The 57,671-nt window shown below is 61.3% G+C and carries 53 protein-coding genes (1 of these 53 running past the window's edge); 34 read left to right on the forward strand and 19 right to left on the reverse strand.

What is annotated here, in order from left to right:
* Positions 1–820: 820 nt before the first annotated feature.
* The 16 genes from F753_RS40505 to F753_RS40580 all read right to left on the reverse strand — a co-directional run bounded on the left by F753_RS40505 (position 821) and on the right by F753_RS40580 (position 19,984).
* The gene (locus F753_RS40505; RefSeq protein ID WP_156924048.1) at positions 821–1,147 is read right to left on the reverse strand and encodes a hypothetical protein; all 327 of its coding nucleotides are present in this window, start codon (positions 1,145–1,147) and stop codon (positions 821–823) included.
* Between the two features lie 31 nt (positions 1,148–1,178).
* Complete coding sequence (locus F753_RS40510) at positions 1,179–2,189, reverse strand: L-lactate dehydrogenase (RefSeq protein WP_023445976.1); 1,011 nt, start codon at positions 2,187–2,189, stop codon at positions 1,179–1,181.
* 2 nt (positions 2,190–2,191) lie between these two features.
* A complete protein-coding gene (locus F753_RS40515) occupies positions 2,192–2,983 on the reverse strand; it encodes an HpcH/HpaI aldolase family protein (RefSeq protein ID WP_023445977.1) in 792 nt (263 codons plus the stop codon).
* Between the two features lie 142 nt (positions 2,984–3,125).
* Positions 3,126–4,520 carry an aldehyde dehydrogenase family protein gene (locus F753_RS40520; RefSeq protein ID WP_167332073.1) on the reverse strand — a complete coding sequence of 465 codons (1,395 nt, stop codon included), beginning with the start codon at positions 4,518–4,520 and terminating at the stop codon, positions 3,126–3,128.
* A 174-nt stretch (positions 4,521–4,694) separates the two neighbouring features.
* Positions 4,695–5,513, reverse strand: a complete 819-nt coding sequence (locus F753_RS40525) for an SDR family NAD(P)-dependent oxidoreductase (RefSeq protein ID WP_023445979.1) — start codon at positions 5,511–5,513, stop codon at positions 4,695–4,697.
* Between the two features lie 415 nt (positions 5,514–5,928).
* Positions 5,929–8,370: an efflux RND transporter permease subunit gene (locus tag F753_RS40535; RefSeq protein ID WP_023445981.1), complete on the reverse strand. Its 2,442-nt coding sequence runs from the start codon at positions 8,368–8,370 to the stop codon at positions 5,929–5,931.
* 7 nt (positions 8,371–8,377) lie between these two features.
* Positions 8,378–9,334, reverse strand: coding sequence for a WD40/YVTN/BNR-like repeat-containing protein (locus tag F753_RS40540; RefSeq protein WP_023445982.1), 957 nt, complete (start codon positions 9,332–9,334; stop codon positions 8,378–8,380).
* Positions 9,335–9,403: 69 nt separating this feature from the next.
* Positions 9,404–10,762: a DUF1329 domain-containing protein gene (locus F753_RS40545; protein WP_031298021.1), complete on the reverse strand. Its 1,359-nt coding sequence runs from the start codon at positions 10,760–10,762 to the stop codon at positions 9,404–9,406.
* Between the two features lie 13 nt (positions 10,763–10,775).
* Complete coding sequence (locus tag F753_RS40550) at positions 10,776–12,635, reverse strand: DUF1302 domain-containing protein (RefSeq protein WP_031298023.1); 1,860 nt, start codon at positions 12,633–12,635, stop codon at positions 10,776–10,778.
* 263 nt (positions 12,636–12,898) lie between these two features.
* Positions 12,899–13,672 (reverse strand): glucose 1-dehydrogenase, encoded by a 774-nt coding sequence (locus tag F753_RS40555; protein WP_023445985.1) that lies wholly within the window; start codon positions 13,670–13,672, stop codon positions 12,899–12,901.
* A 177-nt stretch (positions 13,673–13,849) separates the two neighbouring features.
* On the reverse strand, positions 13,850–14,665 hold the full coding sequence (locus tag F753_RS40560; protein WP_031298025.1) for a glucose 1-dehydrogenase: 816 nt from the start codon (positions 14,663–14,665) through the stop codon (positions 13,850–13,852).
* Between the two features lie 13 nt (positions 14,666–14,678).
* Positions 14,679–15,803, reverse strand: a complete 1,125-nt coding sequence (locus F753_RS40565; protein ID WP_023445987.1) for a saccharopine dehydrogenase family protein — start codon at positions 15,801–15,803, stop codon at positions 14,679–14,681.
* Between the two features lie 66 nt (positions 15,804–15,869).
* Positions 15,870–17,480 (reverse strand): AMP-binding protein, encoded by a 1,611-nt coding sequence (locus tag F753_RS40570; protein WP_023445988.1) that lies wholly within the window; start codon positions 17,478–17,480, stop codon positions 15,870–15,872.
* A 2-nt stretch (positions 17,481–17,482) separates the two neighbouring features.
* Positions 17,483–18,148, reverse strand: coding sequence for a thiolase C-terminal domain-containing protein (locus F753_RS50055; protein ID WP_245218668.1), 666 nt, complete (start codon positions 18,146–18,148; stop codon positions 17,483–17,485).
* Positions 18,090–18,737 carry a thiolase family protein gene (locus F753_RS50060; protein ID WP_023445990.1) on the reverse strand — a complete coding sequence of 216 codons (648 nt, stop codon included), beginning with the start codon at positions 18,735–18,737 and terminating at the stop codon, positions 18,090–18,092. Before F753_RS50060 ends, F753_RS50055 begins: the two co-directional genes overlap by 59 nt.
* A gap of 14 nt (positions 18,738–18,751) precedes the next feature.
* On the reverse strand, positions 18,752–19,984 hold the full coding sequence (locus tag F753_RS40580) for an acyl-CoA dehydrogenase family protein (RefSeq protein ID WP_023445991.1): 1,233 nt from the start codon (positions 19,982–19,984) through the stop codon (positions 18,752–18,754).
* 116 nt (positions 19,985–20,100) lie between these two features.
* On the opposite strand from F753_RS40580, the gene F753_RS40585 reads away from it, so the two are divergent.
* The 33 genes from F753_RS40585 (at position 20,101) to F753_RS40740 (ending at position 53,411) form a co-directional block, all read left to right on the forward strand.
* Positions 20,101–22,785 (forward strand): winged helix-turn-helix domain-containing protein, encoded by a 2,685-nt coding sequence (locus F753_RS40585; RefSeq protein WP_023445992.1) that lies wholly within the window; start codon positions 20,101–20,103, stop codon positions 22,783–22,785.
* A gap of 125 nt (positions 22,786–22,910) precedes the next feature.
* A complete protein-coding gene (locus tag F753_RS40590; protein ID WP_023445993.1) occupies positions 22,911–23,882 on the forward strand; it encodes an AAA family ATPase in 972 nt (323 codons plus the stop codon).
* 6 nt (positions 23,883–23,888) lie between these two features.
* A complete protein-coding gene (locus F753_RS40595; RefSeq protein ID WP_023445994.1) occupies positions 23,889–24,353 on the forward strand; it encodes a DUF58 domain-containing protein in 465 nt (154 codons plus the stop codon).
* On the forward strand, positions 24,307–26,100 hold the full coding sequence (locus F753_RS40600) for a GmrSD restriction endonuclease domain-containing protein (RefSeq protein ID WP_023445995.1): 1,794 nt from the start codon (positions 24,307–24,309) through the stop codon (positions 26,098–26,100). The genes F753_RS40595 and F753_RS40600 overlap by 47 nt, the downstream gene beginning before the upstream one ends.
* 81 nt (positions 26,101–26,181) lie before the next feature.
* Entirely contained in the window at positions 26,182–27,300 is a 1,119-nt protein-coding gene (locus F753_RS40605; protein WP_031298028.1) for a Fic family protein, read from the forward strand.
* 260 nt (positions 27,301–27,560) lie between these two features.
* Complete coding sequence (locus F753_RS40610; protein WP_023445997.1) at positions 27,561–27,782, forward strand: helix-turn-helix domain-containing protein; 222 nt, start codon at positions 27,561–27,563, stop codon at positions 27,780–27,782.
* 136 nt (positions 27,783–27,918) lie between these two features.
* Entirely contained in the window at positions 27,919–28,689 is a 771-nt protein-coding gene (locus F753_RS40615) for a nuclease-related domain-containing protein (RefSeq protein ID WP_023445998.1), read from the forward strand.
* Positions 28,690–28,823: 134 nt separating this feature from the next.
* On the forward strand, positions 28,824–29,951 hold the full coding sequence (locus F753_RS40620) for a PD-(D/E)XK nuclease domain-containing protein (protein WP_023445999.1): 1,128 nt from the start codon (positions 28,824–28,826) through the stop codon (positions 29,949–29,951).
* On the forward strand, positions 29,948–31,057 hold the full coding sequence (locus F753_RS40625; protein WP_023446000.1) for a hypothetical protein: 1,110 nt from the start codon (positions 29,948–29,950) through the stop codon (positions 31,055–31,057). The genes F753_RS40620 and F753_RS40625 overlap by 4 nt, the downstream gene beginning before the upstream one ends.
* Positions 31,044–31,733, forward strand: a complete 690-nt coding sequence (locus tag F753_RS49605; protein WP_156924049.1) for a hypothetical protein — start codon at positions 31,044–31,046, stop codon at positions 31,731–31,733. Before F753_RS40625 ends, F753_RS49605 begins: the two co-directional genes overlap by 14 nt.
* Before the next feature lie 564 nt (positions 31,734–32,297).
* Positions 32,298–34,130, forward strand: a complete 1,833-nt coding sequence (locus F753_RS40630) for an SLC13 family permease (protein ID WP_342418078.1) — start codon at positions 32,298–32,300, stop codon at positions 34,128–34,130.
* A 93-nt stretch (positions 34,131–34,223) separates the two neighbouring features.
* Positions 34,224–35,501 carry a bifunctional O-acetylhomoserine aminocarboxypropyltransferase/cysteine synthase gene (locus F753_RS40635; RefSeq protein WP_023446002.1) on the forward strand — a complete coding sequence of 426 codons (1,278 nt, stop codon included), beginning with the start codon at positions 34,224–34,226 and terminating at the stop codon, positions 35,499–35,501.
* A 62-nt stretch (positions 35,502–35,563) separates the two neighbouring features.
* A complete protein-coding gene (gene trxC, locus F753_RS40640; RefSeq protein ID WP_023446003.1) occupies positions 35,564–36,001 on the forward strand; it encodes a thioredoxin TrxC in 438 nt (145 codons plus the stop codon).
* 196 nt (positions 36,002–36,197) lie between these two features.
* Positions 36,198–36,920: a beta-ketoacyl synthase chain length factor gene (locus F753_RS40645; protein ID WP_023446004.1), complete on the forward strand. Its 723-nt coding sequence runs from the start codon at positions 36,198–36,200 to the stop codon at positions 36,918–36,920.
* Positions 36,896–37,705, forward strand: a complete 810-nt coding sequence (locus F753_RS40650) for a lysophospholipid acyltransferase family protein (RefSeq protein WP_023446005.1) — start codon at positions 36,896–36,898, stop codon at positions 37,703–37,705. Before F753_RS40645 ends, F753_RS40650 begins: the two co-directional genes overlap by 25 nt.
* Positions 37,683–37,949 carry a phosphopantetheine-binding protein gene (locus F753_RS40655; protein ID WP_003301002.1) on the forward strand — a complete coding sequence of 89 codons (267 nt, stop codon included), beginning with the start codon at positions 37,683–37,685 and terminating at the stop codon, positions 37,947–37,949. Before F753_RS40650 ends, F753_RS40655 begins: the two co-directional genes overlap by 23 nt.
* A 12-nt stretch (positions 37,950–37,961) precedes the next feature.
* Positions 37,962–38,219, forward strand: a complete 258-nt coding sequence (locus tag F753_RS40660) for an acyl carrier protein (protein WP_023446006.1) — start codon at positions 37,962–37,964, stop codon at positions 38,217–38,219.
* A 66-nt stretch (positions 38,220–38,285) separates the two neighbouring features.
* Positions 38,286–38,861: a COG4648 family protein gene (locus tag F753_RS40665; protein WP_023446007.1), complete on the forward strand. Its 576-nt coding sequence runs from the start codon at positions 38,286–38,288 to the stop codon at positions 38,859–38,861.
* Entirely contained in the window at positions 38,858–40,534 is a 1,677-nt protein-coding gene (locus F753_RS40670; RefSeq protein ID WP_023446008.1) for an ApeI family dehydratase, read from the forward strand. Before F753_RS40665 ends, F753_RS40670 begins: the two co-directional genes overlap by 4 nt.
* Positions 40,531–41,343 carry a glycosyltransferase family 2 protein gene (locus F753_RS40675; protein ID WP_023446009.1) on the forward strand — a complete coding sequence of 271 codons (813 nt, stop codon included), beginning with the start codon at positions 40,531–40,533 and terminating at the stop codon, positions 41,341–41,343. The genes F753_RS40670 and F753_RS40675 overlap by 4 nt, the downstream gene beginning before the upstream one ends.
* Positions 41,340–42,284 (forward strand): lysophospholipid acyltransferase family protein, encoded by a 945-nt coding sequence (locus F753_RS40680; RefSeq protein ID WP_023446010.1) that lies wholly within the window; start codon positions 41,340–41,342, stop codon positions 42,282–42,284. Before F753_RS40675 ends, F753_RS40680 begins: the two co-directional genes overlap by 4 nt.
* The gene (locus F753_RS40685; RefSeq protein WP_023446011.1) at positions 42,277–43,809 is read left to right on the forward strand and encodes an HAL/PAL/TAL family ammonia-lyase; all 1,533 of its coding nucleotides are present in this window, start codon (positions 42,277–42,279) and stop codon (positions 43,807–43,809) included. Before F753_RS40680 ends, F753_RS40685 begins: the two co-directional genes overlap by 8 nt.
* Positions 43,802–44,227: an acyl-CoA thioesterase gene (locus F753_RS40690; RefSeq protein WP_023446012.1), complete on the forward strand. Its 426-nt coding sequence runs from the start codon at positions 43,802–43,804 to the stop codon at positions 44,225–44,227. Before F753_RS40685 ends, F753_RS40690 begins: the two co-directional genes overlap by 8 nt.
* The gene (locus F753_RS40695; protein WP_023446013.1) at positions 44,224–44,835 is read left to right on the forward strand and encodes an outer membrane lipoprotein carrier protein LolA; all 612 of its coding nucleotides are present in this window, start codon (positions 44,224–44,226) and stop codon (positions 44,833–44,835) included. Before F753_RS40690 ends, F753_RS40695 begins: the two co-directional genes overlap by 4 nt.
* Positions 44,825–47,173, forward strand: a complete 2,349-nt coding sequence (locus F753_RS40700) for an MMPL family transporter (protein ID WP_023446014.1) — start codon at positions 44,825–44,827, stop codon at positions 47,171–47,173. The genes F753_RS40695 and F753_RS40700 overlap by 11 nt, the downstream gene beginning before the upstream one ends.
* Complete coding sequence (locus F753_RS40705) at positions 47,160–48,410, forward strand: NAD(P)/FAD-dependent oxidoreductase (RefSeq protein ID WP_023446015.1); 1,251 nt, start codon at positions 47,160–47,162, stop codon at positions 48,408–48,410. Before F753_RS40700 ends, F753_RS40705 begins: the two co-directional genes overlap by 14 nt.
* A 10-nt stretch (positions 48,411–48,420) precedes the next feature.
* Positions 48,421–48,930 carry a DUF3261 domain-containing protein gene (locus F753_RS40710; RefSeq protein ID WP_031298031.1) on the forward strand — a complete coding sequence of 170 codons (510 nt, stop codon included), beginning with the start codon at positions 48,421–48,423 and terminating at the stop codon, positions 48,928–48,930.
* Positions 48,927–50,123, forward strand: coding sequence for a beta-ketoacyl-[acyl-carrier-protein] synthase family protein (locus F753_RS40715; RefSeq protein ID WP_023446017.1), 1,197 nt, complete (start codon positions 48,927–48,929; stop codon positions 50,121–50,123). Before F753_RS40710 ends, F753_RS40715 begins: the two co-directional genes overlap by 4 nt.
* Entirely contained in the window at positions 50,120–50,572 is a 453-nt protein-coding gene (locus F753_RS40720; protein WP_023446018.1) for a hotdog family protein, read from the forward strand. Before F753_RS40715 ends, F753_RS40720 begins: the two co-directional genes overlap by 4 nt.
* On the forward strand, positions 50,569–51,297 hold the full coding sequence (gene fabG, locus F753_RS40725; RefSeq protein ID WP_023446019.1) for a 3-oxoacyl-ACP reductase FabG: 729 nt from the start codon (positions 50,569–50,571) through the stop codon (positions 51,295–51,297). Before F753_RS40720 ends, fabG begins: the two co-directional genes overlap by 4 nt.
* Positions 51,297–52,529 (forward strand): beta-ketoacyl-ACP synthase, encoded by a 1,233-nt coding sequence (locus F753_RS40730; RefSeq protein ID WP_023446020.1) that lies wholly within the window; start codon positions 51,297–51,299, stop codon positions 52,527–52,529. Before fabG ends, F753_RS40730 begins: the two co-directional genes overlap by 1 nt.
* Before the next feature lie 30 nt (positions 52,530–52,559).
* Positions 52,560–53,000 carry an excinuclease ATPase subunit gene (locus F753_RS40735; protein ID WP_023446021.1) on the forward strand — a complete coding sequence of 147 codons (441 nt, stop codon included), beginning with the start codon at positions 52,560–52,562 and terminating at the stop codon, positions 52,998–53,000.
* Between the two features lie 120 nt (positions 53,001–53,120).
* Positions 53,121–53,411: a hypothetical protein gene (locus F753_RS40740; RefSeq protein WP_023446022.1), complete on the forward strand. Its 291-nt coding sequence runs from the start codon at positions 53,121–53,123 to the stop codon at positions 53,409–53,411.
* Positions 53,412–53,432: 21 nt separating this feature from the next.
* Here the strand turns inward: F753_RS40740 and F753_RS40745 are convergent, their stop codons facing one another.
* Positions 53,433–54,332, reverse strand: a complete 900-nt coding sequence (locus F753_RS40745) for a LysR family transcriptional regulator (protein WP_023446023.1) — start codon at positions 54,330–54,332, stop codon at positions 53,433–53,435.
* Positions 54,333–54,560: 228 nt separating this feature from the next.
* Between F753_RS40745 and F753_RS40750 the strand changes: the two genes are divergently transcribed.
* Positions 54,561–55,787 carry an MFS transporter gene (locus F753_RS40750; RefSeq protein WP_051375888.1) on the forward strand — a complete coding sequence of 409 codons (1,227 nt, stop codon included), beginning with the start codon at positions 54,561–54,563 and terminating at the stop codon, positions 55,785–55,787.
* A gap of 57 nt (positions 55,788–55,844) precedes the next feature.
* Here F753_RS40750 and hemE read toward each other — a convergent pair whose 3' ends face one another.
* Positions 55,845–56,909: a uroporphyrinogen decarboxylase gene (gene hemE / locus F753_RS40755; RefSeq protein WP_023446025.1), complete on the reverse strand. Its 1,065-nt coding sequence runs from the start codon at positions 56,907–56,909 to the stop codon at positions 55,845–55,847.
* Between the two features lie 139 nt (positions 56,910–57,048).
* Positions 57,049–57,671 carry the final stretch of an FAD-dependent oxidoreductase gene (locus F753_RS40760; protein WP_023446026.1) on the reverse strand. It continues 796 nt past the right edge of the window, so the window shows 623 of its 1,419 coding nt (coding positions 797–1,419); the start codon falls outside the window, past its right edge — the gene reads right to left on this strand; it ends in the stop codon at positions 57,049–57,051.

Raw genomic sequence — 57,671 nt, forward strand, 5'->3', positions numbered from 1 at the left:
CCGATTTTCGTTCGGGGGAAGTGGCTGGAACCCGCGCCATTGCTGCGTTTGAGCACTTCCCCCTAATGCGTAATTCCCCATAACCACTACGCACTTCCCCCGAACGGGGGAATTCACTTCCCCATAACCGATTTTCGTTCGGGGGAAGTGGCTGGAACCCGCGCCATTGCTGCGTTTGAGCACTTCCCCCTAATGCGTAATTCCCCATAACCACTACGCACTTCCCCCGAACGGGGGAATTCACTTCCCCATAACCGATTTTCGTTCGGGGGAAGTGGCTGGAACCCGCGCCATTGCTGCGTTTGAGCACTTCCCCCTAATGCGTAATTCCCCATAACCACTACGCACTTCCCCCGAACGGGGGAATTCACTTCCCCATAACCGATTTTCGTTCGGGGGAAGTGGCTGGAACCCGCGCCATTGCTGCGTTTGAGCACTTCCCCCTAATGCGTAATTCCCCATAACCACTACGCACTTCCCCCGAACGGGGGAATTCACTTCCCCATAACCGATTTTCGTTCGGGGGAAGTGGCTGGAACCCGAGCCATTGCTGCGTTTGAGCACTTCGCCCTAATCCACAGTGGCGTCACTGTGTTTTGTTGAGAGTGTCCGCAAGATTCGCTAGGCGAAGGGTCTCTGCGGCTGAAATCGACCCTTCACATTGCCCTATTACCTTGGTTGCCCGGTTCATCGTATTGGTCATAGTGCGGCGTAACGAGCGGTTTTCCTGAGCCGCTTTTCGTAGGTCCGCAAGCAGCCTCTCGTAGTGCATCGCCACCTCACGAACCTCGTGGGGCAGACAGTTAAATGTCGCAGCCTTTTAGGTGAAGCCCTCGCCTTTTGGCATCTCGGCGGTGAGGTTTTGACCGATCCTGACTGGCGATCCAGGTCTTAGCTTCTTGGCTACGGAACGTGATTTTTCTGTGTCCTTCACATTGACCTTTTTTATCCAGGTCGCTACCCAGCAGGTAGGCGTCTTGACTCTTACCGAGATCATCAGATGCGTGCGTAGCTTTCGTCCTTCTATACGCTCAATCAGCCAGTTCGCATGCTCAAGGTAGGCCGCTGCTACAGCCATAGCAGCCTCGTATAGAGCCTGGTACTGCTCGTCCAAAGGGTGGTCGATTCTTAGTTTTTTGGGGCTCATGACGTATTCCGAAAAATTTCGGAGAAGCATGTCAAACCGTTCGGTGGCAGGGCGCGCCAAACTTACAAGAATCTTGTAAGACGTCGAGCCCGCCACGCACACCGCCGTCCATAAAGACTTCAGTTTTGTCGCCAACGGCGGCGACAACCTCCGGTAGCTTGCGGATCGTGGACGACACGCTATCCAACTGGCGTGCGCCGTGGTTGGAAACCACGATGCCATCGGCACCCACATCGACCGCCGACTGCGCGTCACGGCCTTCAAGAATGCCTTTGATCAGGATGCGACCCTTCCAGATCGTGCGCACCCATTCGATGTCCTTCCATGTCACCGTGTTGTCGTAGTTGTTATCGACCCACTCCTTGTAGGCGTTCAGGTCAGCCCCTTCGGAGACAAGATCGGCGTAGTTGCCAAAGGCATGCGGCTTGCCCCGCATGCCCACGTCATAGACCCAGCCAGGGCGGGTCATGACCTGCCAGCCACGCATCAGGGCACCTCTTAGGTTCTTCTCAAACAAGCCATTGCGCGTATCGCGGTGCCGCATCCCGGCCACCGGCAGGTCAACGGTAAACACCAGCGTCTGGCATCCAGCCGCCATGGCGCGCTCCAGCAAGCCCTGTACGGCCTTGCGATCCTTGACCATGTACAACTGAAACCAGAAGGGTTTTTCCGCCGCCCGAGCCACTTCATCCACCGGGCAGATGCCGACGGTGGACAAGGTGAACGGCACGTCGACTCGATTGGCAGCGCGCACGCCTTGCACTTCACCACGGCGCTTGAACATACCGGCCAAACCAACGGGTGCCAGAATCACCGGCATGGCGGCGCGCTCTCCTGCCAGGGTGGTCGCGGTGTCGATACGTGAAACATCGCGCAGGACGTTGTGCTTGAGCGTGATACGCGCAAAGTCACTGACATTGCGCGCCAGCGTCAGCTCGTCATTGGCACCGCCGTCGATATAGTCGAACAAAAAACGGGGCAGCGCCTTGTCGGCCAGACGGCGGTAGTCGCGGGAAGTGGCGGGAACGACGTTATAGGTCATGATCAGTATCCTGTTGACCCGGTAGTGGCTGCCGATCCGGTATAGGTGGCCATGGCGGCCTGATTGGCAGCCAGAATAAAGCCGATGTCAGAGCCAAAGGTCACCATATTGAACCCGCGCGCGGCCATTTTTTGGGCGTAAGCGGGTGTGGCGTTGTGCATGGCGGCGACCAGGCCGTGGCGTTTGGCGGCGGCGATGATCTGGTCATACAGCGCCAGCATCTCCGGGCGCTCACTGTCGAACTCCGGCGGTAAGCCATGATCGAAGCCCAGATCCGACGGGCCGACATACACGCCATCCAGCCCTGCTACGGCCATAATGGCATCGATGTTTTGCAGCGCCTGACGGGTTTCGATCTGCGCCAGCGCCAGGCAGGTGTCGTTGGCCGAGGCCACATAGGCCGGCCCTTCGCGCAGCAACCCACGCATCGGGCCAAAGCTGCGCTGCCCCAGCGGCGGATACTTCACCGCGCGGACAAACTGCTGGGCTTCTTCGGCGGTGTTGATCATTGGGCAAATAATGCCTTGGGCGCCGGCGTCGAGCGCCCGGTAGATCACACCCGGATCATTCCACGGCACACGCACCAACGGCACCGGGGAGTTCTTGGTTCCGGCCAGCGCGGCGAGCAGGTTGACCAGATCGGGCAGGTCGATAAAGCCGTGGTGCATGTCCAGCGTGATCGAATCCCAAGGCTGAGAGGCCATTACTTCGGCACTGAGCACATGCGGCAGCCCCAGCCAACCGTTTGTCGTGGCTTTGCCTTCGGCCCAGCGGGCTTTGAGTTTATTGGTCATGTTTTCTCTTCCACTTTTGAAGGGCGTTGACGCGCTCGGGGTGGGTTGGCAGTGCGGTCATAGACACAGCGCAAGGTATTTGCAGCCATGCCTCGATCCGCACTGCCCCCCCAGATCAAGTCACGAGATCAAACCAGGTGCTCTAGGCACCCAGCATGCCGCCCGTGACGGCCTTGAGAAACTCGCGCGCCATCGCGTCGTGCGGCGACATGATCGGAGCCGTATTGGAGTCAGCCGCAAGCTCGACACAGCCGCGCGGGTTGGAGAACTCCTTAAAGCCCTCGATGCCGTGATGGCGGCCCATACCGCTCTGCCCAACGCCACCAAAGCCGAGATTCTCCTGGGCACCCTGCAAGGAAGCAGAGTTGACGCAGAAACCACCCGACGAAGTGCTGAGGCGTAGGCGCTCGACCAGGTCCGCCTGATCCGAAAACACGTAGATGCCCAAAGGTCGCTCGCCAGTCTGAATACGCGCAATGGCTTCATCAAAGTGGGTGTAGGTGATGATCGGCAAAATCGGGCCAAAGACTTCGTTCTGATCGATCAGCGAACCGGCGGCCGGGTTGATCACCAGGGTGAGCGGCATCCGGCACGCGCCATTGCTCTCGGCGGCGGCCGAGCCCAGCTCGATAACCTTGCTGGCATCGATGCTCTTGGCATCATCGACATAGCGCTGCAGACGATCAAACTGGCGCTTGTTGATCACCGCGCAATTCAAGGTGCTGGTGGTGTAGTCACCCAGCCGGGTCTCGACGAATTCTTTAACCAGCCCAACGAATTTATCCAGCGCGCTGGCCGGCACCAGGCAGTGGTCGACCGTGATGCACAGCTGGCCGTTCTTGGTCAGTTTGGCCCCCATCATCTGCGCCACGTTTTTCGCCGTAACGGCTTCTTCGGTAAAGACAGTTGGGTTCTTGCCACCCAGCTCAAGCGTCACCGGCACCAGGTTTTCCGCCGCCTTGCGCATGACTTCACGGCCAATGGCGGTGTTGCCGGTATAGAGCAGGTGATCCCATTTCAAGGTGCTGAAATGGCGTGCCAGATCAACGCCGCCGTTTTCCACGGAGACACGGTCGCGATCAAACGTGGCCCCAATCATTTCGGCCAGCAATTGCCCAATCGCCGGCGTTTGCTCAGAAGGCTTGATGATCACGCGGTTGCCTGCAGCGAGCATTTCGCACAAAGGCCCAATCGACAGATCAACCGGGAAGTTCCAGGCCGGCATATTGCCGATGACGCCCTTGGGCTGGTACTCGATATAGGCCTTGGAACTGCCGTAGAGATGCGGCTCCAGCTCACGATAATCGCGCGCCATCCAGGCGGATAAGGAGTTGGCGGCGAACTGGGCCCGGCCCGCAACGTTGACCACATCGAACAGGTAAGTGGTGAGCTCGGGGTGATGACCGTAATCACTGTTCATCGCCTCGGCAATGCGTTTAGCGTTGGCCATCAGCATGCCGGGTATGCGCTGCAGCAGCTCTGCGCGTTCTTCAAGCGATGGGCAAGGGGCCTTGAGATAGGCCGCTTTCTGCAGCACGAAGGTTTCTTCGAGGTGGGCGATGGCTTGCTGATCGTTGGGGGTGACCATTTTAGCGTTCCTTTTAAACTACCAGAGTGGGTGTGAGCAGTAACCTGCTCAGGTGAGCAACTCATACAGCTGGCAAATACAGGCCAATCGCAGACCTGGGTAAGGCAATAGGCCAGATGAGGTTTATAGCGACGGGCCGGCGTATATCTTTTTCACCTTGGCATCCAGGGTGCGTCGCATCAGGCCGGGAAATACGCGGTTGACCCACTCAAGCACACGACTAATACGCCCGGGGATGGTCATGTACTGGCCCTTGGCAATACCTGCAAACACTTCATCGGTGACCTGTTTAAGGCTTAGGACCGGGATCGTCTGCGAAATGATGCGGTTTTCATCGGTGCGCGAAGTGCTGAGCTGCTGGGTCATCGGCGTATCAAATTCGCCAGGGCAGACCAGTTGCACTGCAATATTGCGTGGTGTGAGTTCCAGCCGCAGAGTCTCGGTCAAGCCGACAAGGGCAAACTTTGATCCGCAATAGGCCGCATAGCCAAAGGAGCCAAACTTGCCCGCCAGCGAGGCAATATTGACAATGCGCCCGCCGCCTTGGCGATTGAAGTAGGGCAAGGTTGCACGAATGAAATTGATCACGCCGAAGTAGTTGATCTCCATCACCTGACGAAAATCACTCAAGGCTAACGTATCGAAATAGCCTTCTTTAATGATGCCGGCGGAGTTGATCAGGATATGCGGGGCACCCAGTTGATGGGCAATCTCCTGCAGAGTTTGCTCACAGGCCGAGATGTCTGACACATCGCACGAGAAGGTCTCAAGCTTTTGCCCCGCCCTGAGGTACCCGGCAAGATCGGTCTTGACCTGAGCCAGCTTCTTGCCGTCGCGGGCGACCAGTGCGACTGCAGCATGCTGTGCCAGAAACCGCTGAGCAAGCGCCTTGCCCAAACCGCTGGAGCCGCCGGTGATGATGACCACTTTACCCTTGTACATGCGCTGACCTCACTGCCTGTGGGCCAACGACAGCCCCGCTGACGGAGCCACTGCAGCAAGCTGTACAACAAGGCGCATGGCATGCACCGGCAAGACGCACGAGGGCGCGTCGGCATTGACTGGTATTCATCATCCACCTCCAATCTATTTTTTATGCAGTGGATACTAGAACTCGCAGTCGCAGTCGTATTGTCTTTTTGCGCCAACATGCTTACAGCATTCGGCAGGCACTGGAGGGAGCGCCCTAATGAATCAGTGCATGTCGCCACGAAGAATTCATGCCCGCAGCTAGCCGGGCTGACAGTGATTACCCGACATGGCGGGGACTGGATGCTGTTTGTGTGGACAGAGCGGCACGTTCAGCCACTCGCACAGACACAGCCTAAAAAAGGCGACCCGAAGGCCGCCAAAAAGCTCACGGAGTAGTGAGTGGAGGGCACGCTGCAGAGGTCGAGACACAGCGTTTTTGCGAGGATGGCAACAACCAGGCCGCCAGCGCTGGCAAGAGGAGAATGGCTGCGAACGCGTTAACCAGGAACATAAAGGCCAGCAATACGCCCATATCGGCCTGGAACTTGAGCGTAGAGAACACCCAGGTAGCCACAGACACCGTCATGGTCACCGCCGTGAACAACGAGGCGGTGCCACGCTGCTTGAGGGCCTCGACGAAGGCCGCGCGCAAATCCAGATTGTGCGCGTGCATCTCATGCTTGATCCGCTCAAACAGATAGATGCCGTAATCCACCCCAACCCCAACTCCCAGTGCGACCACCGGCAAGGTGTTCACCTTGAGGCCGATGTCGAGCAGCGCCATCAGCGCATTGCACAGCACCGTCACCAAGGCCAGCGGCAGGATGATGCACAGGGTAATGCGCCAGGAGCGAAAGCTCAGCAGGCAGAGCAAGGTCACCGAGCCGAACAGGGCCAGGTTGACCCATTTGTCCGCAGTCGCCACCGCCTCGTTGGTCGCTGCCATAACCCCTACGTTGCCGCTGGCAAGCTGGAATTTCAGCCTGTCAGTGTCATGCTCGGACTTGAATGCCTTGATCCGTTCAATGATGTGCCCGATGGTCGATGCCCGATGGTCCTCGGTGTACAGCGAGATGGGCATGGCGGTGCAGGTAGAGTTCATCAGCTCATTGCCGAGACGAGTTGCGAAGCCCACACCTTGGGCGATCTGCGCCTGCTCCTCGGGCACGGTGCGCCACTTGATAAAGGTTTCCGCATTCGCCTGCGTGATCTGGGCGACATAGCCGGCCAGGCCGCGCACCGTTGCGACGCCATCGGTCTGCTTCATACTGAACTCGAAGTCTTCGACCCGACCCAGTACGTCTCGATCGACACAGGGCGACTCGCTGCCGCCGGCCTCCACCACCACTTGCAGCAGATCCACACCAATGGCGAAATTGCTGGTGACCATGGCCACGTCCTGGTTGTAGCGTGAGTCGGCGCGCAGCTCGGGCACGCCCTGCCCCATATCGCCCACCTTGAGCTTGCCGGCCTGCCACAGCCCGCCGCCCAACAGCGCTAGCGCGGCAACAATGGCCACAACACTGCCCTTGCGCGTGGCCAACCCGCCGAGCCGCTCCCACAACCAGTCGCCTGCCGTTTCCTTGCCCTGCAGGCGCTCGGTGTCCTTAACCGAGAAGCGCATATAAGACAGCAGAATCGGCAACAGCAGCTTGTTGGTGAGGATCATCAGGCTGACCCCCAAGGTGGCGGTGATGGCCAGTTCACGAACCATCTCGATCTGCACGAAGGCGATCACCATAAAACCCAGGGCATTGGCCAACAGGGCCATGGCCCCAGGAATAAACAACTTCTGAAAGCAGTTGCGCGAGGCGGTCACGCTGTCGTGACCGTGTAAGGTTTCCAGCTTCCAGGCGTTGGTCATCTGCACCGCATGGGACACGCCGATCGAGAAGATCAGAAACGGCACCAGGATCGACATCGGGTCGAGCGCCAGCCCTAGCAGCGGCAACAGGCCGAGCAACCAGACCACAGGCACCAGCGCGCAAATCAGCGCCCAAGCCGTGAGCATGCGCGAGCCGGAATACCAATAGAGCAACAACGCGGTGATGACGAAGGCCACGGCGAAGAACAACAGTACGCCGGCGGCCCCCTCGGCGATGTCGCTGACCGACTTGGCGAAGCCGATGATATGGACGCTGATGCCGTCCTTCTCGTACTTGGTGCGAATCGCCTCAAGCGCCCTGCCCACCTCCTGCAGGTCGAGCCGTGCGCCGCTGTCCGGATCCACCTCTAACAGGTCGGCCACCACCATCGCCGAGCCGAGATCGTTGCCGACGATCCGTCCGACCCAGTCAGACTTCAGCACGTTCTCGCGCACTATCTTGAGTTGCTCGGGCGTGCCAGTGAAATCCGCGGCGACTATATTGCCCCCACGAAAACCGTCCTCCACCACCTCGCTGTAGCGCACGTTGGAGGTAAACAACGAAGTGACCGAGCTGCGCTCCACACCCTTGACGTAGAACACCTCCTCGGTTACTTGTCGCAAGGTATCCATGAACGCCGGCTCGAAGATTTCACCCCTGTCATTCTTCAGCGCCAATAGCACCTTGTTAGCACCGCCGAAGTCGCCCTGATACTTGAGGAAGGACTGCATGTACTCGTGCTGCAGCGGGATCATCTTGTAGAAGCCTGCCTCCACCTGTAGACGGCTGGAGGTGAAAGCGAACAGCAGCGTCAGCAGGATGAAGAACACCAGCAGCGCGCGCCGGAAGTGAAAAATCCAGTAGGACACGCGGCCAATTAGGTCGCTGGAAAAATTCTGCCGGTCGAGTATCTGCTGATCGTCGACAGGCTCAAGCCCACAAGGCTCTTGATCTCTGCTCATATAAACCTCAGTTTGCTGCCGTTTGCTTGAGCGATAGCGCCTGCACGCCAGCATCGCCAACGGCGAGAACGCCATCCTCCACAGCCACGACTTGGGCCAAGCCACCACGGGCCGTCCTGCTCAACGCAAAACTACGCCCGTCGTCAGCGCTGAACGCCACCAGGCCCGCGTTACCAACCAGAACGATACGGCCGTCCGCCAAGATGGCACCGCCCTGCAGCGCCGCCTTGGTATCCAGCGCGATCTGCTGCCAGCTTTGTCCCTGATCGGCGCTGCGATAGAGGTTTCCACGCATGCCGAAAGCCAGCAGGGCCCCGGCTGGCGTCACAAGGGCACCGAAAAACGAGCCCTCGTAGGGCGACGGCAACGCTTGCCAACTCTGGCCAAGGTCACTTGAGCGCAGCAAGGTACCGGACTCGCCGAATAGAAACAGAGAGTCAGCAGCCTTGATCACCCGGGCGATGTGCCGGTCGAAGTGCTCATCAAGTAGCTGACGCCTGCTCCAGTGCAGTCCCCCATCATGGGACTCCAGATAGAGGCCGAAGGCACCATAGGCGACGAAGTGCTGGTCACCCAGGTGGATCACCCCAAGCAGCGAGTCGCGGCCGATATCGTCGAGCGGCACGGCTGTCCACTGTTGGCCGCCATCAGTGGTGCGCAACAGGGTCGCCCCATGTCCGATGGCGATGCCAAGCTGCTCATCGGCGAAGGCCAGTGCCGTGAGAGTGCGATCTGCCGGGCTGCGTACGGACTGCCAGTGGCGGCCATTATCCGTCGAGTGAAGGATCCAGCCGCGCTCTCCGGCACTGAACAAGTGCCCACCGACGCGCTGGATATCGAGCAGGACGATGCGCTCCGGTTTGACCTGTATCGCAGTTGCACCGAGCACCTCGGCGCGCACCCCAGACGCAGCGATGAGCGCTGCACACAACAACCCGTAAACGGGCTTAACGAAAGTAGCCATTGGCCACTCCTTTGTTGTTATTAGAATCGGCGACCCCTGAGCGGGGTCACCTAAGTCGCCGCTGCTGACTCAGTGGCCGGCGCGGCGCAGGGCGTCCGGCTGGAACTCGGCCTGACGCCCCTTGCTACCGAACGTCCAGGGCTGCTTGATCTCGTTATCCAGACCAGAGACCAGGTAGTTGCCGTTGCTCAGGTCATGCCAGATGTTGGCGCGATACCATGGCACGCCGGCATCGTAGAACTGAATCAGCGGGTGCACGCCGACCCGCCACAGCTGGCCACGGGTGTCATAGGCGTCTTCCACCAGCAGGGTCCAGCTGTCCTCGTCGAGGTACATCACGCGCTTGCCGTAGATGTGCTTCTGCCCATTCTTCAAGGTGCCCTCGACCACCCAGGTACGGTGCAGCTCATAGCGCATCAGATCGGCGTTGATGGTGCCCTTCTGCAGGATGTCCTGGTATTTCAGCGACTTGTCCGACAGCTTGTAGGCGTTGTAAGGAACGTAGATTTCCTGCTTGCCGAGCAGCTTCCACTCGTAGCGATCTGGCGCGCCGTTGTAGCCGTCATACTGGTCGGTCACCCGCATGCTCTCGGTGCCGTCGCTGACGTTGTCATAAGCCAGATCAGGGGCCCGGCGAACGCGACGGGAGCCGGAGTTGTAGATCCATGCCGAACGTGCTTCCCTGACCTGATCCACCGGCTCACGCACTAGGTACACCGTGCCCTGCAACGTGGCCGGGCCGAGGAAGTAGCCGAGGTAGGAGAACAGGTGATTGTCCACGCTACGATCCATGTTCTGGTCGAATACACGGAACTCGCGGAAACCCACCTTGTAAGAGTCGCCGCTGCTACGCACCGGGAACCAGTGGAAGGTACGCTCGAAGCCGCCCCCCAGGTAACGCACCAGGTGGTTCCAAATCGCCTCCTGACCATCCTTCGGTATCGGGAAGGGAATGGTGGAGCCATTCAGGTTGCTCAAACCAAACCCTTGCAGCTCGACCTGGGAGGACTGCGCCTTGGCCTTGTCCGTGACCTGCACCGGCAGTGCGGCGCTGCGCCGGGTCTGGTAGATCGGCATCTTGAAGTTTTCGTACTTCTTCAGCAGTGCCAGGGTGCCGGGCGTCAGCTTGTCTTGATATTGCTCGGCGTTGGCCGCGCTGATCACCATCTGCACTTGATCTTGCGGGAACGGATCGACGTAGCCCTGTTCCGGGCTCCAGCCAGCCGGCGCAGCCGCCTGGCCGCCCTCCCAGGCTGGAATGCTGCCATCGGCATTACCCGCTTTCTCGGCACCTACCGGCGTCAGGTCGTTGCCCAGGCGGGCGACCTCCTCCGGCGTCAACTTGGCCCAGGCGCTACCCGCGACTGTCAGCCACACAACAGCGAGCACCAATGACAATGGGCCGCGGCAAGTCTTTATTGTTTTCATGCCTTTTTCCTTATCAGAATTTGTAGCTGTAATTCATCGAGTAATGGTCGCGATCACGCAGGGGGTCGTAGTCGGCGTCGTTGCTGTACGTGACGTAGTTGAAGTCCAGGCTGTGGGCCTTCTGGTAGTCGAAACGTACGCCGGCACCCACGGTCATCCGACCCTCGTTGAACTGGCCGTCCAGCGAGTAGCCCTCAACGTCATGACCGAAGAACAGGCTGGGGGTCGTGGTTACGCCCACAGCAAACGGATCGGCATACTCCAGTTGGGCACGCAGGCGATAACCCCAGGCAAAGTCGGTGACATAACCATCGTTCTTGCAGCCGGTCGGGTTCGGGTTGATCCCGTTGCAGGCATCAATGCCGCCAAACATCTCCGCATGAGTACCTGAGCCGAATACGGGAGCACGGCCATAACGCACCCCGTCAGCACTGTCGGGCACATCACCCCACTGCAGGACCACTTCACCGATCACCATCAACTGCGACGCCCCCAGCACATTGGGGAAGATATTGATGCCGTTGACCTGTAGCTGGGTCTTCTCGAAACGGTCATAACCGGCCACATAGCCGCCCTGCCCGGCTGCCAATACATCGCCTGTCACCGGCCCCTGATTGAGCAACAGGCCGGTGATGATGTCGTTGCCATTGCGCTGTACCGGAGTATTCGGCGAGTAAGACAACTCAGCCCCCATTGACCAACCGGCCAGCGTCGTGGCCGCACTTAAGCCGTAGAGGCGGATGTCCTCGGGGTACTCATAGAAGCCACTGGTAGCCGTCACACCAGCCAATAGCTCGTCCAGTACCACTGGGTTGGCCAGGCCGGTGACGCCGGCTGCGCCTATGCCGTTACGCGCCGAGAGGATAGGCGTGCGCGAATGCAGGTTCATCGCATACAACCCGACTTCGGTGTCGATGGACTCGACCAGGTAGCGCAACGCCAGCCCCCACTGGCCCGAGTCCCGGGCATCACGCCCCTTGCTTAGGCGGGGGTATAAACCGATCGCATGTTCGCCGACCGTGTCGGTCAGAGAGGTGGCCATATCACAGCCGCCAGGATGGGTAGAAATCAGGTTTTCGGTAGTGGACCAGTAGTTGCCGCAACCTTCGACAACCGTAGGCTCCCACTTGAACTGGTAAAACGCTTCAAGCGACAGGCCATCGCTAAGGCTGAAGTTTGCGTGCAGCATCCACAGTGGCAACAAGGCTTCCTTGATCTCGGTGCCTGGACGGCGGAATGAGGGCACGTCCAGCGGGTTGATCTGGTTCACCCCCTGAATAAAGATGCTCTCGCCCCAGTTCACCACCTGCCGACCCAGCCGCAGTTGCAAGGCTTGGTCGTTCAGGTAGTAGGTGTCATACACGTAGGCATCGAGCAGGTAGACGCCCTTGTTCTTCTGCAGATCTTCGAAGCCCTTGTCGGACAACGGCTTACCGCTTTTGAAGCCGTTGGCCTGGTTACCGAAGTCGACGTTCTCGTCTTCCAGCGCCTGGTCGTACCAGCCCTTGACGCGCACCAGGCCGCCGAAGTCGCCCTTACGCAGCGACAACTCGCTGAGCACCTTGCCGATGGTGGAGAAGCGGTCGCCGCGATCATAGTTGAGGTTGCCGCTGTCGATGGCCGTACCTGCCTGACCATCGTTTTTGCCGACAACCAGGCCGTCTGCCGCGCTGTAGAGTGCGTTGTCGCGCCCTTCGGCACGCCAGCTGCTGCCGACGGATAAGGTTGTATCCAGACTGCCCTGCCAACCACTCTCCGTTTCGAAGGTGAAGGCCTGGGCAGCGTTTGCAGCCATGCCCAAAATGCCCAGCAAAATAGCCTGGCGCAGCGGGTGGCGGACAACGTCCAACCCGGTGAAATGCGTTCTTGTCATTATTATTCTCCAGCCGATAGTTCAGGTTATCGAGTACCCAGACCAGCCCCACTGCGCTACGAAAAATTTGCGCGGCGGCAACGTGAGCGCTGTAGCAGGACTCTATTCAACGCCCTGCCAAGGTTCTCCCCCCCTGTTGGGGGATGGCCGACAAAGGTCGGCGCGGCGGGTTTGCGCAGAGGTAGGAAGGCGAGTGTGTACGGCAGGCAGGGCAAGGAATCCCGGCAACTTATGGGAATCCCTCCCCAGCTTTTGGCAGCCGTTTATTGCGCCAAATAGCCGCCGTCTAGCACCAGGTCGCTGCCAGTCATGTAGCTGGAGTCTTCGCTGGCGAGGAACAGCATGGCGCGGGCGATCTCCTCTGGCTGGGCCAGACGGCCCATTGGGATGCGCTGCCCGAGGTAATCCTGGAAAGCCTGGGCCTGCTCGCTCGGCAGCCCCGTCAAGCCGTCCCTGATCATCGGTGTGGCGACGTAGCCGGGACACAGGTTGTTGATGCGGATGGCATAACCCTGGCGGGCGCAGTGCGCGGCGGCGGAACGGCTGAAAATGCGTACGCCGCCCTTGCTGGCATTGTAGGCTGGCACCAGCGGCTCACCGATGATGCCTTCGATGGAGGCGACGTTGATGATCGAACCGCCGCGCGCCTTCATCATCGCGATGCCCTGCTGGGTGCCGAGAAACACCCCATCCAGGTTCACCGCGAGGGTCTTGCGCCACATCTCCAGAGTCAGCTTTTCGACATCGGCCAACAGCGCCATGCCGGCGTTGTTGACCAACACGTCGAGCACGCCCCAGCGCTCGCGCAGGGTTTCCATGGCGCGCGCCCAAGCCTGCGGGCAGGTCACGTCGAGCTGCTGAAACAGCGCGTTGAGGCCTTGCTCGCGCAGGCGATGCGCCTGACGCTCGCCGGCCTCGGCGTCTATATCGGTGAGCAGCACCTTGGCACCTTCGCGCAGGAAGAGTTCGGCGGTGGCCAAGCCGATGCCGTTGGCGGCCCCGGTGATCAGGCAAACCTGGTTGGTTAATCGTTGCATTTCACTGTTCCTTTAAATGCCGTGCCCGCCAGCTCGATGAGCAACAGGCAGATCAACGAAGACGCGTACGCTATCCGCCACCGGGCCAATGGCCAGACGGTTTTGCCGCTGCGACCCGCCAGTTGAATAGCGCCGCGCCAAGAAAGATGCGCCGTGCTTAAACATGCCAGGGCGTGCTCAGCAGGCGCTGGCACCACCGTCGGTGACAATCTCGGTGCCGGTCACCCAACGCGAGGCTTCGCCGGCGAGGAACAGCACCGCATTAGCGACGTCGCTCGGCTGGCCATAGCCAATCGGGTGCATCGACTCGACCATGGCATCGGCGGCGGCTTCATCCGCCGCCATGCCCAGGCGGGCAAAGCTGCGCACCACGTTGATGCCCATCGCGGTCTTGATGATGCCCGGATGAATCGAATTGACCCGAATTCCGTAGCCCAGCTTTCCGCACTCCACCGCCGCAGCCTTGTTCAGCAGGCGCACCGCTCCTTTCGAAGCGCAGTAAGCTCCGAGGGTGGGCATCCCCACCAGACCGGCCACCGACGACAGGTTGATGATCGAGCCACCCTTGCCGGCCACACCGTCAGGGCGCATGGCACGAATACCGTGCTTGATGCCGAGGAACACGCCATCCACGTTGATACTCATGGTGCGCTGAAAATCAGCCAGTTCGCAGTCCGCCAGCAGCGCAGCGGTTTCGATACCGGCGTTATTGACCAGCACATCAAGGCCACCGAAGTACTCGACAGTGCCAGCCACAGCCGCTTCCCACTCTGCCTCCCGGGTCACATCCTGGTGCAGGAAGGTGATGCGTCCAGGCGCTTTGGCCTCCAAGTGTGCCGCCGTAGCTGCACCGACTTTGTCGAGCACATCGCTGATCATCACGCTGGCCCCCATCTGCAACAGTGCATCGGCGATTTCGGCACCCAGGCCACGGGCACCGCCAGTAACCAACGCCACCTTGCCATCCAGTCGACTCGCTTTCGAGTAGTCCATGCTCATCCCCCTGTCAGTTGGGCAGCGCACTGCAGTAGCCGAGTGCATGAAAGGTGCGGATCAGCTGACGATGGTCGAAACCGCTGGCGACAGACTGGAAGCCGGCGCGCTTGAGCTGGCCTTGCAGAATCAGCTTGGCGCACTCGGCCTGAATCTCCCCCGTCCAGGTGTAGGCTGCAGACAGGTTCATGACGTAGCGGGTGGTCTTGGTCCGGCTCTGGCCATTGACCACGATGACGCCACGTTGCACATCCGGATGATCCTTGGGCGGCTCTCCCGTGTTGATCTGGTCACCAATCGCGTTGGTGAGCGCCTCCTTGCCGGCCTGATCCATGCCCACTGACTGCTCGTTGAAGGTCTTGATGGCACTAATCACGCCATCGATCATGTGCTCGCCGATAGCTGTCAGCACCTTGCAGTTGCGCACCCGCCCCTTGAGCCATACCGGCTCGCAGGCTCCCCCCCACGGGTGGGCGCGCAGCTTGGCATTGCGGTGGGGAACGAACACGTCATAGGCGACGTCATTCGGCCAGGCCTTGAATTCGTTCTGATCCAGGTAGTACTGCGACCCCTCGTTGCACACCATGCGCAGAAAGGACTTGGTCGAGGCCTCCGACGGCAGGCCATTGTCGATCTGGTAAAGGATGTCGAGCATGTCGATTTCCGGGTCTTCCAGCACGACTTCCGCCGCCAATGCCCCGGCTGCCCACATAAAGGAAGTGGCCGGTGCCAACAGCAAGCCCTTGGCTTCGAACGCCTTGCCGAACTTCTCGGCGATGGCGAGAGTCCAGTCCTGCTCGCCGGTGGTATCCATATAATGGCAACCGGCATTGAGGGCGGCCTCGACCACCGGCCAGGCCACTTGCATGAACGGGCCGACGACGTTGATGACGATGCTGCATTTCTGGAACACCGGCGTCAGGGTCTCGATGCTGTTGTCCACGGCGACTATCTCGGCGTCCAGCTTCCAGGCATCGGCCCCCAGACGTTCACGGACAATCTCCAGGCCACTCTCCAGCTTGTCCTGGCTACGCCCGGCGAAATAGAACGGTATCTGGCGCTGGGCCAGGGATTCAGCTATCAGCTTGCCGGTGTAGCCATTACCGCCATAAATCAGAACCTTGCGTGCTTGGGTCATTTTCTTGTTCCTCTATTATCAACTTGCCAAAAAAGCGTTTATTGCTCGCGGCCTACGCCATGCACATCAGCGGCTTTCGCGATAAACGTTTGCGGGTTCGTGTTGCAGCGCCTCGATCAGAAAACGCTCCTGAGGCTTTTCTGACGCCGTCTTCGGAATCTGTTGCAGTACCTGCACCAAGCGCGGCACATAGCTGGACTCCAGGCGCTGGCGACACAGGCGAAACAGCCGCTGCGGGTCTAACTCAAGGCCCGACTTCGCCACTACGGCCGCAACCACCTCTTTCTCGCCAGGCGCGCCCGAGGCGGCGGGAATGCCATAGACATAGACGTCATCCACTTCCGGCAACTCGGCCAGCAGCTTCTCGATAAAGGCCGTGTCGATAAACTCGCCATTGCAGCGAATGCCACTGCCCATGCGGTACTGGAAAAACAGCCAACCCTCGGCGTCCGCGATCACCACATCGCCCATGTGCAGCCAGCCTTCTGCACATTTTTTCTCTGAGGCTTGCGGGTTGTTGAAGTATTCAAGCCGGTACGCACTGCCGTCGGCAGGCCGCAGCCACAGCTCGCCGGGGGTGCCGGGCAAGCAATCGCGGCCCTGCTCGTCAACAATCCGGTGCTGCAGGCTGGGAACCGGTTTACCGATGCTGCCTACCGGGCCGACGCCAATCGGCTTGATCGTCAAACCGCCTTCGGCAGCACCGTAAAACTCGAGAATTTGCACGCCGAAGCGGCGCTCGAAGTCCTCCCAAATGGCCGTCGGCATGCCAGCCGAGATCACAAACCGCACCGGGTTGTCGGCATCGTCCGGGTGCGCTTGCTCGGCGTACACCGCAGTGGTCATGCCACCTAGCAAGCTGAAGCTGGTGCAGTTGTAGTGACGGGTGATGTCCCACAGCCGCGACTTGGTGAACCGTCGCGACAGCACACAGCACAGGCCATTGGCGAGCGTCGCACCAAGGGTCACCAGTTGGGCGTTGGCATGGGTCAGCGAGAGGCCGGTATAGGGACGGTCGTCATCGCGGTAACCGAACATCTGCCGCGCCATCTGGGCTGTCTGGCAGTAACGGCCATGGGTCATGACGATGCCCTTGGGATCGCCGGTGGTACCCGAGGTGAAGATCAGCTGCATTGGCGACTCAGGCACCAGCTCAGCCAGAGTATGCTCCGGTGTATCTGCCTGCGCCGCCAGGACGCGGTCATAACGGCTCACGCCGGGGGCACTCAGCATAGCCTCAGCGCCTTCACCACTGGCCAGACCGAGCACCCACTGCACCTGACTAAGCGCACCTCGCACCTCAAGCAGATTGGCCAGTGCATAATCGGCAGCGATAACCCCGCGACATTGCGCATGGTTGAGGAAGAAGGCCAGTTTGTCGCCCTTGGCGCGCGGATCAATCGGCACGAAAACGGTGCCCGTGATGGCCGCCGCGAGCATGGCATCGACAAATTCTGCGTGGTTGGCCATCAACAGAGCGAAGCATTCGCCCTGCTGGAGGCCCATCTTCGACAATGCCCAGGCTAGGCGATGACCATTGCGCCACAGCTCGCGGTAGGTGCGCTGCTCATCGGGGGTCTTGCCGCCGTTTTCCACGATCAGGACGGTCTGCTCACCGCACTCCGGCAGACGGTTAGCCACCAGGCCGGCGAGGTTCAGATCACTGTAAGTGCTCATACTCAGTTATCCCGTACCAGAATGCTGACGACCGTGGCCGCGGCATCCAGGCCGATGGCACCACCACCGTTATGGGCCAGGCCAATTCGGGCCCCCTGTACCTGCCGAGCCTCGGCACGCCCCTGCAACTGCTCGGTCAGCTCGACGATCTGCGCGCAACCGGTAGCGCCGATCGGGTGGCCTTTGCGCAGCAGGCCGCCGGAGGTGTTGACCGGAATACGCCCGCCCAGACGGGTAGCGCCGGACTCGATCAGCGCCCCGCCCTCACCGCGCGGGCACAGACCGAGGTATTCGTAGGCCTGGATTTCCGAGGGTGCCGAGGCGTCGTGCAACTCCACACAGGACAAATCCTGCGGGCCGAAGCCGGCGCTCTGATAAGCCTGTTCGGCCGCCAAGGCACCGACGCTGTCTTCGGGGTTGTCGAAATCCCAGCCAGACACCAGCGCCGAGGCCGCCACCCGCACCGGATTGCGCAGGCCCAACTGGCGCGCCTTGCGCTCGCTGACCAGGATCACTGCGGCGGCACCGTCACCGAGCGGCGAGCACATCGGCAGGGTCAGGGGGTCGATGATCTGGCGTGCCGCCAACACATGCTGGACACTCAACTCATCACGAAACTGCGCCCGTGGGTTGAGGCTGCCGTGGAAGGAGTTTTTCGCGGTGACCATGGCAAAGTGTTCGACTCGGGTGCCGTACTGTTTCATGTGTTTCTTGGCCATCATCGCGTAGATGTCCATGAACACCGAACGATTGACCCCCGCACCTTCGGCGTCGAACGGCTCCCCCCCGGCCCCGGGCGCCTGCGGCCTCGGCCAGCTTCTTCACCACGTTCAGCGCACCGTCCGGATCTTCGACATCCACCGCACTGGAAAATGCACCCAGGCTGCGCGCCTTGTCCTGGTGAAACAGCTTCTCGTAGCCGCAGGCCAGGACGATGTCGTAGTAACCGGCACTGACCATGGCGCAGGCCTGATGAAATGCAGTCGACGATGACGCGCAAGCATTTTCCACGTTAACCACCGGAATACGGCCAATGCCCATGCCACGCAGCACCACCTGGCCACGGATCATTTCCTGACCGGTAACCACGCCAGCGGCGGCATTGCCCATCCAGGCAGCCTGCAGCTCGCCGGCTTCGATTCCCGCGTCATTGAGGGCCAGCTGGATGGCCTGCCCGGCCAGGCCCTTGAGGGTTTTGTCCAGGTGTTTGCCAAAGGGCAGCATGCCGACGCCGGCAACATATGCATTCATCTTCATTGCGAATTCTCTCCTCAGGCCTTGGCCAGCAGACTGCCGCCCTTGATGGCAAGCATTTCGTTGCAGCCGTCCTCGATCATCGAGGCGCGCGCATCACGCAACAGTTTTTCCACCGGATACTCACGGGTCAGGCCATTGCCGCCATGCATCTGGATGGCCATGGAGGCAACGTCGAAGGCGGTCTGGGTGGCGGTAATCTTGGCGGCGATTGAGCCCTGCAGCGCCGGGGCCGGGGCCACGCTATTGAACAGCACGGCGCGACGGGCCAAGGCACGGGAGGCCTCGACTCGGGCAAACATGTGAAACAGGCGGTAGCGCACGTTCTGGTGCTGGATGATTGGCACCCCGCCCTGCTTGCGCTCATGGGCGTACTGGTGGGCCAACTCGTAGGCGGCACGGGCAACGCCGGTCCACATCAGACCCATCAGGGCGTTGGCATCGGTGAGCACACCCTGCTCGGCCTTGATGTAGTCCTCGGGACCGGCGACCAGGTGGTTCAGTGGCAGGCACACATCGTCGAAGTACAGCTCGCCCTGCGGCAAGGCGCGCTGGCCCATCTTGTCCAGCGGCAGGCCACGGCTAACGCCAGGCGCATCCAGCGGCACCAGCACCACACAGCGCTTGTCTTCACCCGAACCATCGTCGTAGCCGCAGAACAGCATGCACGTCTGGGCGATCGGGCCGTTGGAAACCCAGGCGGACTTTTGCCCCTTGATGACGATTTGCTCGTTCTGGATCTTCGCATAGCAGTTCAACCGGCCATGCCCGACCCCAGGATGACGAGTATGACCGCTGCCGTCGAGCATGTCGGAACCGTGGTCCGGATCGGTGATGCCCCAGCAGCCCAGCGGGCGATCGGCATACAGTTCGAGCAAATCATGGCGCTGCATCTGGTGCATCACCATGCTCGGCACCATGGCCGCGCCAAGCGACACGGCCAGGCCACCGTCGCCCCACGCCAGTTCCTCGAACACTAGGCTCATCAGCCGGGCCTGCTCAACCGGCGGCAACTCGAAAATATCGGTCAGGCTCAAGCCGAGCCTGGTGTACTCCTGATAGACCTGCCACAACGGCGAGTCGGCGGCGACGACCTGCTCGGGCGTCATAGCGTCCAGCTGACGGCCAACCGGGCGCAGTACTTTCTCGGCAAAGCGGCGCACATTCAGTTGAACCGTGCTTTCCAGTTCGCTGAGGTCAGCATCCAGGCCGGTGGGTTCGAGTTCGACACGCAGAGTATGCCCCGTCATTGTTATTCTCCTGATTAGAGGCCGCGTCAGGCGCGGTCTTACACGTTGAGGTCAGGAGCGATACTATTCGGGCACTTGCCCAGGCTTTACCCCCTTTACGGGGGATACGGAATGTAATGGCCATTACCTCTCAAGACCCCCTGATCACGACCAAGCTGACCCCACCCCGACGTGGCCGCGGGGTGCTTGCCAGACCCCGTCTGGAACGACTGATCGACGCCATCAGCCATACCACCCTCAGTGTGCTCAAGGCTCCCCCGGGCTTCGGCAAAACCACCCTGGCTACGGCCTGGGCCGATGCCGCACAAGCACGCGGCGGCAAGGTCGCCTGGCTGACCCTGGACGAAACCGACGACAGCTCGCCACGCCTCTTGTTCTATATGGCTGCGGCCTTTCATCGAGGCTTTGCCGGCACGCTATTTACCGACACGGCGCGCCTCCAGGAGCTGGGCCGGCTACCCGCCGAACACCTGCTCAGCCAATTGCTGCAAGAGATCGAGCAGAGCCAGGTGCCCTGCTACCTGTTTATCGATGACTACCACTGTGTGCCCAGCGAGGTCTTGGAGCAGGCTCTCGGCCCACTGATTCGCTATGCACCCGATAATCTGCACCTGTTGCTGGCCGGACGCTGCGATCCGCCACCCAGCCTCTATCAGTACCTGTATGACGATGCCGTGCTCACTCTGGATGTCGCCCAGTTACGCTTCACCCTGGGGGAAACCTGCGAACTGATCGCCAGCGCTAACCAGGGGCCATTCAGCCCCGCCGACATCCAAGAGCTGCAGCACAGCAGCGAAGGCTGGATTGCCGCACTGCGCGCGCGCTTGCTGATTCTGCAGCAGAATCCTCAGTCCACCAGAATGTCCGGCCAGGGCCTCACCAGCCTGTTCGATGACGTTCTGGCGCGCCTGCCCTGCGCCCTAGCCGAGCAACTGCCGGCACTCTCGGTGGTCGATAAGTTCAGTGCGCCGCTGGTGGAGCAGTTGACCGCTTGTCACGACGGCCAGGGGCTGATTCACGAGCTGGAAAACCGCCAGTTATTCCTCTGCGGGCTGGATGAGTCGGGCACCTGGTTCAGCCTGCATCCACTGTTTCGCGAGCACCTGCGACAGCGCCTACGCCGCATCGACGGCAGCGAACTCCAAGCGCTGCAGCGTGCCGCGCACTGGTTCGCCGAACAGCAACTCTGGGCCAATGCGGTGCAAAGCGCGCTAAATGCCGGCGATGAAGAGCATGCATTGCAGTGGATCGCTCAGTGCGCCATGCCCCTGGTCGAGCAAGGCGACATCCTCCAACTGCTGGACTGGCAGCGCCGTCTCCATGACCACCTGCTGCAATCACCCCCTCAACTCAAGCTAGCGCTGGCCTGGGCGGCGGCGCTGGCCATGCGTGGCAAAGACGCGCACGGCCTGCTCAATGAAGCGCGCCACGATCTGCGTCGAACCGGCGAGCCGAACAGCAGCAACGCGCTGAATTGGGAATGCCAGGCCCTTGAGGCCATGCTGCTGGCCAGGGATGACGAAGCGCAGGCCGGCGGCCAATTGGCGCAACAGTGCCTGCCGCATCTGAGCGCTGCCCCCTGGATCATGCAGGTGCTACGCAATGTACTCAGCTTCAGCCATCTGCAGGCCTGTGACTGGCGAGCGTTCTATAGCATGCCGGCGCTCGCCTACTCCCCTCAAGATCACGAACGCTACCTGTTCGCGCTGATCTACCAGCAATGCCTGCTCGGCATTGGCGAACTCCGGCAAGGCCGCTTAAGTCAGGCGGTGGCGATTTTCGAGGAGGCCATGCGCCAGGCCGCACCGCCCCACAGTCTGTCGGGGGCAAGCCCCGTGCTGCGAGCCTTGCCTGCTGCACTGCTGTCATGCGTGCGCTACCAGCAGGGGCATCTGGACGAAGCACGATTACTCAACCTGGAAAGCTTGGAAATCGCCAAGCTAGTCGGCTTTCTCGATTGCGCGGCAGACGCCCTGATCTGCGCCAGCCGCCTAGCCAGTTGCCAAGGCAACACGCTGGACGCCCGCCGGCTGCTTAGCACCGGCGAAAACCTGGCGCAGAACCGCCACTGGCCACGCCTGCAGATTCTGCTTTTGCTCGAACGCATCCGTTGCGGCCTTACCGAACGACATGACCAGGAAGCACTGGCGTGCTACCACCAACTCGCAGCGCTATGCGAAACGCTGCCCATCGAACGAATTGAGTACCTCGGCCTGGACAGCCTGGCCAGACTTTGGCTGGAGGCAGCTGGCCTGCCCATACAGGCTGACCTGCACCACGCCCTCACAGAAAGTCGCCGAGCCATCGCGCTCAACCTGTGTTTACGGCAGATCGAACTGCAATTCGCAATTGCCTTGGTGGCTTGGCAACGGCAGCAGCCCGAACTGGCTATCGAGCAACTGCTACACGCCGCTACACGCCTCAAGCACAGCGAAGCGCCACGATTATTGCTCGATCACCCCTGCCGAGAACGCTTGAAATCCATGCTCGCCGCTTGCCAGGAGAGCGGTCGTAGCGAACCAGGCCAACGAGTACTGCTGAAAGAGCTTGAACACAGCCTAACCCCTATGGTCGACGGCACCGATGCCCCGCCTGCCAGCAACCTCACCAGTAAGGAGCGGCAGATTATGGAGCTGGTCGCCAGCGGTAAATCCAATAAGGAAATGGCCAAGCTGCTCAACGTAACGCCAGAAACCATCAAGTCGCACATGAAGAGCATTTTTCAGAAGCTTGAAGTCGATAGCCGAGCCCAGGCTGCGGTCAAAGCTAAAGCCATCGGCCTGGTAGTCAATGCCTGCTGACAGGCAGGCCTATGTGATACCTCGAGTGGTTTTTACCCGGGAGACTCAGGGTTATCAGCGGTAAATTAGATGTATGCTCGCGCTTTCTATCCAGCGCGGCTTCACAGGTGACGATTGATACGCATATGAGCAACTGGGACGATCTGCAACACCTTGGGCGACAACTGGCCACGGCCGTGCTGGGTCAGGACGAACTGATCGAGGGCATTCTGCTGGGCCTGCTGGCCGATGGACACCTGCTGGTCGAGGGGCTCCCGGGGCTGGCCAAAACCCGCGCAATCAAGAGCCTCAGCCACTATCTCGACGCCAGCTTCTCGCGCCTGCAATTCACTCCGGATCTACTGCCCTCGGATATCACCGGTGCCGAGCAGTACTACGGCGAGCTGGGCCATGGCGGCCTGCGTTTTCGCCAGAGCCCCATCTTCGCCAACCTGGTGCTGGCGGACGAGATCAACCGGGCACCGGCCAAAGTACAGGCGGCGCTGCTTGAAGCCATGGAAGAGCGCCAAGTAACAGTGGCCGGCGAACGCCACCCGCTGCCCGAAGTGTTCCTGGTGATGGCCACACAAAACCCGATTGAACACGAAGGCACCTACACACTGCCGGAAGCTCAGCTGGATCGCTTCCTCCTGCACCTCAAAGTGGATTACCCGGACGCCGCCGCCGAACAGGCGATGCTGCGCCTGGTTCGCGAGGAGCGTTACCGCGCCAAGAGCGACCGTACAGAGCCGGCAAAACTGGCCAAGTCGGTCTTACTGGAGGCGCGCCAGGAAATCGGTCAAATCCATGTAAGCGACAGCATTGAGCGCTACATTCTCGATCTGGTGCGCGCCACGCGCCACCCCGAACGCTACGACGCAGCGCTCGCCCGGCAGATCGAATGGGGCATCAGCCCCCGGGGCAGTCTGGGCCTTGAACAAGTGGCCCGGGCCAAGGCCTGGTTGCGCGGTGGCGACTTTGTCACGCCGGACGATGTCCGCGCGGTGGCCCTGCGCGTGCTGCGTCACCGCCTTGGCTTGAGCTATGAAGCGCAGGCTAAGGGGGTCAATGCCGACGACATCCTGAACCGCCTGTTGCAACTCGTGGCAGTGGCCTGACGCCCTATGTCGACGCAGCCAGTGCGCACGGGCAGCCATGGGGCCTATGTCGAGCTGTCACAGCTGGCCAGTTTGCGTTTGGCGGCAGACGGCCTGGCCCTGCTGCCACGGCAACCGGCCCGCAGCGTGCTCGCCGGGCGTCACCACGCGCACCTGCGCGGTCGTGGCCTGTCCTTTGAGGAGCTGCGCCCTTATTGGCCCGGCGACGATGCCCGGCTGATCGACTGGAAAGTCACCGCGCGCTTGCGCAAGCCCTTTGTCCGCCTGTTCGCCGAGGAGCGCGACCGCCCGCTCCTACTGTTGGTCGATCAGCGCATGAACCAGTTCTTCGGCAGCCAGCGCGCCTTCAAGTCGGTGGTGGCCGCCGAACTGGCGGCCTTGGCGGGCTGGACCTGGCAAATCGCCCGTAAAGGACAACTCGCGTATGACCACCTTCGACAGCACCAAGTTACCGCTGAAAGACATTCTTAGGGACGTAGTAGACGGCAAGATTCAGCTACCCGACTTTCAACGCGGCTGGGTGTGGGATGACGAGCATGTACGTAGCCTGCTCGTCAGCTTGGGTCGCTCTTTCCCGGTAGGCGCGGTGATGCTCTTGGAGACAGGTGGCCCGGTCAGGTTTCAGGTACGCCCGGTGGAGAACGTACCCAAGGACAAGCTAGCGGCACCCGAGCGCTTGATTCTCGATGGCCAACAACGACTGACCACGCTTACTCAGGTGCTAAAGCTTTCTGGCCCGGTGCAAACCCGCACCGAGAAGGGAAAGCCCATCGAGCGCTATTATTACATTCACATTCCGACCGCCCTTGCCGGCACAGACCGCCTTGACGATGCCATCATCGCGGTGGACGCGAGCCGTCAGCAGCGCAGCGATTTTGGCCGTAAGGTCGATCTGGACTTGTCGACGCGCGAACTTGAATGCCAGCAGCTTTACTTTCCCTGCAGTGAAATTTTCGAAGCCATGAACTGGCTGCAAGACCTCTATAAATTCAACCCAGACGGGGTACAGGAGTTTTTCAATTTCAAGGCGGCAGTACTCGACGCCTATAACGAATATCAGATCCCGCTGATCGTACTGAAAAAGGAAACCAGTAAAGAAGCGGTCTGCCTCGTCTTTGAAAAAGTCAATACAGGTGGTGTACCGCTGTCCGTATTCGAGCTGATCACTGCCAGCTATGCCGCTGATGGCTATAACCTGCGCGACGATTGGTTTGGCAGCGAAGAACGACAGGTCATCTCGCGACAGCAAAAGCTGGCGAAGGAACCACTGCTGTCTGCGGTGGAAAGCACTGACTTTTTACAGACAATCACCCTTCTGCATACCTTGGAAAAACGTCGCGCAGACCTGGCTGAGGGTAAGAGCGGCAAGGCCGTTTCACCCGTCAGCGCGAAGCGCGCGTCTGTCCTTGAACTGCCGCTTACTGCCTATCTGGAATGGGCTAAACCGGTAGAGCAAGGGTTTATTCGAGCTGCAAAATTCCTGCGCCAGGAATGCCTCACAGCGGTAAGGGATCTGCCCTATAGAACTCAACTCCCGCCACTCGCAGCTGTGATGGCGATGATTGGCGATAACGAGCGCTGGCGTGAACCGCGTATCTATCAAAAGCTTGCGCGCTGGTATTGGTGCGGCGTTCTTGGCGAGCTTTATGGCGGTGCCGTTGAAACCCGTATCGCCAATGATGTGGAAGAGCTGCTGAATTGGATTGAAGCTGATGCTGAGCCGCCGCGCACCATCAGTGATGCGACGTTCCAGATAGACCGCCTTGCATCGCTCAGCTCGCGCCTCAGCGCCGCTTACAAAGGTATCAACGTTCTTGTGCTACGCGAGGGCGCAAAGGATTTCTTCTGGAAGGCAAATATCCGTGACCTAGAAGCAGATGAAGTCGCCCTGGATATTCACCATATTTTCCCGCGTGACTGGTGCGAAAAGCAGGGCATTGCCTCGCGTCTTTATGACTCGATCATCAACAAGACACCTATTTCCTACAAAGCCAATCGCATGATTGGCGGAACAGCGCCATCCCAGTATCTGGGCAAGCTTCAAGCCCACGAACAGGTTCAGCTGGACGACATAGAAATGAATGCGCTCCTGGCGAGTCATTGCATTCCCGTTGAGGCGCTACGCGCTGATGACTTCGCGGCCTTTTACGAACTCAGGCAGAAAGAGCTGTTACTGCTGATCGAAAAGACCATGGGCAAACAGAGTGCTGCTGAATAGGTTGACCTTACGTCCAGGATTGTGAAGCGAGCACGTGCAAACTTACGATCCGCGAACTGACTTAGATAAGGGTAAGACAATATGCTGCCTGAACACCCACCGTTGATTGCCGGGCTGCCAAAGCTACCCGAGCTCGGCGATATTGAGACTCGCGCAGTTCTCAAACGTTTGGCCTCCGCGCACAAAGCATTGGCAGAGCTCAAAGGGGTAGCCGGCAGCATTCCCAACCAAAGCATCTTGATCAACACGCTCTCACTGCAAGAGGCAAAAGACAGCTCGGCTATCGAGAACATCATCACGACACATGATGACCTCTACCAGAGCGATAGTTTCAACCGTCAGTTCGTCAGCCTCGCAGCCAAGGAGGTGCACAACTATGCGGTCGCACTTCGCAATGGCTTCGAGCAGGTACGTCGCACTGAATTGCTCACCACGCGCGATATTCTGGATATCCAGGCTCGCATTGAGGAAAACGATGCCGGCTTTCGCAAGCTGCCGGGCACGGCCCTGAAGAACGAGCAAACAGGCGAGATCGTCTACATGCCACCCCAGCATCCCGACGAAATACTGGCCCTGATGGATAACCTGGAAGAGTTCATCAACGCCGATGGGCTTTGCGATTGGGACGACCTGACGAAGATGGCCGTCATTCACCACCAGTTTGAGAGCATCCACCCTTTCTACGACGGCAACGGCCGTACCGGCCGTATCATCAACATCCTCTACCTGGTGAAGCAGGGGCTGCTTGGCCTGCCAGTGCTTTATCTTTCCCGTTATATCAACCAGAACAAGGCGGATTATTACCACCTACTGCAGGTCGTTCGTACCGATAACGCCTGGGAGAGCTGGCTACTGTTTATGCTGGAGGCTGTCGAGCAGACGTCCTATCAGACCATCACGCTGATCCAAGCCATCAAAGCACTGATGCAGCGTTACAAGCACAAGATGCGCAGCGAACTGCCCAAGATCTATAGCCAGGATCTGATCAACAATCTGTTCGGCCACCCCTATACGAAAATCGACTTCGTCATGCGTGAATTGCAGGTAACCCGCAAAACCGCAGCTAAATACCTGGATGAACTCGTCGCGGCCGGACTGCTTACCAAGCACAAGGTAGGCAAAGAGAATTTCTACCTCAACGACGAGTTGTATGCACTGTTGAGCAACGTGAATAATCTGCCGCCTGCGGTACGTGGGTAAATTTCCCAGTTTTTTACCCACGTTCTTACGGTTGTGAGTAAAAAATCAAATTCCTTACCCGTGACATACTGGCGTGACTAGCCGCACGGGTTGCCGTTCTCTGACCATGGACAGTGGACGTACCGCTTCCTGTCTGGGCGAGATCCAAATCAGATAAAGGTCAAACCCACTGCGGATTTTCGCCACGCGAAAATTCATGACCATTAAGTCACACCCTCATTTTCGCGACGCGAAAATCTGGACTAGCGAGGAATACCGCCATGAGCAGCGAGCTGCTGACACCCTATGACCCTGCCAAATACCTGACCGATGATGAGGATATAGAGGTGTTTCTGGCCGAAGCGGAAGGAACCGGCGATACCGACTATATCGCGCGCGCACGGCAAGTGGCTGAGCGAGCCAAGGCGATGAATCAGGCGAAAAGCCAAGCCTGCAGCGACACCGACTATGCCGACCTCAGCAAAAATCAACGCGGCGTCTGAAAGCCTGAAAGGAGTGAGCCGAATAGCCGGAATATTCGGCTCACGCAATGAGCCGATTGTCGCTATTGAATACGTTCGTCCGTTTACACTGATTTTCGGTACTATCCGGTTAACTCAGGATTACCAAGGACAGGAAATGGACTTCTCCCCCATCATCGCTCAGGTCTGGGGCATGCTGGCCTGGTTTATCCCAGCTGCACTGCTGATCGGCCTGCTCAAGTCGCCCTGGGCCAAGGGCCATATTGGCGAACTCTTGGTGCGGCTGTTTGCCCATTGGCAGCTGGATAAGCAGACCTATCGCCGCCTGCACAACGTCACCCTGAACACGCCTGACGGCACCACGCAGATCGACCACGTATTCCTCTCGCCCTATGGCATCTTCGTGCTGGAAACGAAGAACATGAGCGGCTGGATCTTTGGCAGCGAGAAGCAGCCACTGTGGACGCAGAAGCTCTACAAACGCACGTTCAAATTCCAGAACCCGCTGCGGCAGAACTACAAGCACCTCAAAGCACTTGAAACCACCCTTGGCGTAAACCCGGAGCGCCTGCACTCGGTCATCACCTTCGTCGGCGGCAGCACCTTCAAAACCGAAGTGCCAGCCAACGTGACCCAGGGCATCGGCTTTATCCGCTATATCCAGTCATTCCGGCAGCCGGTATTTAGCGCGGCTGAAGTCGACGCCATGCTGCACGCCCTGCAAACCGGTCGCCGCGCGCCGACCCTCGCCACCCACCGCGAGCATGTGCAAAACCTTAAGCGCCGGAGCGATCCGACAGCCGAACGGCAATGCCCAAAATGCGGCAGCGCGCTGCTGATACGCACCGTGAAATCAGGGGCTAAAGCTGGGCAGCAGTTTTGGGGATGTTCAGAGTTTCCCAAGTGCCGAACGATACAGAGTATTTGAACCGCAGAGGAGACCAAGAAATCATGGTCCGCCCTCTAATACGTACTAATGCGCTACCACCATGCAAACACCGAGCTGCTTACAGAAAAGCGTAAATAACAATAGGCCGCACAAGGCGAGACAAGGAGATTTAAATGGCTGGCGGTGAAGTATCGGCAATTGCCGAAATGGCAAACATCGTTTCATCTGAAATATTCAACTGGTTCAAGTGGACTAGATTTCCACTCATGGATCAGAATTTCAAATGCCTTAAAACTGATAAGCACGCACCGCCCAAGAAACAAAAGGAACAGTCACTAGACTCCGCTCCAGCGACTACAGAAGCATCAGAGCAAGAGCGCCTGCACAAACACCCTGTAGACGTAGTCTTCAGCTATATTGATCCGTACACCGCACAACGGGTCATGCTAAATACAGACCTAAAAAGCTATAAAAGCGGTTCTATATCTAAAACAATGATTAGATCCGCTCTGAAATCCCTTGCCGTTACGATTGACTGTGCCCGTTCAAGCCCAGAATGGAAAGGAAAGTACAATCACGTCGAAGACAGCGAAGTGCGCGGACTACTCTTTGTATACAACCATGACGGAGAGTACGACAAAAAATTCTATGACGTATTCAAAAGCGAGAAAGTAGATGGCTCAGACAAAGGCCAGGGTAAAATAGACCTCAGCAACTTCCCCGTATGCAAAGGACAGCAAATACACATTATTGAACCAAGAACAATAAACTACCTACTAACCATAAAAAACGACAGCGCAAATCTCCATACTGAAGGCACGTTCCCAGAGAGCGAGTACTTTTTCCATTACCCAGAACTCACCCTACATAAAACAAAACTCCCCAAAGAAGCTCGACCCGCAACGATTGAGCTTCTATCTGCACCGTATATGATAATTGAGCACAACGCGGTGAAGAAGTGGAACGAAAAAACCGAGAGACCCGAAGAGCGATTCGGCGCCGGCTTCATTGTCTACTACAACAGAAGCGGCAGCACAGTAAAAGAATTTATATACCTACTAGACACTCTCTCCAACTTACAAATACTAGACCGAGACTGCTCACTGCGGTTAAGAATTGCATGCGATGCGCCATCACCAGAACTTAGAAGTAATTTTGAAGCCGCCAAAACCTCCTATGCAGGGGACTGGGGTTTTGATGAATATAAGAAACAAAAGCTTGAGAGAATAGATTTAAAGGTTATAGAGATAGTCCAAAAGAAATTTTCTGAAACCGAAATCGGCTGGAGGGATGAGCGATGAAAATGGGACACCTTTATAGCGTCAGCGACAAAGCCCTTTTCGACGCCCTCAACAACTCCAAGCTGACCAATCAAGAGATAATAGATATCTTCTTTTCTAGAGGAATCCTGATTTCCAAAGAAACGAAACGAAAAGACCTAGCCCTTTACTTCTCTAGGCTTACGCACGGGTATCACGACTTTGAATTCTTATCAGAAATACTAGGCTCTTATTCCAGAAAAGAAAAATCAACCTCCTGCGATATACCAAGCACAGTAAAAAAAGAAGATGTAGTCCAAGCTGCCCACGAGCTTTGCAAAAAGATCAATAGTGAAGGCAATACAGCAGACACCAACATCCTGCCTAATGGTGACATAGAAGTAGTAGTAAAATATCAAAAGCTAAATCTTGACAAAAGCGAACTACGGCAGACCGTAAACAAAGAAGCAACACTTATTATTGAGCCAAACAAAACAGGCTTCACACTAAGAACCCCTCTAAACGAGGACGTAAACGTATGGAAAGAAGAGCTTCTTCAGAAAATACAAGAAGAAACAGATGGGGAAATTGAGTTCACTGAAATATCACTTGAGCACATCAGCGACCATAAACTCAGAACAGAATTCTTCACTGAACTGATCAAAAAAATTGGAAGCTACGACCTGGTCGATGTGACAGATGCTTATGTTTACCACCCTAAGGAAAGTCCCCCAGCGGACCCAGATTTTGACAGCGACGATGATGACGATGAAGAAGTAGATTTTGGCGTCCACATATCGAAAGCCTCGCTCAAAGGCGAGGGAGTATTGCAGTCCGAAGAGCTTCATAGCCTGTACGCCAAAGGATTTTACATCTGGAAAATTATCTGGCGCTGCAAAGAGCCAGCGGTCGGCAGCGATCAAATAGAACTTGAGGCACAATTTGCAGAGCCCGAGTCCTGCACAGAATTCTCATACATAGCCAAAGGCTTCTATAAATATAAGAACCAGGGAATCTACAGCAAGAACAGAACACCTCTTAGCTACTCCGCTGAAAAAGACCTACTCCAAAAGCTCGAAAATAAAGCCCGCGAAACAATTAGGGCGATTTCACAAAAGGCAACGGAGAAAGAAAATGAAGAAGATTAAAATCCTCAAGATATTTCTACCAAACAGCCTGGAAGAAACGTACTCAAAGATATTAAACAATCCATTTAAAATTGGAGCGCCAAACGGCTTTGAACCGATAAAATTTTCAGAGTCCTATGCATGCGCAAAATTTATAGAAGAAGTTATCTCAAAAGAACTAATAATCGACCCCTTCGGCAACACTGAAGAAGTCACATCCAAAAGATACATAATAAACGAATTCACAATAAGCAGAATCCGCAACGATCACATACTGATCTTAGAAAACCCCTCACGCTCCGTTAGGGAGCTAATAAGGAAATTATCAGAAATATTAGGAACGAGCTTCTACGCCTCAGCAATACAGATTGATATACATGCACTAAGCGAATTCCTGTCGAACAACCGTGACTCAATTCACTTGAAAAACACTAGAGCCTTACTTTCCGGCGTAAATTTGGACGAGGGTAGCTCTGCAACTATAGAAATAACGAGTCTAAAAGATGCAATACATGATGCAAGATATCACTTCAAAGGCAAAACTTTCAAAATAGAAAGAGCCCGATTTACCGCATCAAGCGGTACAAAGAAGTCTACAATTGAGGTTCGTTCAACCGGGCTAATATCCGTGCATGGACCCGATGAAAAAAGTCTTGTTGAGCTCATAAACATGTTCATAGCCGAAGGGCTGTCTTAGCCCCTCGCTAAAAGTAGTCAGCCTATGAGAAGTCCCCACAAAATATCTGTGCGCATCAATTGCATAGATTGAAAGGGTCAGCATGTACGGGACTGTTTGGTAGCCGCCAAACACACCAACTCCAAGACTTATGCAGGCCGTACGATTTCTACACAACGCATTTCCTATGCCCTCTCTAGGTATAGAGAACAGTACACTGGCGGTACAGTGCCCAGCTTTTACAGATTTCTCTCAATTACGCTTAACCTGCTCTACGACGCTGCTTTCAGCTAACTGTACCTGCGCTAAGCTACGCACGGTTTCACTGGGCTTGCAGCGTTTCTAGGCAACTCATAATCCTTTGGTCCACGGTTCGAGTCCGTGTGGGCCCACCACCTTTTAAAGCCGCGCACTGCGCGGCTTTTTCGTTTATCCCTGCTGACGGACGACTCAGCGACGCCGCCGGGTCCAGCCCTCCGCTCGCCGGCCGTGCCCATTCTCCATTAATAACCAAATCGCATATAAACATCAGGAAAGGTTTCTGGACTCTCTAAGCTGACGTCTCTATCTTGCGCCGCGGGCCCGTTGTTTCGACGCGCGCCTCAGTCGCCACCCTTAAGGACGTCCATGCTTCCAGAATCGCTGCCGCTGTTGTTCGTCTGCGCCTTGCTGATCTGGGTATTGGTGGCGTTCGTAAGAGAGAGCTGGAGCCCGGATATCGTCGTGGCGATTGCCGTGGCGGTGCTGCTGGCGACCCAGCTGCTGACGCCCGGGGAAGTGCTCGGCGTGCTGTCCAACTCGGCCCCGGTCACCATCGCCTGCATGTTCATCATTTCGGCGGCGCTCGAACGCACCGGCTGCATCGATGCGCTGGGCAACTGGCTCGGTAATCTGGTGGGCACCAGCCCTACACGAGTGCTGTTCGGCCTGACGATCACCGCACTGGTGATTTCCGCCTGCCTGAACAATACGCCGGTAGTGGCGATCCTCACGCCGGTGGCGATTTCCCTGGCCAAGCGCGCCGGCACGACGCCCTCGAAACTGCTGATTCCGCTGTCGTACGCCACGATTCTCGGCGGCACGCTGACGATGATCGGCACCTCGACCAACATCCTCGTCGATGGTGTGGCGCGCAAGGCTGGGCTGGCGCCGTTCGGCATGTTCGAGATCACCGGGGCGGGCTTGATCATGGCCGCCGCCGGCATGGTCTATCTGCTGACCATCGGCAAGCATCTGCTGCCGGAACGCGACACCCTGTCCAAGTTGCTCGGCCCGCGCCTTGATCGCAACTTCATGACCGAGCTGCGCGTGCCGTCGAACTCACCAGTGATCGGAAAGACCCTCGCCGAGGCCAACCTGAACGGCGGCAGCGGGCTGCAGGTGCTGCAGGTGAACCGCAACGCGCAGCTGTTCAGCCGCCCGGAGCATGACTTCACCCTGACCGCCGGCGATCTGCTGATGATCCATGGCCAGGTAAAGGACGTGGTGGAGCTGCGCGAAAGCGGCCACCTGACCTTTAACCGGGGCGACGCCTTCGAAACCATCAGCAGCGAAGACGTGATCCTTGCCGAAGCCATCGTCGGCCGCGGCTCGCGCTACAGCCATCGACCGATGCGCGACCTCGACCTATCCGCGCGCTACGGCATCAGCGTCTTGGCCGTACACAGGCAGGACGAGAACATTCAGGGCAACTTCGACGATTTCCAGCTGCAGTTCGGCGATGTGATGCTGGTCGAGGGCACGCCCGCGCAGATCAAGCGTTTCGCCGACAACGGCGAGCTGATCAGCCTCAACGCGATACAGGAGCGCGCCTTTCGTCGCGACAAGGCACCGATCGCGATCATCGCCACCCTGGCGGTCATGGTGTTGGCAGCCTTTGGCGTGATGCCGATCGAAGGCCTGGCGATAATTGGTGCGGCCGCGGTGTTGGCGACGCGCTGTCTGGACGTCGAGGACGCCTACAAGGCAGTCGACTGGAAGATCCTCAGCCTGATCTTCGGCATGCTGGCAATCAGCATCGCCATGGACAAAGTTGGCCTGGTACAGCTGGTCGTGCAGAACGTGACGGCCATTACCCCCTGGGCCGGCCCGCTGTTCATGCTGTCGTTCATCTACCTGCTGACCTCGATGCTCACCGAGATGCTGTCGAACAACGCGGTGGCCGTACTGATCACTCCGATCGCAATCGGCCTGGCCGAGCATCTGGGGGTCGACCCGCGCGCGTTCGTGGTCGCCGTGATGTTCGCCGCCAGCGCCAGTTTCGCCACGCCGATCGGCTATCAGACCAACACCTTCGTCTACAACGCCGGTGGCTACCGCTTCACCGACTTCCTCAAGGTGGGCATACCACTGAACCTGCTGTTGTGGGTCGTGGCGACGCTGGTGATTCCGCTGTTCTGGCCGCTCACGCCACTCTGACGGTAAGGCTTGCCCTGGATCATTGACCGTCCAGGCGTTCAGTTTCATGCTCTCGGGCCTTTGCCCCCGACGAACAAGAACAAGGAGCGCGCCATGAAACTGGAAACCCTCGCCATCCATGCAGGCTACAGCCCGGACCCGACCACCCGGGCGGTGGCGGTACCGATCTACCAGACCACTTCCTATGCCTTCGACGACACCCAGCACGGCGCCGACCTGTTCGATCTGAAGGTGCCGGGCAACATCTATACACGCATCATGAATCCCACCACCGACGTGCTCGAGCAGCGCGTCGCGGCACTGGAAGGCGGGGTGGCGGCACTGGCCGTTGCCTCGGGAATGGCGGCAATCACCTACGCCATCCAGACCATCGCCGAAGTCGGCGACAACATCGTCTCGGTCGCCAAGCTCTACGGCGGTACCTACAACCTGTTCGCCCATACCCTGCCGCGCCAGGGCATCGAAGTACGCTTCGCCGCCCACGATGACATCGCCGCCCTGGAAGCGCTGATAGACGAACGCACCAAGGCGGTGTTCTGCGAATCCATCGGCAACCCGGCGGGCAACATCATCGACCTAGCCGCCCTGGCCGAAGCCGCACACCGCCACGGCGTGCCGCTGATCGTTGACAACACCGTCGCCACGCCGATGCTCTGCCGCCCCTTCGAGCATGGCGCGGACATCGTCGTGCACTCGCTGACCAAGTACATGGGCGGCCACGGCACCAGCATCGGCGGCATCGTGGTCGACTCCGGCAAGTTTCCCTGGGCGCAGCACAAGGAGCGCTTCGCCCTGCTGAACACGCCCGATGTGTCCTACCACGGCGTAACCTACACCGAAGCGTTCGGTCCCGCCGCCTTCATCGGCCGCTGCCGCGTGGTGCCGCTGCGCAACATGGGCGCGGCAATTTCGCCATTCAATTCGTTCCTGATCCTGCAGGGGCTGGAAACCCTGGCGCTGCGCATGGAACGCCATTGCGAGAATGCACTGAAGGTCGCCGAGTTCCTGCAGGCGCATCCGCAAGTGTCCTGGGTCAAATACGCCGGGCTACCGGATCACCCCGAGCACGAACTGGCTCGCCGTTATATGGGAGGCATGCCGGCGTCGATCCTCTGCTTCGGTATCGAGGGCGGCATGGAAGCCGGCGCGCGCTTCATCGACGCGCTCAAGCTGGTGGTGCGGCTGGTGAACATCGGCGACGCCAAGTCCCTGGCCTGCCATCCAGCCAGCACCACGCACCGCCAGCTGAATGCCGAGGAACTGGCCCGCGCCGGTGTGTCACAGGACCTGATCCGGCTATCCATCGGTATCGAGCACATCGACGACATCCTCGCCGATCTGGCCCAGGCGCTGAGCGCGTCCAAGGGCTGACTCGCGCTTGATATCCGCCGCCGAGGCTCCACATTAAGGGCATACCGCCGTGGAGCCTCGTCATGACCGAATCCCTGATCGTCCCCTGCGCGCACTGCGCCAGCCTCAATCGTATCCCCGCGGACCGGCTGCACGACGCACCGCGCTGCGGTCGGTGCAAGGCCGAGGCGTTGCCAAACGCTCCGTTCGACTTGCAACAGAGCCAGTTCGCCAACCAGATCAAGGGCGACCTGCCGCTAGTGATAGATGTCTGGGCCAGCTGGTGCGGGCCCTGCCGCAGTTTCGCCCCGACCTTTGCGCAGGCTGCCAGTCAGCTCCAGGGCCGCTGCCGCCTGGCCAAGCTCGACAGCGAGGCCAATGCACAGCTGTCGACGCAACTTGGCATCCGCTCGATTCCCAGCCTGATCCTGTTCCGCAACGGCCGTGAGGTCGCCAGACAGAGCGGCGCCATGCCGTTGCCGCAGCTGATGGCGTGGCTGGCGCAGCACGGCGTGAGCTGACCACAGCCGCTGGCCGCAGACAGTCGTTGGAGTGACGAGTTCCGCATCAACTGCGACCTCCTATCAGGATATGTATCGCAATGTTTGCCTAGCGTTCATCGCACTTGGATAATGCCCGCACTTTTCGAGCGGCACTTCCAATGCAAGCACTACACGGACGTCTGCACGCCGGTCTCGCTACGAGAGCCGCGCGAGCATGAGCGCTATACGCTTCGACATCGACCAATGGCAGGCCTGGGCTCCGGGCCGCGCCTGCCAGGCCGACTGGTTGCGCTGGGCGAGTGCCAGTCAGTGGCCGGACGATCCCGAAGCGCAGCCGGATGTGTCCTTTCTGCCGGCGATGCAGCGCCGCCGCCTGAGTCGACTGGCACGAATGGTGTTCGCCGTCGCCCAGCCGCTCAGCGAAGGCCGTGCCCCGATGCCGCTGGTTTACGCCTCGCGCCACGGGGAAACCACCCGCAATTTCGCCCTGCTCAGCGATCTGGCCAACGCGCAGCCGCTCTCGCCAACCCAGTTCAGCCTTTCCGTGCACAATGCGATCGTCGGGCTCTGGTCGATCTTCCAGGGCGACCCCAGCGAAATGACCGCGATCGCAGCAGAGGGCGATGGCCTGGAACACGCGGTGCTCGAAGCTGCGCTGCTGCTGAACGAAGGCGCGCCGGCCGTGCTGCTGGTGATCGCCGAAGAATCGCCTCCCGAGGCCTACCGCCCCTGGATAGACGACTGCAGCATTCCCTATGCACTGGCGCTACGCCTGACCGCGGGCGACAGCTGGCAGCTGCAACTGCAGCCCACCGATGAAAGCCCGTCGCAACCGCAAGTCCATGCTCTGCAACTGATTCGGGCCTTGCTCCACGACCACTCCCAATTCACGCATCACTGGAAGACGCGCAAATGGAACTGGCAGCGGACTCGCTGAAGCGGCCCAACGCGCCGTGGCTGTGGCGACTCATCGCCACCGGCCTGTCGTTCGCCCTGTTCGGCATCGGCGGCCTGTGCCTGCGGCTGATCATATTCCCGCTGCTTTCGCTGCTCCCAGGTGATGCCGCCACCCACCGTCGCCGTGCGCGACAGACCGTGAGCAGGCTGTTCTGGCTATTCGTGCAGTTCATGTATCGCAGCGGCGTACTGACCTATGAAGTCGAAGGCGCCGAGCGGCTGGGGCGTCCGGGCCAGCTGATTATTGCCAATCACCCGTCGCTGATCGATGTGGTCGTGCTGATCGCCCTGATCCGCGACGCCAACTGCGTGGTCAAGCAGAGCCTGTGGGACAACCCCTTTACCCGTGGCCCGATTCGCGCCGCGCAGTACATCAGCAACAACGGCAGCGCCGAAATGCTCGACGAAGCCGCCGAGGCCCTGCAGCAAGGTCAGACCCTGATCATCTTTCCCGAAGGCACCCGCACCACGCCCGGGCAGCCGCCGCAGTTTCACCGCGGTGCAGCGGCCATCGCCCTGCGCGGCGCAAGGCTGGTGACGCCGGTAGTGATCAGCGTGACGCCAACCACGCTGACCAAAGCCGAGCCCTGGTATCGCATACCATCACGGCGTTTTCACTTTCATCTGCGCGTGGGCAGCGACATTGACCCACAGGCGTTCGCCGCCCAAGGCGCTGCCCCGATCGCCTCGCGGCGACTGAATGACCATCTGCACCGACACTTCATAAAGGAGCTCGCACTCGATGAGCCAACAACTACAACGTGAAATCAAGCAACTGATCATCGACGCGCTGGGCCTGGAAGACCTCGGTCCGGACGATATTGCCGCCGATCAACCACTGTTCGGCGAAGGCCTCGGGCTCGACTCGGTCGACGCGCTGGAACTGGGCCTGGCGATCCAGAAGCGCTTCGGCATCAAGATCGATGCGGACGCCAAGGACACTCGCAAGCATTTCGCCAGCGTCGACAGCCTGGCGGCCTTCGTCAGCGCCAACCGCGCCATCGCCTGAGGAGTATCTCCCGTGAACAGCCGCAACGAGATTTTCCAGACCCTGCGTGACGCCCTGGTCGAACTGTTCGAGCTCGAGCCCGAGCGCATCACCCTGGAAGCCAACCTGTATCAGGACCTGGAGATCGACAGCATCGACGCCGTCGACCTGATCGACCACATCAAGCGCCAGACCGGCAAGAAGATCGCCGCGGAAGAATTCAAGGCCGTGCGCACTGTGGGCGATGTAGTCGAGGCGGTGTACCGCCTGACCAATACGGAGACAGCCTGACCGACGCGAGCGACCTCACCACACGAGTGGCGCACGGCGTACCCAGGGCATTTCCGGACTTTTCTGATGCTGACATCTCTTTCCAAGATCCCGGCCGGCGTGACGCGGATGGCGGGTTTCGTGCTGCTCCTCATCGGGCTGGCATATCCCTTCGCCGTCTATTTCGGTATCGAGCACCTCTCGCCGCGGATCTTCGCGGCGCTCCTAGGAGCGCTCTGGCTGACCCGCCTGCTGAGTAAAGACGGTGCTGCAAGCCGCTGGACGGCCGGCACCGCGCTGCTGTTCTGTCTGCTACTCGGGCTGCTCGATAACGCCGCCCTGCTGCGCTGGTATCCGGTGCTGATCAACGCGGCCATGCTGGTGCTGTTCGCCGGCAGCCTGTTCAGCGGGATGCCGGTCATCGAGCGCCTGGCGCGCCTGCAGGACCCGGATTTGTCGCCTTCAGGTGTGCGCTATACGCGGCAGGTGACCAGGGTCTGGGTAGGCTTCTTCATCTTCAACGGCTCGATTGCTACAGCGCTGACGCTGTGGGCGCCGCTGGCCTGGTGGACGCTATACAACGGGCTGATCGCCTATCTGTTGATGGGCCTGCTGTTCTCCGGCGAGTGGCTTGTGCGTCAGCGTGTGAGGGGGCGCCCGTGAACTGGATTGGGCTGTGCGAACTTCTGGTTCGAAGCGCGCCGCGCCCGGTAACCGACACCCCCACGCTTGCGCTCGATCAGCTGCAGCAGAAAGCGCTGCAACTGGCCGGCGGCCTGCAGCAGCGCGGCGTGCGAACCATCGCTGTGCACCTGGAAGACGCCGGACAACTGGCTACCGCTATGCTTGGCGCCTGGCGCGCCGGGGTCCGCGTGCTGCTGCCTGCCGACCTGCAACCGGCCAGTAGGGCACGGCTGAGCCCGTTGGCGGACCTCTGGCTGACCGATCAGGCGGGCGACACCGCCCTTGCCGACCTGCAGGCGGCACCTCTTGCTGCCGCCGCGCTCGATCCCGAACTGCTCGGCCTGACACTCTGCACGTCGGGCTCCAGCGGCGAGCCCAAGCTGATCGACAAGCGCCTGCATCAGCTGGCCAGTGAAGTCGAAGCACTGGAGGCCCTGTGGGGCGCCGATCTCGGCGATTCCGCGGTGATTGGCAGCGTCGCCACGCAGCACATCTACGGGCTGCTGTTTCGGGTGCTCTGGCCACTCTGTGCTGGCCGCCCTTTTCTGCGACGCGCCCTGCCGTTCGCCGAAGACATGCAACGGGCCAGCCGTGAGCAGCGATCGTTCTGCTGGGTCGCCAGCCCCGCACTGCTCAAGCGCATGGGCGACAACCTCGACTGGCCGGCATTGCGTCAGGTGTGCCGGGTATTTTCCTCCGGCGGCCCGCTGCCAACAGAAGCTGGTGAATTTCTGCATCAGCGCCTTGGCCAGTGGCCCACGGAGATATATGGCAGCTCGGAAACCGGCGGCATCGCCTGGCGCCAGAGTGGCGAACTCTGGCAGCCGCTACCGGGCGTCGAGCTTGCCCAGGATGACCAAGGCGCGCTGCGCGTGGCGTCGCCGTGGCTTGGGCGCGGCCATGTGGAGCAGACCGCCGATGGCGCCGAGCTGCACGCCGATGGTCGTTTCGCCCTGCGCGGCCGGCTGGACCGCATCGTCAAGCTGGAAGAAAAACGCATCTCGCTGCCGATGCTGGAACGTGCGCTGGCCGAGCATCCGTTCGTCCGCGAAGCGTGCCTGGGGGTGATTCAGGACAACCGGGCCTATCTCGGCGCGCTCGTCGCCTTGAGCGATGCGGGGGTGTTCGCGCTACGCAATCAGGGGCGCCGCAGCGTCACCCAGGCATTGCGCAAACAGCTGAGCACCCACTGCGAGGCACTCGCCCTGCCGCGCCGCTGGCGGCTGGTGCGCGAGCTACCGGTCAATCCTCAGGGCAAGTTGCCACAGGCCGAACTGGATGCATGGCTGCAAGCACCTCGCACCCGTCAACCGGAGCGCCTGGCGCTGCAGTGGAAAGACGATCACTGGCAGATCGAGCTGCGCGTGCCGCTCGATCTGGCGCACTTCAGCGGCCATTTCCCGCGCACGCCGGTGCTGCCTGGCGTCGTCCAGATCGAGTGGGCGATGGACCTCGCGCGCGAACTGATCGACGACTTGCCGCCACGTTTCGGTGGCTTGGAAGTGCTGAAATTCCAGCAGCTCGCCCGGCCCGGCGACCGGCTGCAACTGAGCCTGCGATTCGATCATGAGCGCGGCAAGCTGTACTTCACCTATCACAACGACGACAAGCCCTGCTCGTCCGGGCGCATTCTGCTGGGAGCGCAGCCATGACCACTTTGAACGAGCTGCCACCCGTAGCGGCTGCAACCGCGGTGGTTCGAACGCATTTGCAGCCGGAAGACGACTGGTTCAAGCCCTGCGCGGTGATCCCGGTGTACAACCACGAGCGCAGCCTGCCCGCAGTGGTCGCTGCGCTGCGTGCCGCGGACCTGCCCTGCGTGCTGGTGGACGATGGTTCCTCCCCTGCCGCTGCGGCGGTCATCGACGAGCTGGCAGAGCAAGCTGAGGTCTTCCTGCTCCGTCATCAGTGCAACCAGGGCAAGGGTGGCGCGGTGATCAGCGGCCTGCGCGAAGCAGGGCGCCTGGGCTTCAGCCATGCGCTGCAGGTCGACGCCGACGGCCAGCACGATCTCTCCGGCGTCGGGCTGTTTCTCGATCGCGCCAGCCAGGCACCGGACGCGCTGATCTGCGGCTATCCGCACTATGACGCCAGCGTGCCCAAGGGCCGTCTGTATGCTCGTTACCTCACACACGTCTGGGTATGGATCAACACCCTGTCGCTGTCGATCCGCGACTCGATGTGCGGCTTTCGCGTCTATCCGCTGGAGCCGACGTTGGCGTTGATCGACCGCGTGCACCTGGGCCAGCGCATGGATTTCGACACCGAGATCCTGGTGCGTCTGCACTGGCAGCAGCAGCCGATGGTCTGGCTGCCGACGCGGGTGCATTATCCGGCCGACGGCGTCTCGCACTTCCGCCTCTGGCTGGACAATGCGCTGATCTCGGCCATGCATGCCCGGCTGTTCTTCGGCATGCTGCTGCGCGCGCCGAGACTGCTTGCCCGGCGCCTGCAGCGATGAGCGAAGCCCCGATGCCCTCGCACTGGGCCGCGCAGCGCGAACGCGGCAGTTTCGCCCTGATGCGCCTGACCGCCTGGGCGGTACGGGTGCTCGGCCGGCGCACCATGGCGCCGCTACTGTATCTGATCGTGCTGTATTTCTACCTCTTCGGCCGCAGCGCCCGTGACAGCGCGCGCCAGTATCAGGGCAACCTGACGCGCTGGAGCGGTCGCGCTGAACTGCAGCCAAGCACCCGCTCGGTCTATCGCCAGTTCATGAGTTTCGCCGAAGCGCTGCTGGACAAGCTCGATGTCTGGAGCGGGCGAGTCGGGCGGGAACGCCTGGTGATCCACGATCAGGCCAACCTGCACGCCAGCCTCGCCGGGCCGCGCGGTCAACTGCTGGTCGGCTCGCACCTGGGCAACCTGGAGATCTGTCGGGCACTGGCGGAAATGGGCGGCGAAGTACGGATGAACGTGCTGGTGCACACCCGTCACGCCGAGCAGTTCAATCGCCTGCTGGACCAGTCCGGCGCCGACAACCTGCGCCTGATCCAGGTCAGCGAGCTGGACCCGGCGACCATGCTGCAGCTGTCCCAGCGCCTGGAGCGCGGCGAATGGCTGGCCATCGCCGGCGATCGGGTGCCGCTGCATGGCGGGCGCACCGCCATGGCGGACTTCCTCGGTCAGCCGGCGGCCTTTCCCCAAGGGCCCTGGCTGCTCGCCGGCCTGCTGGAATGCCAGGTGAACCTGCTGTTCTGTCTCAAGCAGGACGGGCGCTTCCATGTGCATCTCGAGCCCTTCGCCGAACGCATCCGCTGGCGTCGCGCCGACCGCGACGCGGTGATCGCGCAGGCGGTGCAGCGCTACGCCGATCGCCTCGCCGCGCGCTGCCTGGAGGCACCCCTGCAATGGTTCAACTTCTATCCCTTCTGGAACACACAGGACCCGCGTCGTGACTGAGCCCGTGATCTTTGGTGAAAACCTTCTGCGCATCGAAGACGTGCTAGCCGTGGCGCAGCGCCGCGCGCCGGCACGACTGCAGGCGGACGAGGCCTTTCGCAGCCGCATCGCCCGTGGCGCACAGTTTCTCGACACCCTGCTGGACCGCGAAGGCGTGATCTACGGCGTTACCACCGGCTATGGCGACTCCTGCGTGGTGGCGGTGCCGCTGCATCAGGTCGAGGCGCTGCCGCAGCACCTGTTCACCTTTCACGGCTGTGGCCTCGGCAAGCTGCTGGACGCCGAGGCCACCCGCGCCGTGCTCGCCGCGCGCCTGCGCTCGCTGACCCACGGCATGTCCGGCGTGCGTGTCGAGTTGCTCGAGCGCATGCAGGCGTTTCTCGAACACGACGTGCTGCCGCTGATTCCTGAGGAAGGTTCGGTCGGCGCCAGCGGCGACCTGACCCCGCTGTCCTACGTCGCCGCCACCCTCGCCGGCGAGCGCGAGGTGCTGTATCGCGGCGAGCGCCGCAGCGCCGCCGAAGTGCACCGTCAGCTCGGCTGGACGCCCTTAACCCTGCGCCCCAAGGAGGCGCTGGCACTGATGAACGGCACCGCGGTGATGACCGGCCTCGCCTGCCTGGCCTATGCCCGTGCCGATTACCTGCTGCAGCTGGCGACCCGTATCACCGCGCTCAACGTCGTGGCACTGCAAGGTAACCCGGAGCACTTCGACGAGCGCCTGTTCGCCGCCAAGCCGCACCCCGGCCAGGCCCAGGTCGCCGCCTGGATTCGCCAGGACCTGGCCATCGACGCGCCCGCTGCGCCGCTGCATCGATTGCAGGACCGCTACTCCATCCGCTGCGCGCCCCATGTGCTCGGCGTGCTGGCCGACAGCCTGGGCCTGCTGCGCCAGTTCATCGAAACCGAACTGAACAGCGCCAACGACAACCCGATCATCGATGCCGACAACGAGCGCGTACTGCACGGCGGACATTTCTACGGCGGGCATATCGCCTTCGCCATGGACAGCCTCAAGAACCTGGTGGCCAACGTCGCCGACCTGCTCGACCGCCAGCTCGCCCTGCTGGTCGACACGCGCTACAACCACGGCTTGCCGAGCAACCTTTCCGGCGCGCCGGCCGCCACGGCGATGATCAACCACGGCTTCAAGGCGGTGCAGATCGGCGCCAGCGCCTGGACTGCCGAAGCGCTGAAGAACAGCATGCCGGCCAGCGTCTTCTCGCGCTCCACCGAATGCCACAACCAGGACAAGGTGAGCATGGGCACCATCGCCGCCCGCGATGCCCTGCGCAGCCTGGAGTTGAGCGAGCAGGTTGCCGCCGCCACGCTGCTCGCTGCCCAGCAGGGCGTCTGGCTACGCCAGCGCCAGGAAGGCGCGCGCCCGCTGCCCGCACCACTGGCAGCCATGCACGGCGAACTGGCGGAGTCCTTCCCGCCGCTGATCGAAGACCGCGCGCTGGAAGCCGAACTGCGCCTGTGTCTCGCACAGATCCGCAACCGGCACTGGAGCCTTTATGCGTAAGGATGGCGTACTGCAGGCCGAGGTCGAGATGCTCGTGCCGTTCTTCGATGTCGACTCCATGGACGTGGTCTGGCATGGCCACTACGTCAAGTACTTCGAGGTCGCCCGCTGCGCGCTGCTCGAACGCATCGGCCACAACTACCAGCAGATGCGCGACGCCGGCTATGCCTGGCCAATCATCGACGTTCAGTTGCGCTACATGCGCGGCGCCCGCTTCAACCAGCGCATCGTGGTGCGCGCCGATCTGGTGGAGTGGGAGAACCGCCTGAAGATCAACTACCTGATCCGCGATGCCGAAACCGGCGAACGCATGACCCGCGGCAGCACCGTGCAGGTCGCTGTGGAGATCGCCAGCGGCGAGATGCTGCTGGCCTCGCCCCGGGTGTTCGTCGAAGCGGTGGAGCGCGCCCTGACATGACACCGACCTTCAAGAAATGGCTGACCGCCATCGCCCTGTTGATGGTGGCCAACATGGCCACGGCGCAGACTTTCGACCTGCCACAGCTTGCCGAACAGCTGAGCGGGCCGGCCGTGGTGCGTGGCGACTTCATTCAGGAAAAGCATCTTCGTGCCCTGCCGCAGCCCCTGACCAGCCGGGGGCAGTTCGTGCTCGCCCGCGACCACGGCCTGCTCTGGCTGTTGCAGCAGCCGATCCGCCAGGACTATCGCATCACCGCCCAGGGCATCGCGCGGCGCAGCGAGCAGGGCTGGCAAGCCGTCGACCCGCAGGGCAGTTCGGCCCGGCAGAACCAGCTGTTCCTCGCCGTACTGAGCGGCGACACCCAGGCGCTGCAGCGCGACTTCGACCTGCAGCTGAAAGGCGACCCCGATGCGTGGCGTCTGCTGCTGACGCCACGCGGCGCGCTGCTCAAGCAGATATTCGCTGACATCGATATCCAAGGCGGCGAGACGGTGACTCGGATCGAGCTTAACGAAGCCCAGGGCGATCGCACGCTGATCCGTCTCCTCGATAGCCAGATCGACGACAGCCTCACGGCCCACGAGCAACGCGATCTTGTCGACTGAGCAACTGCAACCCCGGCGCTGGCCGGTCGCGCTCTTCTGCCTGGCGCTGCTCGGCCTGCTGGCGCTAAGCGCCTGGCAATGGCGCGACGGCCCGCCATTGAGCGCCAACCTGCTGCAACTGCTGCCCAGCGACAGCCATGACGCGCTCGAACAGCGGGCGACCGAACGCATGCAGGAACCGCTCAGGCGCGATCTGATGCTGCTCGTCCACCACACCGACGAGCGACAGGCCCGGCACTTGGCCACGCGCCTAGCCACCGAACTACGCAGCAGCGGCCTCTTCGCCCAGGTGCGCGACACGCTGCAGGACGATCTGTCGGCCGTCGCGCGCCAGCTGCGCGAGCAGTCCCTCGGTCTGCTCGCGACTGCCGATCGCCAACAGCTTGTCGACCATCCGGAGTCGTTCATCCAACAGCGCCTCGAGCGCCTCTACGACCCGTTCGCCGCCAGCCCGCTGCCGCTCGAACAGGACTGGCTCGGCATCGCCGGCCTGGCCCTGCAACGGTTGCCGCAGCTGGGCAACGTTCGCGCCGAGAGCGACGGCAGCCTGGTCGCCGAACATGCTGGTCAGCGCTGGCTGGTCGTACATGCGCGTGCGCAAGGCGATGCCTTCGATGAGGGCTCGCCGCAGCAGGTGGCAACCCTCGTCGAACGAGCTCGTGACGACATTGAAGCGGCGGGGGGCGAGCTGCTGAGTGCCGGCGGCGTGCTGCATGCTGCCCATGGCCAACACACGGCCCGTGCCGAGGCGAGCCTGATCGGCAGCCTGTCGCTGGGTACCACCCTGCTGCTGTTGCTCTGGCTGTTCCGCACGCCGCGCATCCTGCTCGCCGCCTTGCCGGTGCTGGTCGGCGCGCTGGCGGGGGCCGCCGCCTGCGTCGCGCTGTTCGGCCAGATGCACGTACTGACGCTGGTGCTCGGCGCCAGCCTGATCGGCGTCAGCCTGGATTTCCCGCTGCACTTCCTGTCCAAGAGCTGGACGCTGCAGCCTTGGCACGGCCGGCGCGCACTTGGCCTGATCCTGCCGGGACTCGCGCTGGCCCTGTTAACCAACCTAATCGGCTATCTGGCGCTGGCCTTCACACCCTTCCCGGCACTGACCCAGGTAGCGGTGTTCTCTGCGGCCGGATTGCTCGGCGCCTTCCTCTGCACCACCTGCCTGCTGCCCGTGCTGTTCAGCGGCCATTTGACTCCTTGGCCGCGCCCGCTGGGCTGGGCGCAACGCTGGCTGCAGCTGAGGCAGGCGTTACTGGCGCGCATCGCCACACCCTGGCTGCTGGCCGGCCTGGGACTGTTTTGTCTCGGCGGCGTGCTGCAGCTGTCGTTCAAGGACGATCTGCGCCAGTGGGTCAGCAGCGCACCCGAATTGCAGCAACAGGCTGAGCGCATCGCTGCGATCACCGGTTTCCAGCCCACCAGTCAGTATTTCCTCGTGCGTGCGGAAAATGCCGACACCCTGCTCGAGCGTCAGGCGCAGCTGAGCCACCGCCTGGACGCTCTGCAGACCGAGCAGCGGCTGGTTGGCTACCTCGCCTTGAGCCAGTTGCTCGCGCCGGGACCGGAGCAGGCACGGTTGCGCGCAGCCCTGGCGCAATTGCTCGCCGCCAGCCAGCCGCTGACGGCGCTTGGCGTCGACGTCGACACCCTGCGGGCCGAGATCGAGTACCTGCAGGCGCAACCGCCGCTGACCATCGAGGCGGCACTGGCCGGCCCGCTGGGCGAAGCCTGGCGAGCGCTCTGGCTTGGCAAAACGAGCGATGGCGTAGCCGGGCTGATCAGCCTGCAGGGATTGCGCGACAGCACAGCGCTGGTAGCCATCGCCAGAGATGTGCCCGGCACGACGCTGGTCGATCAACCCGCCAGGCTCAACCAGCTGTTCGCCGCAACCAAACTGCAGGCCGCCGAACTCAAGGTGCTGGCCAGCCTGCTGATCTTCGCCCTGCTCTGCCTGCCGTTCGGCGCCACAGGCGCCTTGCGCTGCATCGCGGTGCCGTTGCTGGCGGCGCTGGCAAGCCTGGCCAGCCTCGGCTGGCTGGGTCAGCCGCTGACCCTGTTCGGGCTGTTCGGCCTGCTGCTGGTCACGGCGATCGGCGTCGATTACGCGATCCTCATGCGCGAGCGGGTCGGCGGTGTTGCAGTCAGCCTGGTCGGCACGCTGCTCGCGGCCACCACCACCTGGCTATCGTTCGGCCTGCTGGCGATTTCCAGCACGCCGGCGGTGAGCAACTTCGGCCTCACGGTCAGCCTCGGGCTGGCGTTCAGTTTCTTCCTGGCCCCCTGGGCCACCATCGAGCAAGATCCACCACCACATGCAGGGAGGCCCTATGGCGCCGCTTGAGTTGCAACACCGTGAAGTCGTGATCATTGGCGCCGGGCCTTCCGGCGCCATCGCCGGCGCGCTGCTCAAGCGCAAGGGTCACGATGTATTGATCATCGAGCGCCAGCGCTTTCCGCGCTTCTCCATCGGCGAAAGCCTGCTTTCCCACTGCCTGGACTTCATCGAGGAAGCCGGCATGCTCGAGGCGGTGCGCACCGCGGGCTTCCAGACCAAGCACGGCGCGGCCTTCGGCTGGGGCGAGCGCTATACGGATTTCGACTTCCGCGACAAATTCACCGCCGGCCACGGCAGCACCTACCAGGTCCAGCGCGCCGACTTCGACAAGCTGCTGGCCGACCAGGCCGAGCTGCAGGGTGTGGAGATTCGCTACGAGGAAGAAGTCACCGCAGTGGACTTCGGCGGCGAACGGCCGTGGTTGCAGATCCGTCGAGCCGACGGCAGCGAGTACCGCGTCGACGCCGCCTTCGTGCTCGATGCCAGTGGCTACGGCCGCGTGCTGCCGCAGCTGCTTGACCTGGAGGCGCCATCGGGCTTCCCGGTGCGCCGGGCGATCTTCACCCATATCGAGGACCGCATCGACGATCCACGCTTCGACCGCGAGAAAATTCTCATCACCACCCATCCCGAGCTGCGTGACGTCTGGTACTGGACCATCCCGTTCAGCAACGGCCGCTGCTCGCTGGGCGTGGTCGCCAGTGCCGAGCGCTACGAAGGCCGACCGGTGAATCTGGATGCCTGCCTGCGCGAGTTCGTCCAGGAGGCGCCAAACCTCAAACGCATACTCAAGAATGCCGAATGGGATACCCCGGCGCGTCTGATCGGCGGCTACTCGGCCAACGTCAAGAGCCTGCATGGTCAGGGCTTCGCCCTGCTCGGCAATGCTGCCGAGTTCCTCGACCCCGTGTTCTCTTCCGGCGTAACCATCGCCATGCGCTCGGCGCACATGGCCGCCGCCGTATTGCACCGCCAGTTGAGCGGAGAAACGGTGGACTGGGAGACCGAGTTCGCCACTCCGCTCAAGCGCGGGGTCGATACCTTCCGGACCTATGTGGAGGGTTGGTACGATTGCAGCTTCCAGGACGTGATCTACTACGAACATGCCCAGCCGGAGATCCGCCGGATGATCAGCTCGATCCTCGCCGGCTATGCCTGGGACGAAAATAACCCCTATGTCGCCGAACCCAAACGCCGTCTGCGCGTACTGGCCGAACTCTGCTCGGCGGATGCCGGTGCGTGAGCAGACTGAAATGATACGGCTGCTGTTCGGCCTGTGCTTCGTGCTGCTGGCGGGCTGCGCGGCGCGCGCGCCGCTGCCGGCAACCACGCCAGCGCTGGTCGTGCCGCTGCAGCTGCATGTGCAGCGCCAGGGGAGCGAGCCGGCGGACTGGTTGCTGGTGGTCCAGCGCGAAGACGCCGCACTGCGCTGGACGCTGCTCGATCCGCTGGGCATTCCGCTCGCGCGGCAACAACTGCGCGACGGCGACTGGCACGCCGATGGGCTGCTACGACCCAATCCAGAGGCGCGCGAACTGTTCGCCGCACTGCTGTTCGCCTTGACCGAGCACGATCAACTTGCCGCCTTGTATGGCAGCGCGGCCGAACAGCATGATCCCGCTGAGCGAAGGCTGCGCCAGGCTGGCGACGTGCGTTGGCAGGTGCGCTATCGATCGGCACTGAGCTTCGAACTCGACGTGGCGCCGGGTCTGACCTATGGTGTCGCCCCCTTGCCCGACATGACCGGAAGCCAGCACCGATGACCGCCTACCTCAACGCCCTCGGCGTGATCTGTGCGCTCGGCAGCGGCAAGGCCGAGGTCGCCGGACGGCTGTTTGCCGGCGATACATCGGGCATGCAGGTTCACCCGCAGCCGGTGGCCGGCCGTCGGTTACCAGTGGGAGCGGCCCGCTGCGCACTACCAGCTTTGCCCTGCGACGATCCGCGTCATGCCACGCGCAACAATCAGCTGTTGCTGGCTGCCGCGCTGCAGATTGAAAGCGATATCCGAACGGCCATCAGCCGTTACGGCCAGAATCGTATTGGCATCGTGCTGGGCACCAGCACCACGGGCATCCAGGAAGCTGCGCAAGGTATTGCCGGCCTGCTGCACGACGGCGCCTTTCCGCCCGGCTACCACTACGCGCATCAAGAGCTGGCGGCACCGGCAAGCTTTCTCGGTGAATGGCTGCAACTGGCCGGCCCCTGCTACTCGATCTCCACGGCCTGCACCTCCAGCGCCCGTGCGCTGCTCAGCGCCAAGCGCCTGCTCGATGCCGGGTTATGCGACGCGGTGCTCTGCGGCGGCGTCGACAGCCTGAGCGATCTCACCCTGCAGGGCTTTTCCGCGCTGGAAGCCACCAGCGAGACGTTGTGCAACCCGTTCTCGCGCAACCGCAACGGCATCAACATCGGTGAGGCAGCAGTGCTGTTCCTGATGACCCGCGATACCGACGGCGAAACCAACATCGCCCTGCTCGGCGGCGGTGCGAGTTCCGACGCCCATCACATCTCAGCGCCCGATCCCGACGGCCGCGGCGCCCTGAGCGCGATGCGCCAGGCGCTGGCCCGCGCCAACTGCACACCCAAGCAGATCGCCTACCTCAACCTGCACGGCACTGCCACGCCCCACAACGACGCAATGGAGAGCGTCGCCGTCGCCGCGCTGTTCCCCCATGGGGTGCCCTGCTCATCGAGCAAGCCGCTGACCGGCCACACCCTCGGCGCGGCCGGCGCGCTGGAGGCGGCGTTCTGCTGGTTGTCGCTATCACCCCTGAATCCCGATCAGCAGCTGCCACCGCACCGCTGGGATGGCGAGCCCGATCCGGCGTTGCCGGCATTGCTTCTGGTAGCAGCGGGTACCCGAATGAATCCAACAAGGCCGCGACGAATGATGAGTAATTCCTTCGCCTTCGGTGGCAACAACATCAGCCTGATTCTGGGGGATGCTCGGTGATCGACTGGCCCATCGCCGAGCTGCTGCCGCATGCCGGCGACATGATTCTGCTCGACGGCGTCGAGCGTTTCGACGACGACAGTGTGGAAACCGTGCTGCAGGTGCGTGCCGACGGCCTGCTCAGCGCCGCCGACGGCAGCCTGCCGGCCTGGGTCGGCGTGGAGATCATGGCGCAGAGCGTCGCCGCGTTCGCCGGCTGCCACGCACGCCAGGCCGGCCAACCGGTGGAGCTGGGCTTTCTGCTCGGTACCCGTAGCTACCAGTGCAATGTCGAAGCGTTTCCGGCTGGCGCCGACCTCCGCGTCCGTGCCCATCGCTCTCTGCAGGACGATAACGGCATGGGCGTCTTCGAATGTCATCTCGACGGGCCCGGCATCCATGCCGAGGCCCGCCTGAACGTGTTCCGCCCGCCCGAAGTGGCGAGTTACCTACAAGAGTCTGCCCCATGAGTGAAACCGTCCTCGTCACCGGCTCCAGTCGCGGCATCGGTCGCGCCATCGCGCTGCGTCTGGCCCAGGCTGGCCACGACATCGTGCTGCACTGCCGCTCGCGTCGCGACCAGGCCGAAGCGGTCCAGGCCGAGATCCAGGCGATGGGTCGCAGCGCGCGCATCCTCCAATTCGACATCGCCGACCGCGCCGCTTGCCGGCGTGAGCTGGAAGCCGACGTCGAAGCGCACGGCGCCTACTACGGGGTGGTCTGCAACGCCGGCCTGACCCGCGACGGCGCCTTCCCGGCGCTGACCGACGATGACTGGGACCAGGTACTGCGCACCAACCTGGACGGTTTCTACAACGTGCTGCAGCCGCTGAGCATGCCGATGATTCGCCGCCGCCAGCCGGGGCGCATCGTCTGCATCACCTCGGTTTCCGGCCTGATCGGCAACCGCGGCCAGGTCAACTACAGCGCTTCGAAGGCCGGCGTCATCGGTGCGGCCAAGGCCTTGGCGGTGGAGCTGGGCAAGCGCAGGATCACCGTCAACTGCGTTGCACCCGGGCTGATCGATACCGATATGCTCGATGCCGAACTGCCCATCGAAGAAATGCTGAAGATGGTTCCGGCGCAGCGCATGGGCACCCCGGAAGAGGTCGCCGGTGCGGTGAATTTCCTCATGTCCGCCGAGGCGGCGTATATCACCCGGCAGGTCATCGCCGTCAACGGAGGGCTGTGCTGATGGGCGGCAGACGTGTAGTCGTCACCGGCATGGCCGGCATCACCTCGCTGGGCAGTGACTGGGCAAGCATCGAAGCCAAATTCAGCGCTAACCGTAGCGGCATCCGCCGCATGCATGAGTGGGATCGCTTCACCGAGCTGAACACCCGGCTGGCCGGTCCCGTGGACGACTTCGTCGTACCGGCGCACTGGACGCGCAAGCAACTGCGCAGCATGGGGCGCGTATCAAGGCTGTCGGTGCTGGCCGCCGAGTGTGCGCTGGCCGATGCTGGCCTGCTGGACGACGCCTTGATCCGCGACGGCCGCATGGGCGTCGCCTGCGGTTCCTCCACCGGCAGCACCGAGGAGATCAAGGCGTTCGGCAACATGCTGCTGAATTCGGTGGCAGACGGGCTCAATGCCAATTCCTACATCCGCATGATGCCGCACACCACGGCGGCCAATATCAGCATCTTCTTCGGCCTCACCGGTCGGGTGATCCCGACCTCCAGCGCCTGCACCAGCGGCAGCCAGGGCATCGGCTACGCCTACGAGGCGATCAAGTTCGGTCGGCTGCCGCTGATGCTCGCCGGCGGTGCCGAGGAGCTGTGCGCCACCGAGGCCATGGTCTTCGACGCCCTCTACGCCACCAGCCTGAAGAATGACGCACCGCATACCTCGCCACGCCCCTACGACAGCGACCGGGACGGCCTGGTGATCGGCGAAGGCGCCGGCATGCTGGTGCTCGAGGAACTGGAACATGCGCTGGCCCGCGGCGCGACGATTCACGCCGAACTGGTCGGTTTCGGCAGCAACGCCGACGGCCAGCACGCCACCAAGCCCGAGCAACTGACCATGCGCCGGGCCATGGAGCTGGCTCTGGAAGATGCCGGGCTCGCACCGGCGGCCATCGGTTACGTGAACGGCCATGGCACCGCCACCGAGCAGGGCGACATCGCCGAAACCCAGGCGACCCAGGCACTGTTCGGCAGCAGCATGCCGATCAGCTCGCAGAAGTCTTATCTCGGCCACACACTGGGCGCGTGCGGGGCGCTGGAGTCCTGGTTCAGCATCGAGATGATGAACCGCGATCGTTACATCCATACGCTCAATCTGGATTCGGTCGACCCGCGCTGCGGCGAGCTCGACTATCTGCAGGGTGCGCCGCGCGTCATGCAGCACGAATATGTAATGAACAACAATTTCGCCTTTGGCGGGATCAATACCTCGCTGATCTTCCGCCGCTGGGCCTGATTTTCACCCACAACCGCAAGGAAAAAGCCGATGAGAGCAACCGCATGGATAGGCACAGCGCTGACGCTTCTGGTACTGCCAGGCATCAGCCAGGCCCGTGATACCACCCACTACCTGCCGTTCGACGCCGTTGTCGCCGAGGCCACCCAGGCCGGCCGCCTGGATGGCAGCGTCAAGTTCTACCTGGCCGGCAAGACGCCGAAGAATGCCAAGGTCGTGCGTAGCGGTGTTACCACCAGCAAGAAGACCAACGCCTTCAACAAGACGGACGAAGGCGCCTGCAGCTGGGCGCTGCAATCGGCGCTGATCGCCATGCAGCAGGCCGCCAAGGCTGCCGGCGCCAATGCCGTGGTGAACATCGCCAGCAACTACAAGCACGTCGAGTACAAGGACAGCGAGAAATACGAATGCCATGCTGGCGCCATCATGGCTGGCGTCGCGATCAAGGCTGATCTCGCCAACGTCCGTTGATCATCCCGGGCCGATGCGCGGGCTAAGCATCGGCTCTACATGCCTCCATCGATGCCCGTCGGAACGATTGGCGGTGCCGTCGAGTCCACTGAGCATCAGTGAACTCGACTGGAGCGCCTCATGTTCGGCAAGTCTTCGCACACCTTCGAAATCAACTACATCTACCAGAACGACCCACGCGCCGAGACCTACGACGCGGATGTCGACAGCCTGTCCCAGGGTGAAGCCGCGCGCCATCTCATCCAATTGCACAATGCCGATGCCGAGAACAGCCTGGTGATGCCGAAGGCCGACGCCGACGAGGCGCGGCTGCTGGAGCAGGCCGAAGTCATGGGCATCACCGATATCCGCGTGACCCGTGTTCCGAAACAGGACAAGGGCGAAACACCCGCTCATTACAAGCAGCCCTGAACCACCATTGCGGGTGCGGCGTCAGCGCTGCCGCAATGCCTCGCGCGTCACCAGATCCATGAAGGCCTGTGCTAGCGGCGACTGCTCCTGGCGGCGCTTGACCAGCCACACGGCTGTGGTGGCGTCCTGATCCGACAGAGTGCGGAAGCGCACTCCGTCGATACGGATACGGCGAAAGGATGCCGGCAGCACCGACACGCCCAATCCCGCCGCGACCAGTCCGATAATTGTCAGAGCCTCGTTCGCTTCCTGCGCGATGCGCGGGCTGAATCCCGCCTGTCGCGCCAGATTGAGCAACTGATCGTAGAGCCCGGTGCCGTAGCTGCGCGGAAAGAACACGAAGGGCTCGTCGGCCAGCTCCGCCAGAGCCAGGCCCTCCTCCCCTGCTTCGGCAAGCGAATGCCCCGTATGCATCAGCGCTACCAGTGGCTCGCTGAACAGCTCGACGGTCTGCAGGCCCGGCGGCAAGACAAAGGGACGGATCATGCCGACCTGCAGCGTCTCGTCCTGCACCGCGTCGATCACCTGCTTGCTGGTCATCTCCTGCAGCGCGAGGTGCACCGCTGGGAAGGCCTGGCGGAAGGCCAGAATCGCCCGCGGCAGAATCGACGTAAAGGGCGCTGACGAGGTGAAGCCAACCTGCAACTCGCCGATCTCACCCTGCTCGGCACGCCGCACCACATCGACCGACTTGTCCACCTGAGCCAGCGTGCGCCGGGTCTCGTCGAGAAACAGCCGCCCCGCGTCGGTCAGCGACACCCGGCGGTTGGTGCGATCGAACAGGCGCACGCCCAGTTCCTGTTCAAGGGCCTGGATCTGCTGGCTAAGCGGCGGCTGAGAGATGCGCACCAGTTCGGCTGCTCGACCGAAGTGCAGCTCTTCGGCCACTGCCACGAAATAGCGTAGATGTCTCAGTTCCACGTGCGCTCCAAACGATTCGTAAAACATATCAATAAGGTCGAATAATATATTGGATAGCTTAAACAAAGCTTCCTATCATTTCGCCCATAAACCCGAACAACAGCAGTCGCGCCCCTTGATCGAAAAGGGATCACAGGCGTAACGGGCTGCTTTTGGCCGGAAAAAGCGAATCGGACAGAGGTCTCCATCGTGAGCAGTACGCACGGCGCCAGTGGCGCGTCAGCAGAGATACCTGCGCCTGGCGCGCCCATCAGCCATACCGAGAAAGGCACGCAGCGCTTCGCGCGCACTGCCCTGGCCCTGTTCGCTGGCGGCTTCGCCACCTTCGCCCTGCTGTACTGCGTGCAGCCGATGATGCCCATGCTGTCGCAGGCGTTCGGCATCAACGCAGCGCAGAGCAGCCTGATCCTTTCGCTCTCGACCCTGACACTGGCCGTCGGATTGCTGATCACCGGACCGATCTCCGATGCCATCGGCCGCAAGCAGGTGCTGGTCGTCTCCCTGCTCGCTGCCGCCGTGTTCACCGTCGGCAGTGCACTCGCACCTAGCTGGGAAGGCGTACTACTGATGCGCGCGCTGGTGGGCTTGGCGCTCAGCGGGGTGGCTGCGGTGGCCATGACCTACTTGAGCGAAGAGATTCACCCGCAACACCTCGGCCTGGCGATGGGGCTGTATATCGGCGGCAATGCCATCGGCGGCATGAGCGGACGCTTGCTGAGCGGCGTGCTGGTGGACTACCTGTCGTGGCACAGCGTGCTCGGAGTGATGGGCGGTCTGGCGCTACTGGCGGCGCTGTTGCTCTGGCGCTTCCTGCCGGAGTCGCGGCACTTCCACCCACGCCCGTTGCGCCTACGCGGCTTGCTGCAGGGCTACACGCTGCATTTTCGCGATGCCGGCCTGCCGTGGCTGTTCCTGCAGGGGTTCCTGCTGATGGGCAGCTTCGTCACGCTGTACAACTACATCGGCTATCGGCTGATTGCCGAGCCGTTCCACCTCAGCCAGACCATGATCGGCCTGCTGGCGGTGCTCTATCTGTCGGGCATCTACAGTTCGGCACAGGTGGGCGCGCTCGCTGATCGCTTCGGCCGGCGCCGAGTGTTCTGGCTGGTAATCGCCCTCATGTTGGCAGGCGTGGCCCTGACCCTGTTCGACCGACTGCCGCTGGTACTGCTGGGCATGCTGCTGTTCACCTTCGGTTTCTTTGGCGCCCATTCGGTGGCCAGCAGCTGGATCGGCCGCCGCGCGCAACAGGCTCGCGGCCAGGCGTCGTCGCTCTATCTGTTCAGCTACTACCTGGGCTCGAGCATCGCCGGCACGCTGGGCGGCGTCTTCTGGCACGCTGCCGGCTGGGACGGCGTAGGTCTGTTCATCGCCTCGCTGTTGCTGATCGCCCTCGCCGTGGCCCTGCACTTGGCGCGCCTGCGCCCACTGCCGGAGCCGCAAGCGGCTCACTGAGCCGGTAAAGCAAAACGCCCCGCAAATGCGGGGCGTTTTCCTGGAGCCGCTGGCAAATCAGCCGTGGTACTGCGCCGACAGCTCGTGGACCGACTCGATGAAGGCGCCGGCATGAGCGGGATCGACTTCCGGCGTGATGCCGTGGCCCAGGTTGAACACGTGGCCTTCGCCATGGCCGAAGCTGGCCAGAATGCGCGCCACCTCCGCGCGGATGGCATCGGGCTTGGCATAGAGCACGCTCGGGTCCATGTTGCCCTGCAGCGCGACCTTGCCGCCGACGCGGCGGCGTGCCTCGCCGATATCGCAGGTCCAGTCCAGCCCCAGCGCCTCGACGCCCGAGTCGGCCATCGATTCCAGCCAGAGGCCGCCGCCCTTGGTGAACATGATGACCGGCACGCGGCGGCCGTCATGTTCGCGAATCAGGCCATCGACGATCTTGCGCATGTAGGCCAGGGAGAACTCCTGATAGGCCGCGGCCGACAGGCTGCCACCCCAGGAATCGAAGATCTGCACCGCCTGGGCACCGGCGAGGATCTGGCCATTGAGGTAGCTGGTGACCGACTGCGCCAGCTTGTCCAGCAGGGCGTGCATCGCCTGCGGGTTCTCGTAGAGCATCGCCTTGGACTTGCGGAAATCCTTCGACGAGCCGCCCTCGACCATGTAGGTCGCCAGGGTCCAGGGGCTGCCGGAGAACCCGATCAGCGGCACGCGGCCATTGAGTTCACGGCGAATGGTACGCACTGCGTCCATTACATAGCCCAGGTCCTTCTCCGGATCGGGAATCGGCAGCGCCTCGATGTCCGCAACGGTGCTCACCACCTTCTTGAAGCGCGGTCCCTCGCCGGTCTCGAAGTACAGACCCAAACCCATGGCGTCCGGCACGGTGAGGATGTCGGAGAACAGGATCGCGGCATCCAGCGGATAGCGATCCAGCGGCTGCAGCGTCACCTCGCAAGCGAGTTCGGGATTCATGCACAGGCTCATGAAGTCACCGGCCTTGGCGCGGCTGGCCCGGTACTCGGGCAGATAGCGGCCGGCCTGGCGCATCATCCACACCGGGGTGACGTCGACAGGCTGCTTGAGCAGGGCACGAAGGAAGCGGTCGTTCTTCAAGACGGTCATGGCAGGGTTCCAGCGTAAAAGTGCCGTGCATTGTCGCAAAGCAGAAAAAAAAAGGCACGGCGAGCGCCGTGCCATTTAGCTATGGGCTTGATTCAAATCAGGCCACTCCGGGCGCCCTTCGATGCCCGGCAACGCCCGATCAGACGCCGAGATAATCCATGATGCCTTCGGCAGCCTGACGACCTTCGAAGATCGCCGTCACCACCAGATCGGAGCCGCGGACCATGTCGCCGCCGGCGAAGATCTTCGGGTTGCTGGTCTGGTGCTTGAACTGACCCACCTCGGGTGCCACGACGCGGCCCTGGTTGTCGATCTGGATGCCCTGGGCTTCGAACCACGGTGCCGGGCTCGGACGGAAACCAAAGGCGATGACCACGGCATCGGCCGGCAGCACCTGCTCGGAACCCGGAATCGGCTCCGGGCTGCGGCGACCGCGGGCGTCTGGTGCGCCGAGACGTGTCTCGACCACCTTTACACCCTCAACCTTACCTTCGCCGACGATCGCGATGGGTTGGCGGTTGAAGAGGAACTTCACGCCCTCTTCCTTGGCGTTCTTCACTTCGCGGCGCGAGCCCGGCATGTTCGCCGCATCACGACGGTAGGCGCAGGTCACGCTCTTCGCACCCTGGCGAATGGAGGTGCGGTTGCAGTCCATCGCGGTATCACCGCCGCCCAGCACCACGACCTTCTTACCCTTCATGTCGATGAAGTCTTCGGCAGACTTCTCGAAGCCGAGGTTGCGGTTGACGTTGGCGATGAGGA

This window comes from Stutzerimonas chloritidismutans AW-1 (assembly GCF_000495915.1).
GTDB lineage: Bacteria > Pseudomonadota > Gammaproteobacteria > Pseudomonadales > Pseudomonadaceae > Stutzerimonas > Stutzerimonas chloritidismutans.

Bases quoted from the DNA above. Each gene is read 5' to 3' on its own strand.
- F753_RS40550 (WP_031298023.1), bottom strand. From the start codon at position 12,635: ATGACAAGAACGCATTTCACCGGGTTGGACGTTGTCCGCCACCCGCTG.
- F753_RS40595 (WP_023445994.1), top strand. From the start codon at position 23,889: ATGTCGACGCAGCCAGTGCGCACGGGCAGCCATGGGGCCTATGTCGAG.
- F753_RS40620 (WP_023445999.1), top strand. From the start codon at position 28,824: ATGGCTGGCGGTGAAGTATCGGCAATTGCCGAAATGGCAAACATCGTT.
- F753_RS40650 (WP_023446005.1), top strand. From the start codon at position 36,896: ATGGAACTGGCAGCGGACTCGCTGAAGCGGCCCAACGCGCCGTGGCTG.
- F753_RS40535 (WP_023445981.1), bottom strand. From the start codon at position 8,370: ATGAGCAGAGATCAAGAGCCTTGTGGGCTTGAGCCTGTCGACGATCAG.
- F753_RS40680 (WP_023446010.1), top strand. From the start codon at position 41,340: ATGAGCGAAGCCCCGATGCCCTCGCACTGGGCCGCGCAGCGCGAACGC.
- F753_RS40600 (WP_023445995.1), top strand. From the start codon at position 24,307: ATGACCACCTTCGACAGCACCAAGTTACCGCTGAAAGACATTCTTAGG.
- F753_RS40560 (WP_031298025.1), bottom strand. From the start codon at position 14,665: ATGGACTACTCGAAAGCGAGTCGACTGGATGGCAAGGTGGCGTTGGTT.
- F753_RS40590 (WP_023445993.1), top strand. From the start codon at position 22,911: ATGAGCAACTGGGACGATCTGCAACACCTTGGGCGACAACTGGCCACG.
- F753_RS50060 (WP_023445990.1), bottom strand. From the start codon at position 18,737: ATGAAGATGAATGCATATGTTGCCGGCGTCGGCATGCTGCCCTTTGGC.
- F753_RS40515 (WP_023445977.1), bottom strand. From the start codon at position 2,983: ATGACCAATAAACTCAAAGCCCGCTGGGCCGAAGGCAAAGCCACGACA.
- F753_RS40525 (WP_023445979.1), bottom strand. From the start codon at position 5,513: ATGTACAAGGGTAAAGTGGTCATCATCACCGGCGGCTCCAGCGGTTTG.
- F753_RS40510 (WP_023445976.1), bottom strand. From the start codon at position 2,189: ATGACCTATAACGTCGTTCCCGCCACTTCCCGCGACTACCGCCGTCTG.
- F753_RS40690 (WP_023446012.1), top strand. From the start codon at position 43,802: ATGCGTAAGGATGGCGTACTGCAGGCCGAGGTCGAGATGCTCGTGCCG.
- F753_RS40605 (WP_031298028.1), top strand. From the start codon at position 26,182: ATGCTGCCTGAACACCCACCGTTGATTGCCGGGCTGCCAAAGCTACCC.
- F753_RS40645 (WP_023446004.1), top strand. From the start codon at position 36,198: ATGAGCGCTATACGCTTCGACATCGACCAATGGCAGGCCTGGGCTCCG.
- trxC (WP_023446003.1), top strand. From the start codon at position 35,564: ATGACCGAATCCCTGATCGTCCCCTGCGCGCACTGCGCCAGCCTCAAT.
- F753_RS40665 (WP_023446007.1), top strand. From the start codon at position 38,286: ATGCTGACATCTCTTTCCAAGATCCCGGCCGGCGTGACGCGGATGGCG.
- F753_RS40545 (WP_031298021.1), bottom strand. From the start codon at position 10,762: ATGAAAACAATAAAGACTTGCCGCGGCCCATTGTCATTGGTGCTCGCT.
- F753_RS40705 (WP_023446015.1), top strand. From the start codon at position 47,160: ATGGCGCCGCTTGAGTTGCAACACCGTGAAGTCGTGATCATTGGCGCC.
- F753_RS40555 (WP_023445985.1), bottom strand. From the start codon at position 13,672: ATGCAACGATTAACCAACCAGGTTTGCCTGATCACCGGGGCCGCCAAC.
- F753_RS40615 (WP_023445998.1), top strand. From the start codon at position 27,919: ATGGACTTCTCCCCCATCATCGCTCAGGTCTGGGGCATGCTGGCCTGG.
- F753_RS40540 (WP_023445982.1), bottom strand. From the start codon at position 9,334: ATGGCTACTTTCGTTAAGCCCGTTTACGGGTTGTTGTGTGCAGCGCTC.
- hemE (WP_023446025.1), bottom strand. From the start codon at position 56,909: ATGACCGTCTTGAAGAACGACCGCTTCCTTCGTGCCCTGCTCAAGCAG.
- F753_RS40635 (WP_023446002.1), top strand. From the start codon at position 34,224: ATGAAACTGGAAACCCTCGCCATCCATGCAGGCTACAGCCCGGACCCG.
- F753_RS40740 (WP_023446022.1), top strand. From the start codon at position 53,121: ATGTTCGGCAAGTCTTCGCACACCTTCGAAATCAACTACATCTACCAG.
- F753_RS40730 (WP_023446020.1), top strand. From the start codon at position 51,297: ATGGGCGGCAGACGTGTAGTCGTCACCGGCATGGCCGGCATCACCTCG.
- F753_RS40565 (WP_023445987.1), bottom strand. From the start codon at position 15,803: ATGACCCAAGCACGCAAGGTTCTGATTTATGGCGGTAATGGCTACACC.
- fabG (WP_023446019.1), top strand. From the start codon at position 50,569: ATGAGTGAAACCGTCCTCGTCACCGGCTCCAGTCGCGGCATCGGTCGC.
- F753_RS40715 (WP_023446017.1), top strand. From the start codon at position 48,927: ATGACCGCCTACCTCAACGCCCTCGGCGTGATCTGTGCGCTCGGCAGC.
- F753_RS40610 (WP_023445997.1), top strand. From the start codon at position 27,561: ATGAGCAGCGAGCTGCTGACACCCTATGACCCTGCCAAATACCTGACC.
- F753_RS40675 (WP_023446009.1), top strand. From the start codon at position 40,531: ATGACCACTTTGAACGAGCTGCCACCCGTAGCGGCTGCAACCGCGGTG.
- F753_RS40735 (WP_023446021.1), top strand. From the start codon at position 52,560: ATGAGAGCAACCGCATGGATAGGCACAGCGCTGACGCTTCTGGTACTG.
- F753_RS40585 (WP_023445992.1), top strand. From the start codon at position 20,101: ATGGCCATTACCTCTCAAGACCCCCTGATCACGACCAAGCTGACCCCA.
- F753_RS40655 (WP_003301002.1), top strand. From the start codon at position 37,683: ATGAGCCAACAACTACAACGTGAAATCAAGCAACTGATCATCGACGCG.
- F753_RS40710 (WP_031298031.1), top strand. From the start codon at position 48,421: ATGATACGGCTGCTGTTCGGCCTGTGCTTCGTGCTGCTGGCGGGCTGC.
- F753_RS40570 (WP_023445988.1), bottom strand. From the start codon at position 17,480: ATGAGCACTTACAGTGATCTGAACCTCGCCGGCCTGGTGGCTAACCGT.
- F753_RS50055 (WP_245218668.1), bottom strand. From the start codon at position 18,148: ATGGTCACCGCGAAAAACTCCTTCCACGGCAGCCTCAACCCACGGGCG.
- F753_RS49605 (WP_156924049.1), top strand. From the start codon at position 31,044: ATGAAGAAGATTAAAATCCTCAAGATATTTCTACCAAACAGCCTGGAA.
- F753_RS40505 (WP_156924048.1), bottom strand. From the start codon at position 1,147: ATGAGCCCCAAAAAACTAAGAATCGACCACCCTTTGGACGAGCAGTAC.
- F753_RS40625 (WP_023446000.1), top strand. From the start codon at position 29,948: ATGAAAATGGGACACCTTTATAGCGTCAGCGACAAAGCCCTTTTCGAC.
- F753_RS40580 (WP_023445991.1), bottom strand. From the start codon at position 19,984: ATGACGGGGCATACTCTGCGTGTCGAACTCGAACCCACCGGCCTGGAT.
- F753_RS40695 (WP_023446013.1), top strand. From the start codon at position 44,224: ATGACACCGACCTTCAAGAAATGGCTGACCGCCATCGCCCTGTTGATG.